The organism is Paenibacillus xanthanilyticus (assembly GCF_042682185.1).
In the GTDB taxonomy this organism is placed as follows: domain Bacteria; phylum Bacillota; class Bacilli; order Paenibacillales; family Paenibacillaceae; genus Paenibacillus_Z; species Paenibacillus_Z xanthanilyticus.
The window spans coordinates 2,862,501-2,920,171 of record NZ_JBHUHA010000002.1 but is presented as its reverse complement, the minus strand read 5'-3'; the positions used below and the strand labels follow the sequence as shown (position 1 = coordinate 2,920,171).

General features: G+C 56.9%; 53 protein-coding genes, 2 rRNA genes, 1 pseudogene and 1 riboswitch (2 of these 57 cut by a window edge). Of the genes and pseudogenes, 4 read left to right on the top strand and 52 right to left on the bottom strand.

Annotated features, from left to right (window positions below; translation table 11 throughout):
* The 10 genes from ftsH to yabP all read right to left on the bottom strand — a co-directional run.
* On the bottom strand, positions 1 to 1,241 hold the 5' portion of the coding sequence (ftsH, locus tag ACFSKT_RS30315) for an ATP-dependent zinc metalloprotease FtsH (protein WP_377716832.1). Its footprint begins 760 nt before the window's first position; 1,241 of the gene's 2,001 nt are visible here — the first part of the coding sequence; it begins with the start codon at positions 1,239 to 1,241; its stop codon lies beyond the left edge, outside the window.
* Positions 1,242 to 1,385: 144 nt separating this feature from the next.
* On the bottom strand, positions 1,386 to 1,925 hold the full coding sequence (hpt, locus tag ACFSKT_RS30310) for a hypoxanthine phosphoribosyltransferase (RefSeq protein ID WP_148933564.1): 540 nt from the start codon (positions 1,923 to 1,925) through the stop codon (positions 1,386 to 1,388).
* Between the two features lie 69 nt (positions 1,926 to 1,994).
* A complete protein-coding gene (gene tilS / locus ACFSKT_RS30305) occupies positions 1,995 to 3,413 on the bottom strand; it encodes a tRNA lysidine(34) synthetase TilS (RefSeq protein WP_377716835.1) in 1,419 nt (472 codons plus the stop codon).
* A 45-nt stretch (positions 3,414 to 3,458) separates the two neighbouring features.
* Positions 3,459 to 4,385, bottom strand: a complete 927-nt coding sequence (locus ACFSKT_RS30300; protein WP_377716837.1) for a protein kinase domain-containing protein — start codon at positions 4,383 to 4,385, stop codon at positions 3,459 to 3,461.
* Positions 4,369 to 5,097 (bottom strand): vWA domain-containing protein, encoded by a 729-nt coding sequence (locus tag ACFSKT_RS30295; RefSeq protein ID WP_377716839.1) that lies wholly within the window; start codon positions 5,095 to 5,097, stop codon positions 4,369 to 4,371. Before ACFSKT_RS30295 ends, ACFSKT_RS30300 begins: the two co-directional genes overlap by 17 nt.
* Positions 5,098 to 5,430: 333 nt before the next feature.
* Positions 5,431 to 7,926: a stage II sporulation protein E gene (gene spoIIE / locus ACFSKT_RS30290; protein ID WP_377716841.1), complete on the bottom strand. Its 2,496-nt coding sequence runs from the start codon at positions 7,924 to 7,926 to the stop codon at positions 5,431 to 5,433.
* Positions 7,927 to 8,701: 775 nt separating this feature from the next.
* A complete protein-coding gene (locus tag ACFSKT_RS30285; RefSeq protein ID WP_377716843.1) occupies positions 8,702 to 9,253 on the bottom strand; it encodes a S1 domain-containing RNA-binding protein in 552 nt (183 codons plus the stop codon).
* Positions 9,254 to 9,426: 173 nt separating this feature from the next.
* Positions 9,427 to 9,735, bottom strand: coding sequence for an FtsB family cell division protein (locus ACFSKT_RS30280; protein ID WP_377716845.1), 309 nt, complete (start codon positions 9,733 to 9,735; stop codon positions 9,427 to 9,429).
* Positions 9,736 to 9,779: 44 nt separating this feature from the next.
* Positions 9,780 to 10,412, bottom strand: a complete 633-nt coding sequence (yabQ, locus tag ACFSKT_RS30275) for a spore cortex biosynthesis protein YabQ (RefSeq protein WP_377716847.1) — start codon at positions 10,410 to 10,412, stop codon at positions 9,780 to 9,782.
* The gene (gene yabP, locus ACFSKT_RS30270) at positions 10,409 to 10,696 is read right to left on the bottom strand and encodes a sporulation protein YabP (protein ID WP_148933558.1); all 288 of its coding nucleotides are present in this window, start codon (positions 10,694 to 10,696) and stop codon (positions 10,409 to 10,411) included. The genes yabQ and yabP overlap by 4 nt, the downstream gene beginning before the upstream one ends.
* Before the next feature lie 81 nt (positions 10,697 to 10,777).
* Between yabP and ACFSKT_RS30265 the strand changes: the two genes are divergently transcribed.
* A complete protein-coding gene (locus ACFSKT_RS30265; RefSeq protein ID WP_377716849.1) occupies positions 10,778 to 10,999 on the top strand; it encodes a hypothetical protein in 222 nt (73 codons plus the stop codon).
* Positions 11,000 to 11,005: 6 nt separating this feature from the next.
* Here the strand turns inward: ACFSKT_RS30265 and ACFSKT_RS30260 are convergent, their stop codons facing one another.
* From ACFSKT_RS30260 to pth, 11 genes are all read right to left on the bottom strand, one after another.
* A complete protein-coding gene (locus tag ACFSKT_RS30260; RefSeq protein ID WP_377716851.1) occupies positions 11,006 to 11,284 on the bottom strand; it encodes an RNA-binding S4 domain-containing protein in 279 nt (92 codons plus the stop codon).
* A gap of 2 nt (positions 11,285 to 11,286) precedes the next feature.
* Complete coding sequence (locus tag ACFSKT_RS30255) at positions 11,287 to 11,559, bottom strand: HU family DNA-binding protein (protein WP_148933556.1); 273 nt, start codon at positions 11,557 to 11,559, stop codon at positions 11,287 to 11,289.
* Between the two features lie 170 nt (positions 11,560 to 11,729).
* Positions 11,730 to 13,220, bottom strand: a complete 1,491-nt coding sequence (gene yabN, locus ACFSKT_RS30250) for a bifunctional methyltransferase/pyrophosphohydrolase YabN (protein ID WP_377716854.1) — start codon at positions 13,218 to 13,220, stop codon at positions 11,730 to 11,732.
* 60 nt (positions 13,221 to 13,280) lie between these two features.
* Entirely contained in the window at positions 13,281 to 14,768 is a 1,488-nt protein-coding gene (locus ACFSKT_RS30245; RefSeq protein WP_377716856.1) for a serine hydrolase domain-containing protein, read from the bottom strand.
* A gap of 292 nt (positions 14,769 to 15,060) precedes the next feature.
* Positions 15,061 to 16,884: an oligosaccharide flippase family protein gene (locus tag ACFSKT_RS30240; RefSeq protein WP_377776380.1), complete on the bottom strand. Its 1,824-nt coding sequence runs from the start codon at positions 16,882 to 16,884 to the stop codon at positions 15,061 to 15,063.
* A gap of 142 nt (positions 16,885 to 17,026) precedes the next feature.
* Positions 17,027 to 17,569, bottom strand: a complete 543-nt coding sequence (gene spoVT / locus ACFSKT_RS30235) for a stage V sporulation protein T (RefSeq protein ID WP_377717416.1) — start codon at positions 17,567 to 17,569, stop codon at positions 17,027 to 17,029.
* Positions 17,570 to 17,897: 328 nt separating this feature from the next.
* Positions 17,898 to 18,947 (bottom strand): lactonase family protein, encoded by a 1,050-nt coding sequence (locus ACFSKT_RS30230; RefSeq protein ID WP_377717418.1) that lies wholly within the window; start codon positions 18,945 to 18,947, stop codon positions 17,898 to 17,900.
* A 126-nt stretch (positions 18,948 to 19,073) separates the two neighbouring features.
* On the bottom strand, positions 19,074 to 20,216 hold the full coding sequence (locus ACFSKT_RS30225) for a peptidylprolyl isomerase (protein ID WP_377717420.1): 1,143 nt from the start codon (positions 20,214 to 20,216) through the stop codon (positions 19,074 to 19,076).
* Entirely contained in the window at positions 20,203 to 23,727 is a 3,525-nt protein-coding gene (gene mfd, locus ACFSKT_RS30220; RefSeq protein WP_377717421.1) for a transcription-repair coupling factor, read from the bottom strand. The genes ACFSKT_RS30225 and mfd overlap by 14 nt, the downstream gene beginning before the upstream one ends.
* A gap of 255 nt (positions 23,728 to 23,982) precedes the next feature.
* Positions 23,983 to 24,213, bottom strand: coding sequence for an anti-sigma-F factor Fin (locus ACFSKT_RS30215; protein ID WP_377717422.1), 231 nt, complete (start codon positions 24,211 to 24,213; stop codon positions 23,983 to 23,985).
* Positions 24,214 to 24,290: 77 nt separating this feature from the next.
* Complete coding sequence (pth, locus tag ACFSKT_RS30210) at positions 24,291 to 24,851, bottom strand: aminoacyl-tRNA hydrolase (RefSeq protein WP_148933548.1); 561 nt, start codon at positions 24,849 to 24,851, stop codon at positions 24,291 to 24,293.
* A gap of 174 nt (positions 24,852 to 25,025) precedes the next feature.
* On the opposite strand from pth, the gene ACFSKT_RS30205 reads away from it, so the two are divergent.
* Positions 25,026 to 25,226, top strand: coding sequence for a hypothetical protein (locus tag ACFSKT_RS30205; RefSeq protein ID WP_377717423.1), 201 nt, complete (start codon positions 25,026 to 25,028; stop codon positions 25,224 to 25,226).
* Between the two features lie 126 nt (positions 25,227 to 25,352).
* Here ACFSKT_RS30205 and ACFSKT_RS30200 read toward each other — a convergent pair whose 3' ends face one another.
* The 19 genes and pseudogenes from ACFSKT_RS30200 to ACFSKT_RS30110 form a co-directional block, all read right to left on the bottom strand.
* Positions 25,353 to 26,006 (bottom strand): 50S ribosomal protein L25/general stress protein Ctc, encoded by a 654-nt coding sequence (locus ACFSKT_RS30200; protein ID WP_377717424.1) that lies wholly within the window; start codon positions 26,004 to 26,006, stop codon positions 25,353 to 25,355.
* Positions 26,007 to 26,234: 228 nt separating this feature from the next.
* Positions 26,235 to 27,635: a bifunctional UDP-N-acetylglucosamine diphosphorylase/glucosamine-1-phosphate N-acetyltransferase GlmU gene (gene glmU / locus ACFSKT_RS30195; protein ID WP_377717425.1), complete on the bottom strand. Its 1,401-nt coding sequence runs from the start codon at positions 27,633 to 27,635 to the stop codon at positions 26,235 to 26,237.
* A gap of 254 nt (positions 27,636 to 27,889) precedes the next feature.
* Positions 27,890 to 28,174 (bottom strand): septation regulator SpoVG, encoded by a 285-nt coding sequence (spoVG, locus tag ACFSKT_RS30190; RefSeq protein WP_018759486.1) that lies wholly within the window; start codon positions 28,172 to 28,174, stop codon positions 27,890 to 27,892.
* A 129-nt stretch (positions 28,175 to 28,303) separates the two neighbouring features.
* A complete protein-coding gene (locus ACFSKT_RS30185; protein WP_377717427.1) occupies positions 28,304 to 28,696 on the bottom strand; it encodes a RidA family protein in 393 nt (130 codons plus the stop codon).
* 139 nt (positions 28,697 to 28,835) lie between these two features.
* Complete coding sequence (locus ACFSKT_RS30180) at positions 28,836 to 31,082, bottom strand: cellulose biosynthesis cyclic di-GMP-binding regulatory protein BcsB (protein ID WP_377717429.1); 2,247 nt, start codon at positions 31,080 to 31,082, stop codon at positions 28,836 to 28,838.
* A 10-nt stretch (positions 31,083 to 31,092) separates the two neighbouring features.
* Positions 31,093 to 32,346 (bottom strand): glycosyltransferase family 2 protein, encoded by a 1,254-nt coding sequence (locus tag ACFSKT_RS30175; protein ID WP_377717457.1) that lies wholly within the window; start codon positions 32,344 to 32,346, stop codon positions 31,093 to 31,095.
* Positions 32,346 to 33,941, bottom strand: a complete 1,596-nt coding sequence (locus ACFSKT_RS30170; protein ID WP_377717430.1) for a DUF2334 domain-containing protein — start codon at positions 33,939 to 33,941, stop codon at positions 32,346 to 32,348. Before ACFSKT_RS30170 ends, ACFSKT_RS30175 begins: the two co-directional genes overlap by 1 nt.
* The gene (locus ACFSKT_RS30165) at positions 33,931 to 34,779 is read right to left on the bottom strand and encodes a GGDEF domain-containing protein (RefSeq protein ID WP_377717432.1); all 849 of its coding nucleotides are present in this window, start codon (positions 34,777 to 34,779) and stop codon (positions 33,931 to 33,933) included. The genes ACFSKT_RS30170 and ACFSKT_RS30165 overlap by 11 nt, the downstream gene beginning before the upstream one ends.
* A gap of 11 nt (positions 34,780 to 34,790) precedes the next feature.
* Positions 34,791 to 35,912, bottom strand: a complete 1,122-nt coding sequence (locus tag ACFSKT_RS30160) for a hypothetical protein (protein WP_377717433.1) — start codon at positions 35,910 to 35,912, stop codon at positions 34,791 to 34,793.
* Positions 35,913 to 36,117: 205 nt separating this feature from the next.
* Entirely contained in the window at positions 36,118 to 36,963 is an 846-nt protein-coding gene (purR, locus tag ACFSKT_RS30155) for a pur operon repressor (RefSeq protein WP_377717434.1), read from the bottom strand.
* A gap of 95 nt (positions 36,964 to 37,058) precedes the next feature.
* Positions 37,059 to 37,913 carry a 4-(cytidine 5'-diphospho)-2-C-methyl-D-erythritol kinase gene (ispE, locus tag ACFSKT_RS30150; protein WP_377717436.1) on the bottom strand — a complete coding sequence of 285 codons (855 nt, stop codon included), beginning with the start codon at positions 37,911 to 37,913 and terminating at the stop codon, positions 37,059 to 37,061.
* 547 nt (positions 37,914 to 38,460) lie between these two features.
* Positions 38,461 to 38,634: pseudogene (locus ACFSKT_RS30145) on the bottom strand (small, acid-soluble spore protein, alpha/beta type); the annotation flags it as partial.
* Between the two features lie 211 nt (positions 38,635 to 38,845).
* A complete protein-coding gene (gene veg, locus ACFSKT_RS30140; protein WP_377717437.1) occupies positions 38,846 to 39,118 on the bottom strand; it encodes a biofilm formation stimulator Veg in 273 nt (90 codons plus the stop codon).
* A gap of 150 nt (positions 39,119 to 39,268) precedes the next feature.
* Positions 39,269 to 40,153, bottom strand: coding sequence for a sporulation peptidase YabG (yabG, locus tag ACFSKT_RS30135; RefSeq protein ID WP_377717438.1), 885 nt, complete (start codon positions 40,151 to 40,153; stop codon positions 39,269 to 39,271).
* Positions 40,154 to 40,540: 387 nt separating this feature from the next.
* Complete coding sequence (gene rsmA / locus ACFSKT_RS30130; RefSeq protein ID WP_377717440.1) at positions 40,541 to 41,419, bottom strand: 16S rRNA (adenine(1518)-N(6)/adenine(1519)-N(6))-dimethyltransferase RsmA; 879 nt, start codon at positions 41,417 to 41,419, stop codon at positions 40,541 to 40,543.
* Positions 41,416 to 41,982 (bottom strand): ribonuclease M5, encoded by a 567-nt coding sequence (gene rnmV, locus ACFSKT_RS30125; RefSeq protein WP_377717441.1) that lies wholly within the window; start codon positions 41,980 to 41,982, stop codon positions 41,416 to 41,418. The genes rsmA and rnmV overlap by 4 nt, the downstream gene beginning before the upstream one ends.
* Positions 41,983 to 42,101: 119 nt before the next feature.
* Positions 42,102 to 43,082 (bottom strand): G5 domain-containing protein, encoded by a 981-nt coding sequence (locus tag ACFSKT_RS30120; protein WP_377776389.1) that lies wholly within the window; start codon positions 43,080 to 43,082, stop codon positions 42,102 to 42,104.
* A 369-nt stretch (positions 43,083 to 43,451) separates the two neighbouring features.
* Positions 43,452 to 43,660, bottom strand: a riboswitch (cyclic di-AMP (ydaO/yuaA leader).
* A 175-nt stretch (positions 43,661 to 43,835) separates the two neighbouring features.
* Positions 43,836 to 44,609 (bottom strand): TatD family hydrolase, encoded by a 774-nt coding sequence (locus tag ACFSKT_RS30115; RefSeq protein WP_377717444.1) that lies wholly within the window; start codon positions 44,607 to 44,609, stop codon positions 43,836 to 43,838.
* 18 nt (positions 44,610 to 44,627) lie between these two features.
* The gene (locus tag ACFSKT_RS30110; RefSeq protein ID WP_377717445.1) at positions 44,628 to 45,935 is read right to left on the bottom strand and encodes an HD domain-containing protein; all 1,308 of its coding nucleotides are present in this window, start codon (positions 45,933 to 45,935) and stop codon (positions 44,628 to 44,630) included.
* 355 nt (positions 45,936 to 46,290) lie between these two features.
* Between ACFSKT_RS30110 and ACFSKT_RS30105 the strand changes: the two genes are divergently transcribed.
* Positions 46,291 to 46,545, top strand: a complete 255-nt coding sequence (locus tag ACFSKT_RS30105) for an AbrB/MazE/SpoVT family DNA-binding domain-containing protein (protein ID WP_148933534.1) — start codon at positions 46,291 to 46,293, stop codon at positions 46,543 to 46,545.
* A 223-nt stretch (positions 46,546 to 46,768) separates the two neighbouring features.
* Here the strand turns inward: ACFSKT_RS30105 and rsmI are convergent, their stop codons facing one another.
* The 10 genes from rsmI to ACFSKT_RS30055 form a co-directional block, all read right to left on the bottom strand.
* The gene (rsmI, locus tag ACFSKT_RS30100) at positions 46,769 to 47,656 is read right to left on the bottom strand and encodes a 16S rRNA (cytidine(1402)-2'-O)-methyltransferase (protein ID WP_377717447.1); all 888 of its coding nucleotides are present in this window, start codon (positions 47,654 to 47,656) and stop codon (positions 46,769 to 46,771) included.
* Positions 47,653 to 48,426 carry a tRNA1(Val) (adenine(37)-N6)-methyltransferase gene (locus tag ACFSKT_RS30095; RefSeq protein WP_377717448.1) on the bottom strand — a complete coding sequence of 258 codons (774 nt, stop codon included), beginning with the start codon at positions 48,424 to 48,426 and terminating at the stop codon, positions 47,653 to 47,655. The genes rsmI and ACFSKT_RS30095 overlap by 4 nt, the downstream gene beginning before the upstream one ends.
* Before the next feature lie 120 nt (positions 48,427 to 48,546).
* The gene (locus tag ACFSKT_RS30090; protein WP_377717449.1) at positions 48,547 to 48,975 is read right to left on the bottom strand and encodes an initiation-control protein YabA; all 429 of its coding nucleotides are present in this window, start codon (positions 48,973 to 48,975) and stop codon (positions 48,547 to 48,549) included.
* Between the two features lie 48 nt (positions 48,976 to 49,023).
* The gene (locus tag ACFSKT_RS30085; RefSeq protein ID WP_148933531.1) at positions 49,024 to 49,824 is read right to left on the bottom strand and encodes a PSP1 domain-containing protein; all 801 of its coding nucleotides are present in this window, start codon (positions 49,822 to 49,824) and stop codon (positions 49,024 to 49,026) included.
* Between the two features lie 4 nt (positions 49,825 to 49,828).
* A complete protein-coding gene (gene holB / locus ACFSKT_RS30080; protein WP_377717450.1) occupies positions 49,829 to 50,806 on the bottom strand; it encodes a DNA polymerase III subunit delta' in 978 nt (325 codons plus the stop codon).
* A gap of 20 nt (positions 50,807 to 50,826) precedes the next feature.
* Complete coding sequence (locus tag ACFSKT_RS30075) at positions 50,827 to 51,270, bottom strand: YaaR family protein (RefSeq protein ID WP_377717451.1); 444 nt, start codon at positions 51,268 to 51,270, stop codon at positions 50,827 to 50,829.
* A gap of 16 nt (positions 51,271 to 51,286) precedes the next feature.
* On the bottom strand, positions 51,287 to 51,616 hold the full coding sequence (locus ACFSKT_RS30070) for a cyclic-di-AMP receptor (protein ID WP_148933528.1): 330 nt from the start codon (positions 51,614 to 51,616) through the stop codon (positions 51,287 to 51,289).
* A 55-nt stretch (positions 51,617 to 51,671) separates the two neighbouring features.
* A complete protein-coding gene (gene tmk, locus ACFSKT_RS30065; RefSeq protein WP_377717452.1) occupies positions 51,672 to 52,331 on the bottom strand; it encodes a dTMP kinase in 660 nt (219 codons plus the stop codon).
* A 97-nt stretch (positions 52,332 to 52,428) separates the two neighbouring features.
* Positions 52,429 to 53,931 (bottom strand): aminotransferase class I/II-fold pyridoxal phosphate-dependent enzyme, encoded by a 1,503-nt coding sequence (locus tag ACFSKT_RS30060; RefSeq protein ID WP_377717453.1) that lies wholly within the window; start codon positions 53,929 to 53,931, stop codon positions 52,429 to 52,431.
* 102 nt (positions 53,932 to 54,033) lie between these two features.
* Complete coding sequence (locus ACFSKT_RS30055; RefSeq protein WP_377717454.1) at positions 54,034 to 54,228, bottom strand: sigma factor G inhibitor Gin; 195 nt, start codon at positions 54,226 to 54,228, stop codon at positions 54,034 to 54,036.
* Positions 54,229 to 54,445: 217 nt separating this feature from the next.
* Here ACFSKT_RS30055 and ACFSKT_RS30050 point away from each other — a divergent pair, with 217 nt between their 5' ends.
* Positions 54,446 to 54,976, top strand: a complete 531-nt coding sequence (locus ACFSKT_RS30050) for a transposase (protein ID WP_377717456.1) — start codon at positions 54,446 to 54,448, stop codon at positions 54,974 to 54,976.
* Between the two features lie 389 nt (positions 54,977 to 55,365).
* Here ACFSKT_RS30050 and rrf read toward each other — a convergent pair.
* A 5S ribosomal RNA gene (gene rrf / locus ACFSKT_RS30045) occupies positions 55,366 to 55,482 on the bottom strand.
* 84 nt (positions 55,483 to 55,566) lie between these two features.
* Positions 55,567 to 57,671, bottom strand: a 23S ribosomal RNA gene (locus tag ACFSKT_RS30040); it runs 824 nt beyond the window's last position.

Sequence of the window (57,671 nt, the reverse complement as noted above, 5' to 3'; positions counted from 1 at the left end):
GTACCGACGATTACGCGGTCGATTGCTTCGTCCACTTCGACCATGGCGATGTCCTTCTTGTTGCGGCGAGCCGCAAGCAGCGCCGCCTCGTTCAACAGGTTCTCCAAGTCTGCGCCAGTGAAGCCCGTCGTACGCTTGGCGATAACATCGAGCTTGACGTCTTTGGCGAGCGGCTTGTTGCGCGCGTGTACTTTCAGTACCGCTTCGCGGCCCTTCACGTCCGGACGATCAACGGTAATCTGACGGTCAAAACGACCTGGACGGAGCAAGGCAGGGTCCAGGATATCCGGTCTGTTGGTTGCCGCGACGATGATGATGCCTTCGTTCGCGCCAAAGCCGTCCATCTCGACGAGCAACTGGTTGAGCGTCTGCTCGCGTTCGTCATGTCCGCCGCCGAGTCCGGCGCCACGCTGACGGCCAACGGCATCGATCTCGTCGATGAAGATAATGCACGGCGCGTTCTTCTTCGCGTTCTCGAACAAATCGCGGACGCGGGATGCGCCGACGCCGACGAACATCTCGACGAAGTCAGAACCGGAAATACTGAAGAACGGAACGCCCGCTTCGCCCGCAACGGCGCGAGCCAGCAACGTTTTACCCGTACCTGGAGGCCCGTTCAGCAGGACGCCTTTCGGAATGCGCGCGCCGACCGCAGCGAACTTGCGAGGGTCTTTCAGGAACTCGACGACTTCAACGAGCTCTTGTTTCTCCTCATCCGCGCCGGCGACGTCCTCGAACGTCACGCGTTTCTTTTCTTCGTTATACAAGCGTGCCCGGCTCTTGCCAAAGTTCATCACTTTGCCGCCGCCGCCTTGCGCTTGATTAATTAAGAAGAAGAACAGAATGAAAATAATCACGAACGGAATGATCGAAGTCAGAAAGGTCAGCCAAATGCTGTCGCCTTTCATTGGTTTGTTCCTCACCTCGACGCCGTTCTTCTGCGCTACGGACATAATGTCCTGTATGACGAATTCCTCGACGTTCGTGTGCGTGTAAAACTTCTTCTGCTCAGGGTCCTTGCTGCCCGCGGGAGGCGTTCTATATTCACCAGTGACCAAGTAGGAATAATTCTCGAACTGCAGCGTGAGTACCTTTACGTTATCTTTAGCTAATTCCTGCTGTAGCTGGTCGTAACGGATTTCGACGCTGCTATCGTTTTGGCTGCTGATAAATTGGAATATCCCGACAGTCACTAAAAAGATGATCAAATAAAAACCAGTGTTACGGATGATCCGATTCATCCCCTACCTCCTCTCAAGACGCTTAAGATATTTTACCATAGCATGAATCTCCACCACAAACCGCGTCAGGGAGGGTGCATGTACGGCGAATCGCATCGTTCGCGAAAGAAACGGTCAGCGGGAAGCCGAAGCTTCCCCCTCGTCTTACTTCTCGTAAACTTCCGGCTTCAAAATGCCGATGAGCGGCAGATTGCGGTACTTCTCCGCATAGTCGAGCCCATAGCCCACCACGAATGCGTCCGGGAGGACGAATCCGCTGTAATCGGCATTGAGTTCCACCTTGCGTCCGGACGGCTTATCGAACAAGGTGACGAGCGTAATGGATTTCGCGTTGCGTCTTTCGAGAACGTCGATCAGATAGCTCAGCGTCAGACCGCTGTCGATAATATCTTCGACGATCAGAATTTCCCGGCCTTGCACGGGTACATCCAAATCCTTGATGATCTTCACGACACCCGATGTCTTCGTCGAATGGCCATAGCTCGATACCGCCATGAAATCGATCTCCAGCGGAATCGTAATGTTCTTCACCAGATCTGCCATGAAGATGAATGCGCCTTTCAGCACGCAAATGACGAGCGGGTTGCGCCCTTCAAATGTCGCGCTGATCGTCTCGCCAAGCTCCTTCACTTTCTGCTGAATCTGGTCTGTGTCGTATAGTACTTCTTGAATGTCGTTCAGCAATGCCGGGACCTCCCATGTTTTTACCTATACTATGAAATCTTGGTCGCTTCTTATTCGGACAATTCTGCCTCAAGAGCCGTCAGTAAAAGCCCGAATGCGCAGCACCTGCCGCGTGACCTCCGTCACCTGGGCGGCTTCTCCCCGCCTGACTCCCGGGATCCAGACTATGTCCCCCGCAGCGTCGGCCAGAAGCGGCATGAGTTCCCTTCTGGACGGCGGAATTCGTTCATCAACGAACATATCTTGCACTTTTTTGGTGCCGTTTAAACCAAGCACCCGCATGCGGTCGCCCGGAAGTCTATTCCTTGCGACGAGCGGAAACGCAAGCCGATCCGCATCGAATACGGCTTCGTCCCGGCCCGCAGGCTTGGTCGCAACGGAGGCTTGCTCCACGGTTAGCGACAGCGTAATCCCCGCTTCCGCTATATACAGCCGACTCGCAGCTACTTCCAATTCGTAGCGATAAGAGCCCGGGACGAGAGCTTCGCCCCGCCAAAAGCGCAGGTTATCGTATTCCCTCGTGAAACGAATTCCGCCGCCCGCATCGATCCGCCATGTGGAAGCCGCGTCCTCGCGGGCCGCTTCGCGCATGCTTTCAACGGTATCGAATGGAGTGGTTTCCTTTTCCATGCCCATATGAATCAATATTAGTTTAATCAATCTCCTTTGTAAAGCGACATGAAGGCCAAGCAAAGCGCCGCGTTCCAAACGGCAACCGTCCGCTTCCACGACCACCAGGCGGCGAAAAGCTTCCCGCGCTTCGGACTCCATCCAGTCGTCCTCCTCGGCTGCAATATCCGATAATCGGACCAGCGAATCGGTCAACTGGGGATTGTAATTGCGCAAAACCGGCATGAGATCTAGTCGAACCCGATTGCGCGTGTAGTCCCGCTTGCGGTTGCTGCTGTCGTCGGTTACGGTCAGTCCCCGCGCCCTGCAGTACTCTTCCAAGGCCGTCTTGTTAATACGGAGCAGCGGTCGAATCAGTTGCACGTTTTTTTCGCTGCGCGAGAACGTCATGCCAGCCAGTCCCGACATTCCGGTGCCGCGCAAAATCCGCATCAGCACGGTCTCGGCCTGGTCGTCCGCATGATGGCCCAGCGCGATCCGCCGCGCTCCGTGCTTGCGGGCGATCCGGTGCAGGAAGTCGTATCGCTTCTCGCGCGCCGCGGCTTGCGGATTCATTCCGGTCTCTTCTATATAACCCGGCAAATCGATAAAAACCGACTCGCAGGGAATGCCAAGTTTCTCCGCAAATCGACGCACCGTCTCCGCTTCCGACGCCGACTCTATTCCCCGGAATCCATGATCGACGTGAGCGGCAATGATCTGAAGGCCCTCGTCGTCTTGGATCCGGTGTAGGAGGTCGAGCAGCGCGACGGAGTCCGGCCCGCCGGAGACGGCCACGATAATCGTGTCTCCGCGTTCCCATAGCTTCCTCGCCACGGCCTGCGCCTTCATCTTATGTATAAGTTCTTGTTCGTCCACGAATACAGCCTCTCCCGCCCGTTACTACGCCATCGTGCCCGGCGCTTACGCTCCCGTTCGGAGCAGCCAATAAATCGTCGTCGCCAGCAGTGCCGCCGATGCGACAAAAAGCCCCTTCATCCATCTCGGAACGGACGGCGAAGATCGTCCGCTTGTTCGCCGCTGCCACTGCTGCCATTCCCGCGCCGCTTCTTCCACGCCCGAGAAGGTGCCTCGCAGCGCCTTGGCGAGCCAGTCGCCGAGCGGCCTGAGCGCCGGTATCGACTGCGCCAGCTTCAGCAGCTCCTCCGGCGAGCGGTTCTGCGGCAGCAGCGATCCGGCCAGCGCCGCCAGCCTGCGTGCGTCATAGACCTGGATGCAGAGGACGCCGAACGAAAAGAGGTCATATCCCGCATCGGCGGAACGTGACCCGGCATTCCAATATCCGCGGTCGTAGATCTCGGTAAACTGGCGCACGCTCTTGCCGAACGCCGTAACGCCCCCGTAGTCGACCAGTTCCACCCGACCGTAATCGGAGACGAGCACGTTCTCGGCCTTCAGGTCGCCGAACGTCCATCTGCCGGCATGCAGCTCGCTCAATTTGACTAGCAGGCTGTAACCGGCCACCGGGAACCATTCCATGCCCCGTTTCGACAGAAAGTCGGATAATGTCGCGCCACGGATATAGCGCATGACATAGAACGGATACTCCTTGCCGTCCGTCCCGCTATAGTCGTCCACCTCGACCAGATAAGGCTCCGCCCGGCTCACCAATTTGGCCTTGGCGATCGCCTGGAGCACGTTGATCTCGGACTGCAGGTCGATCGCATCGGCCCCGATTTTCATGGCATACCACGTACGCTGCCGCTCCACGAGATAGACCTTGCCATTGGCCCCTTCGCCCAATAGGCGTTCTACCCTATAGCTGGACCGCTTCCATTTGCCCCGGATGACCGTGCCGCGCGGGAGACGCCAATCAAACGACGTAGTCACTCATCTGGCCATCCGTTTCGTCGGGATTGCGGTAGCTGCGCGGAGCCGGGGCGCGGAAGCTGTCCACCACGTGCAGAATCGCCGGCCCCGTCGGCGTCGTGCCGCGCATCTGGAGCCGGGGCAGAAACTGATGGACGCCGCGCACGTCGGTCGTCCAGTCCAGGTCGAGTACACATTCGTCGCCGTGTGCTGATCCCGGAAAATGAAACACGGCGATCTCGCTGCGGCCCTGCCGGGCTTGCAGACTGAGCGCCAAATCCCGAATCGCCTCTTCCACGGCCGCAAGCTTCGGCTTCATGCTGGCGCTCGCGTCGATGAGCAGCGCTACGCGCAGCTTGCTCGTCTCGCTCAGCTCGTCCATGACCCGCACGACTTCGCCCCGTTTCTCCGGTGGCAGCTCTTCAATAGAAGAAGCGCCGAGCACCTGCTTCAGCTCGCGATGAACGGCATGCTGGATGGTCTGGACGACCGTCTTGCGCGTCAGCATCTGGACGGTCTGCGAGAGCTGCCGGGTGTGCGCCAGCCGGCTCAGGCCTCCGCCCGCACGGGCGATCTCCTCGATCTCCGCGGAGCCGAATTCACCCAAATCCCCTTGATCCAGCACGCCGACCACATTCACGGCTATGCCTTCGGCATGCGCTTGCGCCGCCGCGACGATCGGACTTACGCCTACGTTGGAACATCCGTCGGTTATCAGCAAAATCTGCTTCATGCTCATTCCCCCAAGTTATGGAATCTACCGCCAACTGTCTCTATCAGCATAGCCATAATTGGGAGAATTTAATCTCTCTGCTAGGCGGTTCGCTTGCGCGCCGCAACCTTCATTAACCGCGGCGAACTCGCCGCGAATCCGCAAGGTCCGATCTTAAGCTTACCGAATCTCGGCTTCCGGAACAAGCCGAAGCCCGTCTCCATAACGTCGCAAAATAAAAAAAAGCATGCCGGCCCGCCGCAAGCTTGCAGCCCGCGCTACTTGCGCGCGTGCAAAGCTTGCGGTCCGGACCGGCATCCTCTTCTGGCGGCAGCTATGGGCAGAATGGGAAAGTTAACTCACCGTCCTTGGGCGCTCGACCTTGGTCATGCCCGGCCAGCGGAACGTCGCCCACTCCGGCTGATGCCGCTCCACTCGGGCGACAACGACCGTCATATCATCGACAATCTCCCCTTTATGGTAACGAACGACCCGCTCGAGCAGCGCATCGGCGATTTGCTGCGGCTCTTCAGCCGCGATTTCTTGAATGACGCGTTTCATCCACATCTCCTTGTTCACCGCATGTCCCGGCGCATCGTAAATGCCGTCGGTCATCATAATGAGCGTATCGCCCGGCTGCAGCTGCACGCGGATGAGATCGACGTCGATCTCCTTCAAGATCCCGACCGGCAAATTGCTGGCCGTAATCGGAATCACCTCGTTCCCTCGTTTAATGAAGCTTGGCGTCGAGCCGATCTTCATGAACGTCGTCTTCGCGGAATACATGTCGATCAGCGCCACGTCCACGGTGGCGAACATCTCGTCTTGCGAGCGGAGCAGCAGAATCGAATTGACCGACTTAATGGCCAATTTCTCGTCCATGCCCGATTGCAGCAGCTGTTCCAGCACGGTCAGCGCCGTGCTGCTCTCGAGCTTCGCGCGCTCTCCGTTGCCCATGCCGTCGCTGATCGCGACGGCGAACTTGCCGTTGCCCAGCTCGCTCGTGCTGAAGCTGTCGCCGGAGAGCAGATCGCCCCCTTTGGCTACGCCCGCGACGCCGGTCTCGACCTCGAAAGCCTTGGCGGAGCCGAAGACGACGAGCGCAGGCTCCCCCTGCTTGTCCGCGAAGCGTTCAGACATAACGGCGATCGGTTCGCCCAGGATATCGGATAAGAGCGGCGCGATAATTTTGCGGCATTCGTCGTAACGACGGCCGAACGTATGGTAGACTTCAATCTCAACATTCCCTTCTTCTAAATTGACGACATCTATACCCTGAATGGACAACCCCAGCCCTTCCAATGCCTCCCGAATCTGCTCCTCCTGCAGATGAAGCTGCTGCCCCTCCCGCTTGATCTCACGCGCCAGATCCTCCATAACCTGAGATACGCCGGACAATTGCTCGGCCACGAGCTGGCGAGAATCTTGGAGCTGCTTGCGCCAGTGCAGATCGTTCTTGAACATCTCATATTGCTGAACCATGACGCCCAGCACTTGCGGCGCCCGGTTGCAATGCGAGCCCCACTGCTTCTGAATCTCCTTTCCCGTCGGCTGTTGTCCCTCCTCGACGACCGTCATCATCTCCGTCATCATTTTATACGTATCGTAAAAGCGTCCCTCCCAGCACAAATCTTTGCGATAGCAGCTGCTGCACTGCTTCTCGCCCACCGCGTTCATGAAATGATTGACTGCGTCGTCCCGCTTGAGCGGCTCGTTCATGCCGCTGACTTGGCCAAAACTGCGCGACAATTGGCGGAACACCTCGGAGAATTGCGTTACCCGCTGCGCGGTGACATCCCTCACCCGCTTGGCATATTCATGCTGAAGCTTCACATGCTCCTGCGTGCCCGGCACGTATTTGGCCACCGTTCGCACGATTGAACGCGGCAAGAGCAAGAATAGCGCGACGGCGGCAGCGGACTCCCACGTCGAGGTCAACACGTCCGTCTGCGTGCCGATGTAGATGGAGAGAATCGACGTGCCCAGCAGCATCCCGAAGGCGACCGCTAACTTCCCTCCCTCCCGCAGCAAACCCGCAAGCAAGCCGGCAAATGCGAGTAGGCTCATTTGCACGATGGCGCCCAAGTCAGCCAAGCTCAGGATCAGGCCGGCTACGACGCCGACGCAAGCGCCAAGCGGCGCGCCGCCGACAAAGGCGAAGAGCAGCAGCATCATCCGCGACATGATGTGCTCGACCGACATCCCGTAGACAACCCAGCCGACGGCGCCGGTCATGACGGAAGCTAGCATGATCATGAGGCAGATGATCTCTTCGTTCTTGAGCTGCGACGTCTTGCGGGTCATCGTCAAGACCGGTACCGCCTGCACGAAGACGAGCGTCAGCACGAACGCAAGGGCTGCCTCGACACCGACCATCATCAATTGGTACCAGCCCAGTGAGTCCGCGATCACCGCATCGAACAACCGCACCACCAAGGTCGTTAATAGAACAAGCAGCGGCGCGTAATTGAGTTCGGCCTTCTCGTAGGCTTCCAACCCGCGAATGAGCAGGTAGATGACCGCGAGCTCCATGGCGATCCACATCGGTTCCGGTGATATGGCCAGCAGGGTGCCACCCACGATCGATAGCGCCACCGGGATAAGCGCGTCCCGTCTCAAAAAATAAACCACCGCGAAAAAGGATGCCGCAAACGGGGCAAGCGATTCCAGGATGACGGCCCTCCCGAGCAGCAGCCCCACCGCCATCAGCACGAACGTCCACTTTTTTGCCGCAACGATCTGCACCCACCTACGGGCCGCCGCCCAGTCCAAGCCTTTACGTACCGTCTTTTGCACCGCGCTCGTCTTCTTCGCCACGCCCGGGAACATCACCACGTTATGCTTGTCCATTCGTTCACAGCACCACCATTTCCGTTGTTTGTGAACTCATTATAGGAGCGGGCGGGCGTGAAAGTTTGTCAGAAGGCGCTACCGCATACCAAGTTTTTTCCGACATGGCCTCGCTGGGACTGTGGGAAATGTCACTTCACCCGAAATGTACGCGTCGCAAGGGTTTGCCGCCTGCTCCCTGTCCAATGAAAGCAACCATTCAACAAAAAAATGGCGCGCGCGCGCATCGATTTCGTGGCGAATCGCCGTCCGAACCTGTCGGGAATGGTGGAGACGTAACGGAAAGTTTTTGCTTGCGGGAGGTATATTTTCGTTTCAAACGGCGTATAGGGCGAGGAAAGTATGAAAATTCCATCCGTAATAAACGGGAAACGGGAGGGGTGGGCAAGATTCATCCGCGTTTCCGACACTGACCCGCAAGCAAGCGCTGTCATATTGTCGGTCGGCACGAAGCTCGTTCCAGGAAGTTGGGGGTGTAGATACGATCGAAAGAGAGGCAGAGCGCGGTCGTGCCTTGCCCGGCGAGCACCTTGTTCGAGACTCATCGCAATAGTCGGGATGGCGATGATTACGTGAAGCTCACGATCAGGCAGCCGTCCTTGCAGGAATAGCGGGGCGCATGGCGAGGCTCCATCCAGACAGGATGGCTTCGGTTGATTCGGACCCAGTGGGTGCTTGGCTGACTGGGGGATTGATCGGGGACTAACCGGCGCAACAAAAAAGCACCCCGGCGCCAAAAGCTGGCGAGCGGAATGCTCTGTTTGCTGTATCTATATTAGACCCGTTTTGCGCCGCGTCCGCCACGTTTACCCTCGGTATTCTTCTTCAGAGAGGAAATACGTTCTTCACTATCTTTCAAGAAGCGGGACACTTTGTCCTCGAAGGACGGTTTGCCGTAAGAGGGTTTGCCGGACTGCGATTTGAATGGACGTCCGCCGCCGCCACCACCTGGCCCACGGTTGAATCCACCACCACCGCCGCCGCTTGGTCCGCGGTTGAATCCACCACCGCCACCTGCGCCTGGTCCGCGATCACGGTTAAAGCCTCCACCTGCTCCGCGCTCGCGCTGCGGTGGTTGAGAGCCTTCAGGCCGGTCAACAGCCTGCTTAATCGAAAGTCCGATCTTCCCGTCTTTATCGACGTTGATGACCTTCACCGTGACGACGTCGTCCAGCTTCAGGTGATCCTTTACGTCTTTGACGTAATTATCGGCAATTTCCGAAATGTGAACGAGCCCCGTAACACCCCCCGACAAGTCGACGAATGCTCCGAAATGCGTAATGCCTGTCACTTTACCCTCTAACTTGGCGCCCACTTCAATTGCCATAGATAAAAATGTTCCTCCCTAACCGTTATGCGAAGCGATGTGCTTCGAGATGGATAACGTAAGTAACGCGCACAACAATAAAAGCAGCTAAAGTTATTATCTAACGTTTCCTACCGTGATTATACTCGAACGGCAGAAGCAAGGTCAACAGACGTATGTCCCACGGAAACCGCCTATTCTGCGACATGAATCGACTGTTCCCCAGGCATGATCATGTTATGTTCCTTGCGCGCGACTTGCTGGATATACTCCGGATCGTTCAGGCGGTCGACCTGCAGTTTGAGGTCGCTCATCTGCTTGGTGGCCGATTCGATCTTCAGCTCCACCTCGGTCAGCTTGGCGGCCGCCTCCTGCTGCATCCCCAGCTGGTCGTAAAGCGTATAGGACGCCCAGAGCATGAATATGGCGACAAAGAAGAACCAAATCTTCAGCCTTCGCTTCGTGCCTTGCTTTGCGGTTGCTTTGCTTGATGGTGCCGCCATGATTCAATGTCCCTCCCCCGACGCCGTGATATAGCTATTCACTATTAACCGTTATCTTTGCGCTTGAAAACCCTTCGCCAGGCCGAGACAGCCCAATTCTTGGCGATGGTTGTCCTCTCCTTCAGACGAAGCCGGACCGCGAGCGGCCGTGCCCATCCGTCGATCCACTTGATCAGCGGCCGAACCGCCGGGCGGACCATCCACCACAGCAGCAGACCGATAGGACGAACCAATTGTACCATAATTTTCAGCAGGAACATAGCTGCGGCCAGCAAAAACGCCAGCAGCACCTTCGCCAGCTTGTACAAAAACAGCAGCGGGCGAACGACGAAAATGACGAACAGCTTGATCGCCAAATCGATGAGCGCCCGGACCAGCCGGATGAGCCCGTGCACGAGCCGGACCACGATTTTGCTGAACAGCCAGTAGTAGGCGCCGATCCCCAGCAGCAGCCCGATGAACACGTATGTCCGCACCTCGCCCTCGTTGCTTGCGGACAACACTTGAAAGACGATGATCGTGGCGGCGATCCAGTAGAGCAGATCGAACACGGGGATCCACCAGCGGCTGATCTTCAATTCATCGGATACGACCCGGTAGCCGTCGAACACGACCCCCATGCCGATGCCCGAGAGCAGCATCGCCGCCATCGTCATCCATTGGACGCTCAGGCTCACTTAAATAGCTTCCCGAAGAAACCTTTGGAGGATTTGGCCGCGTTATTGCCGTCCAAGTAGGCGAGCGAGTGGACGAGCCCTTCTATAGCGACGAGACCTTGCTCCAAGCTCAAATGCTTCATATGCAAATTTTGCCCGCGAATGGCAAGGAAGCCGAGATCGGTCTCGAGCAAAAACTCTTCGCTGTCAAAGCTTTCGACGTTTTGCACGCCGGTAATCTCCAGGAGCTTGCGGTTGAGCATCTTTACTTCCTGCCGTTTCTGTCCCTTCCCTTGGTCGATCATTGCCTTGTCCCTCCTTTTATGACTAGCCTATGGGAGGGAAGGCGGATTTAGAACAAGCCGTTGGAGGGCCGAGAAGCGGCTATGGACGCGGGAGTAAGCGCAGCTGGTACAAGGCGAACGTTCAAGGCGGGCGATCGGGGAAAAGCGGCGGGGCCGGTCGGCGAGCATGGCTTCAGCCTGAAGCATAGGCAGCCGGAGTACCGGAAAAAGCAAATCGGCCCCTCCCGTCTTGAGACGGTAGAGACCGATCCGGTACGCCTCCGCTTCGTCGGGCAAGCCCGGAACTGCGGTGGCGCTATGTAAGACGGATTACCAGTCCAGCTTGTCTTCGCGTTGGCGCGTTTCTTCCTTCACCAATGCGTACATGCTCGCGGCTTCGTCTTTCTTCGTTGTCTCGACGAGACGTTCCACGCGGACGGTGACGACCTTCTGTCCGTATTGAACCGTCAGCTCATCGCCAACCTTGACGGTGCTGCTGGCCTTCGCTTCGCGTCCGTTGATCCACACGCGCCCTTGATCGGACACGTCCTTCGCCACGGTGCGCCGCTTGATCAGCCTCGACACCTTCAAGAATTTATCCAGGCGCATGCTTACTTGATCGCGTCGCGCAGCTTCTTGCCGGCGCTGAACTTCGGTACGATCGATTCGGCGATCGTCATTGGCTCGCCCGTTTGCGGGTTGCGGCCCGTGCGGCCTGCGCGTTTGCTCGTTTCAAAGTTGCCGAAGCCGATCAGCTGGACTTTGTCGCCTTTCGCCAGCGCTTCCGTTACTTCGTCCATGAAGCCGTTCAGGACGGACTCCACGTCGCGTTTAGTCAATCCGCTTTTTGTGGCAATGTTCGTGATCAGGTCATTCTTGTTCATAGCTTAAATAGCCTCCCGAAATAAGTTATTGTTCCTATTGGCGGCATCTGCTGCCGATGATGGTTTCGATTACTATCGTGACGTATTCGCGCAGATGCTAAAAAAATCCTGCTATATGGTAAATAAATTTTGATCTTTATGTAGATTTTAGACGAATTTTGACGAAATGCCTAGGGCAATCGCTTGGCTTCCTCCCAAAATCTATCCATTTCTGTTAAATCAGTCTGGTCAAAGGTTCGTCCGCTTATACGGAGCTGCTCCTCAATATACGCAAAACGCTTCTTAAATTTCTGATTCGTGCGGGCAAGCGCTTCCTCTGGATCGGCATCGATGAATCGCGCCGCGTTGACGGTCGCGAACAACAGGTCGCCCAGCTCTCCCGCCTGTTCCTCGCGATCCTTATCGGTTATCGCCTCGCGCAGCTCGGCCAGCTCCTCCTGGATCTTGTCCAGCACCGGTCCGATCTGATCCCAGTCGAAGCCGACTTTGGCCGCCTTCTTCTGCAGCTTGTACGCCTTCATGAGCGACGGCAAGTCCGGCGGAATGCCGTCCAGGAGCGACTGCGCGGCCGGATCGATGCCTTTGCGCTTCTTCTCCTCGGCCTTCATCTGCTCCCAGTTCTGCAGCGCCTCCTGCGAATTGCCCGCGTCCTTGTCGCCGAACACGTGCGGATGACGGAATAGCAGCTTCTCGTTCAGCGTCTGAATGACGTCGTATACCGAGAAGGAGCCGACCTCCTCTTCCATCTGGCTGTGCAGCATGACCTGCAGAATCACGTCGCCGAACTCTTCCTGCATGCCGATCGGGTCGTCGTTGTCGAGCGCTTCGATGGCCTCGTACGTTTCCTCGATGAAGTTCTTGCGGATCGACTGATGCGTCTGCTCGCGGTCCCACGGGCACCCTTCGGGACTGCGAAGCACCGCGACGATCTCGTGCAGCCGGTCGAACGTCCGATTGCGCAGCGAAGCGTCGTCCGAGCGCGGCACCCACACGAGCGACAAGTTGCCGTAGCCCGGCGCGCGATCCAGCTCATAGAGCGGTACGGTCACGATCTGCTCTTCGCCCGGCACGCCCAACGCATGTCCGATTACGACCGGATGCTCGTCCGGGTAAAGCTCCATCAGCGTCAGCTTGACGTCGGACGCCGTGAAGGCATCGTACACTTGGCCGATGACGGTGTGCAGCTCTGGCCGCAGCAGCGACGCTTTCATGCTCGCCGCATCCAGCAGCTGGAAGCCCTCGATCGGATCGAAGCCCAGGCGCGTGAACGCCTGATCCAAGAAGCTCTCGCCGCCCAGAATGCGCAGCGCGATGCCCTCCGGCTCGCACCGTTCGCGCAGCAGCTGGACGGTGCGTTCGGCAACCATCGGATGGCCCGGCACGGCATACACGATCGTCTCCGAGGCCGATTGCGCTTCGGCAATCAGCTTATCCGCGATGGCGGCGTAGACATCGGGGAACGAGTCCATTTGCTCGTAAAGTTCGTCGAACGAGGCGTACGCCAGCTCGTTCTCTTGGAACAAGCGCATCATCGGATGCCGGTCGGTCCGCACGAAGACGCGCTTGGCCTGCTGCAGCAGGCGCCATACGCCCAGCGTCAGCTGGTCGGCGTCGCCCGAGCCGAGACCGACGACGGTGATCGCGGGTGTAGTCATAGGCATGGTTCATCCTTCCGGATTGGAATAGAGATTATGGCTTAAACGAACGCTGGCGACGCGGCTCTACCGGCTTGCGGCTTGCGCCGGATGGGCGTGCAGCGTGCCGATATGAAGCGGCGTCACCGAGAACTTCCGCGCGAACGTCACGGAGACATGTCCTTCTTCCTCGAATCGGACATGGACCGTATCGTGATAAGCCGTATCGAGCAAGCGAATCGCGATGAGGTAAGAGCCGTCTTCCTGCCATCTGCCGACCGCCGCGGCGTCCGCAGGTACCGGCTTGGCGTCCGCATGATACACTTCCGGCGCGCTCGGCCACTGGCTGACGGCCCAGTCTTCGCCGCCCGCTTCGAGACGGTTAAGCGTTCCGTCCAGCATCCATTCGATCACACAGCCCTCGTCCTCGCCGTGCAGCCGCAGACTGACAAGACCGAGCGCGTTGTCTTCGAAACGATATTCTTCATGATGTGCGAAATGGCCGGGCACCCCGCTCGCGGCGGGCGGGACGATCGCCAGCGAATCGGTCTTGCTTCGCAGCGCGGCGAGGGCTCGCCCATCGTCCGGCAGCGAAGGGCTCCCCTTCAGAAGCGCGGGCAGCAGCTGCGCCCAGACCGCGTTCAGAATTTGGGACAGATCGCTCAGCGAGCTGGTGAACGCCAGCACCGCCTCCTCCGCGGGCATGACCAGAATAATCTGGCCGAACGCCCCGTCCGCGCGGTACGTGCCGTACCGGTTGCACCAGAATTGGTAGCCGTAGCCGGCCGACCAATCACTATCCGAATCATCCCCGTTGCTCATCTGGGGCGATACCGACGCGCTCACCCATTCCGCGGGAATGAGCTGTTTGCCCTTCCATTGGCCATTCTGCAAGTAGAGCTGGCCGAACCGGGCCATCTCTTCGGTCGTCAGCGACAATCCCCAGCCGCCTGCCGTGATGCCCGACGGGCAGCTACCCCAGACGGGATGCTCGATCCCTAGCGGGGCGAAAAGACGATCGCGCAAATAATCGACGAGCCGCTCGCCCGTCACCCGCTGTACAATCGCCGAAAGCATGTACGTGGCACCGGTATTGTATTTAAACACGGTTCCCGGCTCGTAAGCAAGCGGCAGCGCCAAGAACGCGCGCACCCAATCCGTCTCGCCCGACTTCAATACCGGCACGACGGTGTCGACGTCATGCCCGGTCGACATGGTCAGCAGATGCTTGACGCGCATGCCAGCGAGCTTCGGATCCGGCTGCTCGGGCAGCTCGCCCGGGAAGAACGATACGACCGTATCCTCAATCGACAACTTGCCCTCCGCGACGGCCATGCCGATCGCCGCCGACGTGAAGCTTTTGCTGACGGAGTTGGACAGCCGCTTGCGGCCGGCCTCGTAAGGCTGCCAGCTGCCCTCGGCGATGACCGTGCCGCGCTTCAGCAGCATGAAGCTGTGCAGCTCCTGGCCCGTCGCTTCAGCCGCTTCCAAAAACGCGGTTACCGCCCCGGGCTCCACGCCGAATGCCTCCGGCGTGCTGCGCGGCAGCCGCTGATTGCCTCCTGAAGCAACCATCGTCAATCCCCCCTCTATTACGCGGCGACTTCGCTTCCCGCGAAACCGCCGATCAGAAACGTTGCATACGCCAATTGTAGGGAACGCGCCGCCGCAAAGCAAGTGCGGCAGGGACGATGTCCTGGCATGGCACTGCACCGAAGGGGCTGTAGCGGCCGTAATCAGGCGAAGCGGAGACTGCTGCGCGGCGAACGCGGAGCGAGCCGCCGAGCGAATGGGCTGGACGCAGACGGAGAGCGCATCAGGCTGGACGCCATGTGGCGAACGCGGATGCGATCGCTCACGCCGAGGGCTAGTCGCCCGGCGGCAGGAGCCGCAGCCGCCGGAGGCGGGCGGCCAGCTTGGCGCCGCCCGGCAGCGCGCGCACCTCACGCGCGCTCACGCCGCCGAAGCGCAGCCCGGCGGCGAGGAACAGCGCCGCGCCGAGGCCGGTGCCGCCGAGCGCGAGCGCGGTCGCTGCCGCCCTCGGCGGCAGCCACTCGAGCAGCGCCGGGTAGGCGGCGCGCTCGAGCACCAGCAGCGCGGCGGCCATGACCGCCAGCGCGAGGATCAGGCCCGCGAGGCTTCGCGCGGGCATCCGCGCCGCGCATGCGCGGCGCACGGCGGCGGCGGCGAACAGCGCAGCCGCGCCGAGCGCGGCGAGGCCCGCCCACGCGGCGCCGGCGATGCCGTAAGCCGGCACGAGCGCCGCGTTGAGCGCGGCCTTCATCGCGGCCGCCGCCAGCATGTAGAGCGCCGGGGCGCGCACGGACCCGACGCCCTGCAATACGGCGGACGCGGTCGCGCTGACGGTCCCGGCCAGCGCGCCCATGCCGACCAGCGCGAAGGTCGCGGACGCGGCTTCGTCCGCGTACAGCATCCGGTTCATCGCGGGCGCGAGCAGCACGAGGCCGCATGCCGCCGCGGATCCGATCCACCAGGCCCCTTGCATAGCGAGCGAAGCCTGCGCGCGGGATGCCGCCTCGTCACCCTGGGTCCGGGCCGAAACAAACCCGTGAACGAGCGCGCCTCCGACCGCCCCCGCGATCATGACGACGAGCTGCACGAGCGGCTGCCCGCGGCTGTACAACCCGAATTGCGCCATGGCCTCCGCCCCGCTCATGCCGCTGGCCGCGAGCAGCGGCGGCACGGTGAACGAGTCCACCACGCCCAACACCGGCAGCGCCAGCGCGCCAAGCGTAACCGGAAGCGCCAGCGCGATAAGTCTGCTCGTCGTGCGCCTCCAGCCCAGAGCGGCCGCCTCGCGACGGCTTCCTAGCCCGCCGCCAGTCTCGTCCATGTTCCGTTCCCGCGCCCATAGCAGGATCAGCACGGCAAGCCCGGCGATGCCGCCCGCGGCCGAACCCGCCGTCGCGCCGGCGGCGAGCGCGCCGTCCGTCCAGCCGAGCTTAAGGCCGATCAAAAGCAGCCACAGCATCGCCGCGACCCGGACGCCCTGCTCCGCCAATTGGGAGACGGCCGTTGGAAGCATGCGGCCAAGTCCCTGGTAATACCCGCGCAGGGCGGCCATGACCGGCACGACCCACAGCGCCAGCGCGGAGGCGCGAATCGCCGTGGATGCGGCCGGATCGCCGATCCAGCGCGAGATCGGGTCCGCACCCGTCCACATTAAGACGAATCCGATGACTCCCGCAGCCGCCAGCAGCAGCGCGCTAATCTGCAGCGACCGGTCCGCGGCGCGTCTGCCGTCCGACGCGGCCTGCTCGGCGACCACGATCGAGACGGCCACCGGGATGCCCGCCGTCGCCGCCGCCAGCAGCAGCTGATAGAACGGATACACCGCATTATAGATACCGAATACGCGATCGCCCGCCATGTTCTGCAGCGGAATCTTCTGCAGCGTCCCCAGCAGTTTGCTCACGATGACGGCTGCCCCCAACACAGCGGCGCCTTTCACCATCGACGGTCCGCGCCGTTCGCCAACGCGGTCTCCCTGCTTTGGGCTGGCAGAGTCGCCGCTCGCCCCGCTATTCCGCTTGTTCTCCTCGGCGCGCGTCGGCGCTTCGTCGTCAACCTCTGCAACGGCTGCTGGACTACCGTCCGTACGCTGATTTTCCATGATCTCCTGATCCGATACCCGAACCCGGATGCCGGTCCCTTTATTGCCTTTTGTCACGTTCACCGCACCTGCCCGTCCATTCGCTGGATTCATTATAACCGATTAGCCGGCGATGCGGCGGTTGGTTTGCGGATGCAGACATTCGGACAAAATAAAAAGCTTCCCGGAAGACTGATTCTTCGAGGAAGCTGGAGCCGTGCTATTGTTCCATTTGCTTAGCCAGAAAACCTGCGGCGGTCTCGACCATTTTCGTTTCCATCTGCGCCATTTTCGTTTCTTCTTCCTTGCTCAGCAGCACGACCGTTCCGATCGGGTCGCCGCCGGCCACGATCGGGGCCGCTACGATGGAACTGAACGTCTCGCCGATATCCTTGATGACCTCGAACGAGCCGCCGCCGGATTCGGACACCGCTTTCCGGTTCTCCATACAGCTCTCTAACAATTGACCGATTTGTTTCTCCAAATAGTCCTTCTTCGACGCCCCGGCGACGGCAATAATGTTATCGCGATCCGAAATTAAGGCGATATGACCCGTACTTTCCGAAAGCGATTCCGCGTATTCCTTGGCGAACGTGCCAAGTTCTCCGATCGGCGAATATTTCTTCAAAATCACTTCTCCGTCACGGTCGACGAATATTTCAAGCGGGTCGCCCTCACGGATGCGCAGCGTACGACGGATCTCCTTCGGGATCACGACGCGGCCGAGGTCATCGATGCGGCGAACAATACCAGTTGCTTTCATGTTCTAGTTGCCCCACTTTCCTGGAAGATTTTGAATTTCGACAGATAGGCTGCGGTAACGGTTGCTGCGCTTTTTTTCTATCGCTCAAGAGGAGAAGATCCTGGACTAGATGGTGATTCGAATCTGACCATAGTATTCATCCCCTCCCAATTTCTTATGCACGGCCCAAAACCGCATCCCTGCTGAATTTGGTCGACTGGAACCAACTCCCACAATGGCAGTCCGAGACGATTTTTCCATGCTCCGAATGGGTCGAATCACCGCTTGCCGATATTGCGAACACGCCGAAAAGCGCCGGTTGCCCGGCGCCTCTTCATATGCGCTACATTTACACAAAACGAATGCACACCGGCGCGCCGACCTCGGTCCGCTGTCCCGTCGGCGTCAGGCGTCCGCTCGCTTCGTCGATCCGATAGCTGACGATCGAATTGGACTGCTGATTGGCCGCGAGCAGGAAGCGATCGTCCGGCGTAAGCGCGAAGTTACGCGGGTAGCTACCCTCGGTAGAGACGTGCTCGATCGGCGACAGCTCCCCATTCTCGCCGACCGCGAATACGGCGATGCTGTCATGTCCCCTGTTCGACGTATAGAGGAAACGTCCATTTGCGGACAGATGGATATCCGCGCTCCAGCTCACGCCGTCATAGCCGTCCGGCAGCGTCGAGACCGTCTGCACGAGCGTGAGCGCCGAATCCTCCGCCCCGTATTCGTACACGCAGACCGTGTTATTCAGCTCGCCCACCAAGTAAAGCCACTTTCCGGACGGATGAAAATCCATATGCCGCGGCCCCGTGCCGGGCGCAACCTCCGTCTCGCGGCGCTTGACCAGCTTGCCTGCCGCACGATCCAGCTCGTAATGCGCGATCTTGTCAATGCCCAAGTCGGCCACCAAGACATAGCGTCCTTGTGCATCGAGGATGGACGAATGCGGATGCGGTCCTCCCTGACGATCGGTCATGACGCTTGCGCCTTCATGGCGCACATGGTCCTCGGTCGGCCCCACCGAGCCGTCGCCCATGACCGGATACAAGGACAGGTTGCCGCCGCCGTAATTGACGACAACCAGCCACTTCTCTTCCGGATCGAGCACGACGTGGCACGGTGAGGAACCGAGCGAGGATTGCTCATTAAGCGGCGTTAATCCTTGTCCGTTCAAATCGACGACGAACGCGCCGACCGTACCCGGGCGCTCGTCGGTCGTCTCGCCTACGGCGTAGACGCGGGAGGCGTCCTTATTCACCGTCAGGAACGACGGGTTCTCGACGCCTTTAACGCCGTATTGCTTTGTCATCGCGCCCGTCTCGGTATCGAGCTCATACGCGTATAGACCTTCTTCGTTCTTCCGTGCATAAGATCCGACATAAAATAAGTGCTTCATCCTGATCGCTCCTTCGTCATGTGCCGCGTATCTCGCGTCTTCTTACGACCGCTCGCGCTTTTTTAAACAGCGCGAGCCTAGCCGGGGCTTCCCGGCCAGGCTCGCTGGCATTCATGGTGAGGCGTGCTATTTCTTCTCTTCCGTGCTCTTCTCGGCATTCGTGGACGCGCCGCTATCGGTTGTCCCATTCGTGGCCGCGCCGTCTTCTTTGGTCGCGCCTTCGGTCGCGCCGCTATTCGTCGTCCCGCCGTCCGTCGTGCCTTCCGTCGGCGTCTGAGGCAGGTTCGTCTTCGTAATCAGCCCCGGCAGTTCCTTGGTCATGAAATCGTTCAGCGTTGCCGACGCGACCGATTGCTCGATCGACGACTTCTGCTCTGCGGTCAGCTTATCGAACGCCGTCGCTTCGCGCTTCTCGACTTTGATGACGTGGTAGCCGTACTGCGTGAGGACCGGCTCGCCGATCTTGCCGATCTCCTGCTTGTTGGCCGCATCCTTGAACTCGGTGACGTAACCGCCAACCGCGGCCGCGTCGTAGAGCCCCCCCTTGTCCTTGGAGCCCGGATCATCGGAGTATTCCTTCGCCAGCGCCGTCCAGTCGCCGCCCGCGTCCAGCTTCTTCTTCACTTCCTGCGCCCGCTTCAGCGCTTCCTCTTCCGTGCGGAGCTCTTCGCCCGTCGAACCGTCCGTCGTGCCGACAAGCACATGGCGCAGCGTCACGATGTTGTAATCGTCTTTGGTCTCGTCGTACTTCTTCTGCACCTGCTCGTCGGTCACTTTGTCCTGCTCGTTAGCCATGATCGACGTGATCAGCCCGTAGAAATATTTGATATCGGTCTCCGACAGCTTCGCGTCCTCTACCTGCTTCTTCAGGTCGGCGTTCGTCTTCTCGGCCTCCTTGAGCTGGTCGTAGAACTCGTTGGTCTTCGTTTCCGTTTCCTTCTTCGTCTCTTCCGTCTGCTCCGGCAGGCGGGTCTGGAGAATTTTGTAGCCCACGTATTCCTTCAGGAACTGCTCTTGCAGCTGCGGAATTTGCAGGTAGCTGGCGACGTCGGGATTGACGATTTTGAAGAACGCCGTGTACTTCGCATATTCCTCCTCGGTTACTTTGCCATCCTTATATTCAGCCACGATCTTGGTATCGGCGGCTCCCGGAACGGCGTTCGCGCCGCTTTCCTGCTCGTCTTTCTTACCGCAGCCTGCCGCAAGGGCAAGCGCGAGGACTGCCGTCATCGCAAGGAGCGTCCCCTTCTTCCAGTTAATGCGCAACATCTTGTAGTTCCCCTTTCGATTGAATGGTGTCCTTATACTGCGTCAAAAAGCGCTCCAGCAGCTCCATCCTCTGATCCATGGCAAGGCCTTTGCCCCGCAGCTGCACAAGGGGATTCGACTCGCCGTCGGGGTGACGGACGAACCGGTTCTCGAACGAGAAGCAGAGCAGGTCGACCTTCTTCTTGTCGAAACGCTGCTTTTCCCGCTCCGCGAATTTGAGGATGAGGTCGTCGCCCTTCTGGCTGACTTGCTCGACGCCGCATGCCGATCCGAGCGCCTTCACGCGCGCGACCGCCAGCAAATTGTCGACGGCCTGCGGCAAATCGCCGAAGCGGTCGATCAACTCTTCGCGCAAATCCTCGCCTTCCTCCGCGGAACGAACCGCTGCCACTTTTTTGTAAATCTCTATCTTCTGTATGCTATCGTAAATGTAAGCCGAGGGCAAGTACGCGTCGATGCTGATGTCGATCATCGTCACGATTTCCTTGACCGGCGCCGCCGCGCCGTCCATGCCGATCTTCCGCTTGGCGATTTCGTCGGCCAGCATCTGCGAATACAGGTCGAAGCCGACCGAGGCGATGAACCCGTGCTGCTCCGCGCCAAGCAGGTTGCCCGCTCCGCGAATCGCCAAGTCGCGCATCGCGATTTTGAATCCGGATCCCAGCTCCGTGAACTCCTTGATCGACTGCAGGCGCTTCTCGGCCACCTCGGTGAGCACCTTGTCCCGCTGATACGTGAAATACGCATACGCGATCCGGTTGGACCGGCCGACCCGCCCGCGCAGCTGATACAGCTGGGAGAGGCCCATTTTGTCCGCGTCGTGCACGATCAGCGTATTGACGTTCGGAATATCGACGCCGGTCTCGATGATGCTCGTGCTGACGAGCACGTCCGATTCGCCGTCCAAGAAGTCGAGAATCGTCTTCTCCAGCTCCTGCTCGGACATTTGGCCATGGGCGACCGCCACCTTCGCGTCCGGCACGAGCATGTTGATCTGCTCCGCCATCTGGTAGATCCCCTGCACCCGGTTGAACATGTAATACACCTGGCCGCCCCGCGCCAATTCCCGCTCGATCGATTCGCGGACGAGCGCCGGGCTGTACTCGACGACGTACGTCTGCACCGGGAACCGGTTCTCCGGCGGCGTCTCGATGACCGACAGATCGCGCACGCCGAGCATCGACATGTGCAGCGTCCGCGGAATCGGCGTCGCCGTCAGCGTCAGCACGTCGACGTTCGTCTTCAGCCGCTTCAGCTTCTCCTTATGCGACACGCCGAACCGCTGCTCCTCGTCGATGATGAGCAGGCCGAGATCCTTGAACGTAATATCCTGCGAGAGCAGCCGGTGCGTGCCGATGACGACGTCGACCGAACCGGCCTTGATGCCCTTCATCGTCTCGTTCTGCTCCTTGCGGGAGCGGAATCGGCTGAGCACCTGAATGTTGAACGGGAATTCGGAGAACCGCTCGCGGAACGTCTCGTAATGCTGCTGCGCCAAGATCGTCGTCGGCACGAGAATCGCCACCTGCTTGCCCTCGATCGCCGCCTTGAACGCCGCGCGCACGGCGACCTCCGTCTTGCCGTAGCCGACGTCGCCGCAGAGCAGCCGGTCCATCGGCCGCGGCGTCATCATGTCCTTCTTGATCTCTTCGATCGCCCGCAGCTGGTCGCGCGTCTCGTCGTACGGGAACATCTCTTCGAACTCCCGCTGATAGCTAGTGTCCTGTCCGAACGCGAAGCCTGTCGTGGCCTGCCGTTCGGCGTACAGCTTGATCAAATCGTCGGCGATGTCTTTCACCGACGATTGAACCTTGCTCTTCACGCGCGTCCATTCGTTGCCGCCCAGCTTGTAGACCTTCGGCTCCTTCTCCTCCGAGCCGACGTACTTCTGAATGAGGTCGATCTGCTCGATTGGAACCGACAGCTTGTCGCCGCCCGCGTACAAAATATGAATGTAGTCCTTATGAATGCCGGCAATCTCCAGCGTGCCAATGCCGACGTATTTGCCGATGCCGTGATTCTGATGGACGACGTAATCGCCCACTTTCAGCTCGGTATAGCTCTTGATCCGCTCGGCGTTGTCGACCTTCTTGTCGGTGCGGCGGACTTTGCGCTGCTTCTGCGAGAACATCTCGCCTTCGGTGATGACGACCAAGTGAATCGACGGCAGCTCGAAGCCCGCCTGCAGATTGCCTTCCACCATCGTCGGCGGCTCGATGTCGTAGTCCTGGAGCACGCGTCGCATGCGTTCCATCCGCTCCGCGTTGCCGGCCACCATGATGATGTTCGCGTTCCCCTTGCGCCACCGCTCCATCTCCGTCTTCAGCACGTTCATTTGGCCATGGAAATTCTGCATCGCCCGGCTGACCACGTTCACGATGTTATGCGGATGCGTATGCGGAATCTGCCGCAGGAACAGCGACATGAACAGCGTCGGGAACGGCCGCTGATAGAGGATCTCTTCCGACGGGCGCGCCAAAACGAAGCCCGGCAGCGATTTGCCGTTCGACAGCAAGTGCGTGGCCCATTCCGCCTCGTCCCGCTCCAGCTGGCGGCCGGTCTCTATCAATCTCGTCGGCTCGTCATAAATCAGCAGCGTGTCGCTCGGCATATAATCGAACAGCGTCTTGCGCTCTGGGTAGAGCAGCCCGACGTATTTGTACAGCTCGGTAAAATACTGATGCTCCCGCAGCTTCTCCAGCTCGCCGCCGATCTCGGCGCGCAGCCGGTCCTTGGCCGTGCGGTCGGTCATCTTCTGCAGCTGAGTCTCCAGCAGCTCGGAGGCGCGCTGCGCCGCCTGCTCCATGCGAGCGCCCTCGGCCAGCAGCTCCTGGCACGGCGGGATGACGTAGCTCTCCAGCTTCTCGATGGACCGCTGCTCCGACGGATCGAACGTACGGATGGAATCGACCTCGTCGTCGAACCATTCGATCCGGTACGGATGCGCCGAGGTGAGCGGATACAGATCGACGATACCGCCGCGCACGCTCATCTCGCCCTTGGTCTCGACCTTGTCGGTCCGGACGTAGCCGAGCTCCACCAACCGGTGTAAAAACGCTTCCATCGGAACCGTCTGGCCGACCCGAATCTCCACGCGCGCGGCCGCCATGACTTCCGGCAGCGGCAAATATCTTCTGGCCCCGGAGAACGGCACGACAACAACCCCGCGAAACCCTTGCGACAGACGGATTAGCGCATCCATCCGCTGGGCAAGCGTCTCGGGGCTGGAGATGGCGGCTTCGGCCGCGACCAGCTCATTGGCCGGATAGAGGAGCACCTCGCCCGGGGACAAGCATTCCGCCAGGTCCTCCGCGACTTTCTGAGCCGCGAACATATTGTGGGTCACGACGAGCAGCGGACGGTCCAGCTCGCGCGCGAGCGCCGCCAGCATCACCTGCCGCGAAGAGCCGGCCAATCCGGAGATCAGCTGCTCCTGCATCCCTTTTCTAACACCGGATAAGACCGATTGAAAATCGGCATCCGCGGCATACGCCGTCAATAATGGTTTCAACGCACTGGCACCCCGTTTCATTCCGCAAAAAAGGTTTTCTATATCGAAAACGCCGCTTACACGCTTTCGCACGTTAACGAACTAAACTTCCATTACGCGACGCGGTGGCGGGCACTTCGCCCGCAGCCCCGAAATCAGCCGTATGCGCCGCTTGCGCCAAGGAGAGCCGCCCGCCGGAAAGTTCACAAAAGGAGCCTCGGCCGTAAAGCCAAGACTCCCTTGCATTCTTCCCCGCGCATCGCGCGGCTCCTCTTGCTATTGCAGCGGGCTTGCGATCAGCGCAAGCTCCGGATTGGCCTCTAGCGCCTCCCGGCAGTAGTCGCATACCACTTTGACGGTAACGTCTCCGTTTGGGTTATACGCTATTATATCGCTGCGCTCTTCAGGGGTCAAGAAATGGAAACCGAGCTGCAACTCGGATACTTGGGCGCTGTCGATCGAGCCCATTTCGCTTTTGCAATGACGGCAGATGTAGTTCACAGCCATGTGTATGCCTCCCGAGGATAGGTTATACCCTCAGTATGCCCGCTTTGGCCGGAATCTAACGGTTGGCCTGCCGCCTCTTACCGGTTGTACTTCGCCATCGTCTTCTCGAAGGAGTTGGTGAGCGCGAATTCCAGCGCATCGCATGTTTCGACGACCATGCCGGCTAGCTTGTCGTGCTCGCTCTTCGGGAAATTGGACAACACGTAATCCGCGATGTTCTGTCCGGGATTCGGCCGGGAGATGCCCATTCGGACCCGGTCGAACGTTTGGGTGCCGGTATGTTGGATAATCGACTTGATGCCGTTGTGCCCGCCGGCGCTGCCCTGATAACGAAGACGGATTTTGCCGATCTCCGTATCCAGGTCGTCGTACACGACGATGAGGTCGGATAAACTCGCTTTGTAAAAGTCCATGTAAGCCCGGACGGTCTCGCCGGACAAATTCATATAGGTCATCGGCTTAATAAGCGCGACTTTAGTCCCGGCGATATTCCCCTCCCCCACGAGCGCCTTGAACTTGCTTTGGGTCACGCTAATGCCGTGCCGCCTGGCCATCTCGTCGATCGCCATGAAGCCGACGTTATGCCGCGTTCCCGCGTATTGGGTGCCCGGATTGCCGAGCCCTACGATCCATTTCATGCTGCTTCCCTCGCTTCTTAAACTTCGCGGGCCGATTGTCCGTTAGGACTTCCAGCCCAAAGGTGTAATCTTTTTGTAATCCACGCAACGATTTGCGCTTCTCGATTGTCTTCTAAGTATAGATAGAGCTTATGGTGCCCTGCAATCCAAAACAAGCGAAGGAGCGTCTTACACATGTATCAGAATGGACAACTGCTTCACAAGGATGATCAGTTTCAGGATCACTGCGACCATCAAGTTCCGATTCAGATTTATCACGGTCGTCAGCACAGCGACATTGGCTACGTGGAGAATTATTCGGAAGCGTTCGTCAAAGTCAATAATGTGTTCTACAACCGGAGGCAATTCACCTTCGTCTCCCGGCCGGGATATTAAAAATACCGCTATCGCCCTATAACGGGCTTCAACGCAAACAAGGGCTGCTCACGGCAGCCCTTGTTTTTCGTATGCGCGTAGAAATTGGGCGGCCGCGCCGCCCGATCCCATGTCTATGCTAAGCCGTTAGACGGAAGTATGTACGTCCTCCATGTTGGCCTCTTCCGCACGCTCCGCTGCTTCCTTCTGCTCCACTTCGGCCTCTGCCGCTTCTTCCGCGGACAGCTCCTTCTGCGGCGCCAGAATCGTCACGACGACCTGCGCCGGATCGACCTTCGTCGTTACGCCTTGCGGTAGCTGCAGGTCGACCACCAGCAGGTTCTCCCCGATTTGCAGCTGGGACACGTCGACTTCGATCGCGTCCGGAATGTTGTTCGGCAGGCAGTGAATCTCGAGCTCGTGTATCATCGCCTGCAGAATGCCGCCTTCGCGTACGCCCGCCGAATCGCCGGTCAGCTCGACGCGCACCTGCGTCCGTACTTCTTCGTTCATGTTGACTTGGTGAAAATCGATATGGATCACCGATCGCGAGATCGGGTCGCGCTGCACTTCGGTGAGCATCACCGGCTGTTTGCCCGCCGCGCCCACTTCCAGCTCGAGCAAGGCGTGCGGAGTCGTGCGCAGCAGCTGCTGCAATTCCTTTTCGTCCACCGCGATGCTTACCGGAGCCGACAGCTTTTTGCCGTAAACGACGCCTGGAACCGCACCCTTCTTCCGCAGCTGGTTGAGCTCGCCGCGCGTCTTCACCGATCTTTCCTGAGCTTTGAATGGAATCGCCATGCGCAAAACCTCCTATAGTGTATGCGTACAGTCACCGCAAGCTTGTACACGTGATTTCCATATATTCTTACCCCAATTGGACCCAAAATAACCATAAACGGCGAGTCGCCGCCCCGGATGGTCGCGCGCGCTAAACAAAAAAGCGAAGGATTACCGTCCATGGAGGGCGGTATTCCTTCGCAATAGGGTCGTATTCGTTGCAGCGGTTATGGAGCGCCGCAACGCCGTTTAGTTCTTCTTTGCGCTTTCCTTCTTCGCTTTGGCGCGGGCGCGGATTTTGTCCGCGTAGCCGGCCTTGTTCACTTGGCGCTCGCGCGCAATCGCCAAGTCGCCCGCCGGCACGTCATGCGTAACCGTCGACCCGGCCACGATGTAAGCACCGTCGCCGACTTTCACCGGCGCGATCAAGTTGACGTTGCTGCCGACGAAGGCGCCGTCGCCGATCTCGGTCAGCGACTTGTTGAAGCCGTCATAATTGACCGTAATGGCGCCGCAGCCGATATTGACGTCCTTGCCGACCTTGGCATCGCCGACATAGCTCAGATGGGATACTTTCGAACCGTCGCCCAACTCCGCATTCTTCAGTTCGACGAAATCGCCGATCTTGCAATCCTTGCCGACCTTGGAGCCCGGACGAATATAGGCGAACGGCCCGACGGACGTGCCTTCCCCGATCGAAGCTTCCGCGATGACCGAGTGCTTCACTTCCGCGCCGCTCGCTACGCTCGTATCCGTCAAATCCGCGCCCGGCCCGATGATGCAATCTTCTCCGATGACCGTCTTGCCGCGCAGCATACTGCCCGGATAGATCACGGTGTCGGAACCGATGACGACGTCTGCTTCAATATATGTCGCAGCCGGATCGATAATCGTGACCCCGCCGATCTGATGCGCCCGTACGATCCGCGCGCGCATCAGCTGCTCCGCCTCCGCGAGCCCGACGCGGTCGTTCACGCCGACGCCTTCCGCGAAGTCCGGCGCAACGTACGCTTCCACTGTCTCTCCAGCCTTGCGAAGAATCTCAAGCACGTCGGTCAAGTAGTATTCGCCCTGGGCGTTCTCGTTCGTCACGAGCTTGAGCGCCTCGAACAGCTTCTTGTTATCGAAGCAGTACATGCCGGTATTGATCTCCGTAATCGCCGCCTGCTCCGGCGTGCAGTCCTTCTGCTCGACGATGCGCTGTACGCGTCCGTCTTCGCCGCGCACGATGCGCCCGAGCCCCTGCGGATTCGGGACGACCGCGGTCAGGACAGTAGCTGCCGCTCCGCGCTCCGTATGCAAGCCAAGCAGCGATTGAATCGTGCCGCTCGTCACGAGGGGCGTATCGCCGTACAGAATGACGGTCGTGCCTTCTTCGCTGCCGAGCAGCGTCTCCGCTTGGCGAACGGCATGGCCCGTCCCCAGCTGCTTCTCCTGCAGCACGAATTCCGCGCCGTCGCCCACATAGGCTTGCACGGCCTCCGCGCCGTGCCCGACGACCACCACCGTACGCTCGCAAGCGGCTTCCTTCACCGTTTGCAGCACGTGGCCGACCATGGGCTTGCCGCATACCGGGTGCAGCACTTTATACAATTTAGATTTCATCCGCTTGCCCTGACCTGCTGCAAGCACGATTGCCATCACTTTCATGAACGTAATCCCTCCTGAGAATCCTAGAACCTTTGCGCATTCTATATTACATGCGGCTTGCCGCAACATGTGCTCTTCTGAGCATAGCTCATATCCTCCCAAAAGAAAAGAGAGCCGGCGATCGGCTCTCTTCTCCCGCGATAGAATGCGCGGGGGCGCTCCATGCGCCCGGCATTCAGACGCAAATCTGCAGGCAAAGATCCCTTCCGAAGCGGACGGTTGTCCCATGCTGCATGAAACCCCTCTTACATCACTTACGCTCCTTCTTCAATCACTTCTTCTTCCGTCGCAGCGCGCTCGTATTCGGCAAGCACGGCCGCTTGAATTTTCTCACGGGTCGTCGAAGAGATTGGATGCGCGATATCGCGGAATTCTCCATCCGGAGTCCGCTTGCTCGGCATTGCCACGAACATACCATTGTTCCCGTCGATCACGCGGATATCGTGAACAACAAATTCATTGTCAATGGTGATGGATGCGATGGCTTTCATGCGACCTTCGGAATTCACACGGCGGAGTCTGACATCGGTAATTTGCACTTGTGTTCACCACCTTTGCCTTTCAAAGACTTGCTGTATATTTCCACATGGCCTTTCAAAATCCTTCATGATTTTGGAAATTTAACGCTAACTTTAAAAATATTTTTTCTATTCAAAACTTTTTCGCTACTATTCGACGTTGATCGATGCAATGAGCTCGATTTCGACAAGTACGTCCTTCGGCAGGCGCGCCACCTCTACCGTGGAACGGGCCGGTTTGTGGTCGCCAAAGTAGGATGCGTAGATGGCGTTCACCGCCGCGAACTGGTTCATATCCTTCATGAATACGGTCGCTTTGGCCACGTCCTGGAACGTCGCGCCCGCTTCCGACAGCACCGCCTCGAGGTTGCGGAACACTTGATGCGTCTGTTCCTCGATGCCGCCTTCTACCAATTCGCCGGCTGCGTTCAGCGGGATTTGTCCGGACGTAAAAAGAAGATTGCCTAATTTAATCGCTTGCGAGTAGGGCCCGATCGCCGCCGGCGCCTTGTCCGTTGCGATGGATTGCGGTTGCTGTTTCATGTAAGATTTGCCTCCAATCAATTGTAAGTAATCCTGTTGAGATTACACCACATTCTTACGAGGAATGCAAAGGGTCGACCTTGCAAAAAAAAGAGAGGCTCCCCCCTCGAGGGAATCCTCTCTTTGTCATGCCAGGTGCCTATAGGCTGCCGCGTCGTCTTCGAATCCACCAGAAGAGGACGGCCGCCGCGATCATTACAATCGCGATCCCGCCAATCATGAGCAAGCGGTCCGCGACCGTTTTGTTCGCGGTCGTCAGCAGCTCGGACGCACTTGACGATTGATCCGCCGCCTGCTGGGAAACGAGGAACGGATGGACTTCCTTGCGCTCGTCAATGACCGCAAGACGCCCGGCAATCTTGGCGTTGGTCGCCGGTGCCACCATCGCCGCGTTCACCAGCCCGATCGCTCCTTCATCGGTTGCCGCCACCATGACCATGGCGCGATCCTCGTTCAGAGGCGACTGGCATAATTGAAGCCATGCCGCGCGCTCCCGAATGCTCCCGAGCAATTCTACCTGCGCCGCTGTCGGAGTCAGTTGGCCATCCTTGATCGTCACCGCCCCTTCCGGGCAGGCAAGCAGCTTTTGTGGCAGTTTATCCGCCGAGCCGACGACCAACAGCTGCTTGTCCGCAGCCGCTTGCTCCCAAGCGCTGCCGTCCAAGGCCAAGACTTGCAAGCCCAGACCGCTGGTTTCGTTCCGGCCGATCATGCCCATGAACGTCGCTAGCGCGCTCAATTCGCTGGCCGAAGCGTCCTTGGGCACTAGAATCGCCGATTCGCTCCAATCGCCCTTTGTCGCAAGCGGCGACGGCAGATTTTGAAGTTCAGTCGTGTTGCGCTTCTTATACACGTACGAAAGCGAGGAACTGCTGTCGATGACCGCCCAGTTGCCGATATGCGACGAGCTGGCCGAACAGGCAGCTTCCGACACGTTGGCGCTAAACTGGAAGCCGACGTCGATATCGATCGACCGCTGGCTCGTGAAGAGATCCTTGGACAATTCCAGATTCAAGACGCCCGCTTCGCTTGATTCCGCGCTGAGAAACTTGCTGGCCACGGGAATCCCGTTCACTTTTACCGCGATCATGGATTGCGCGAAGTTAAGGGCTTTCGAGTGCTTGTATTTGAGATTCAGCTTCACGCCCGATTTCAATTCCCACTCGCTCGGAATCGGATAGGAGATCCGCGCGGCCCCCACCATCAAACTCTCCACGGTCAAGTTCCCATAGCCCATATCGGCAAAGGTCACCTGCTGCGTTTTGCTGGACGTTTCGGCATTGGCCGACTGATCCAACGATGTGATGGTTTCCGGAATGCTCACCGACTTGCCATACAACTGTCCGATTAACGTCTCGTCCGTCAGCATCGTCACGGCATTCGCCATGGCGCTTTCATCGGCCATGATGAACAGGTTTGTGATGTCGCTGTTCGCCGGAGAGGCGACGAGCGCGATCCGATTGGCCTCGGCGCCATTCGGCTGTTCTTTGCGAAGCTGCGCCAACACTTGGGCGCCGCTCTGCGTCCACTCCTGCGCGGCTCCGATCCAAATGAGCGGCTGCTCGCCGAGCAGCTTGTTGGAAACGTCGGATTCCCGGTATACGTCCATATCCAGGTTAATCGCCGCTACGGTCGAGGCGAAATATTGCGACAGGCGCGTCAATGCGGTCAAATCGGCGTTCGACGCGGTATCCGGGAGCACGAATGCGGCGTTTAACGGCTTCGTGCTGCCTTTCTCCAGGAACGGGCTCGGATAGTAGGACAAATCAGGCGAGGCGTAGCTTGACGTCGTATTGAGATGAATGATGCTATCGCTGGAGATGCGCATCCAGTTGGCGGTATTGTCCTGATCGGTGCACAGATCATTCGTCACCTCCATGTGCGTCACGATGGAGAGCTTATGGAACCCGGGATCGAACGGGAAGGACGAGATGTCCATGCGCCATTTGGCGCCCTCGCGGTTCTTCTCGTTCAAGAACACGCTTCCGAGCGGCACGTCATCGAGCAGAATGGTCAATGTGGAACGGCTGGCGATTAACGTTTGCGAATGGCCATAGATCAACTCGATATATGAACCCGGCAGTAGTTTGCGGCTCTTGCCGATTTCGAAATAATAATCCTCCCGGTTGCTTACGCCCTGCAGCACGCGGTCATCGGCGAACAAGACAATGTTGTTCACATCCGCCTTGATCTTCTTCGCCGCCATCTCCGCTATGGCCTCGGGCGTGGCCGCGTAAGGCTGTTTGGTCGTCTCGACCGTTTGGACCGTCGCTGCCGACAATCCAGCCCCCATGGTGGATTCGCTCGTGGCAGCCGCTTGCGCGGTCCATGGTATGCTCATGGCCAGCACCAACAGACTGCCCATACTTGATAGTAACTTCTTCATGATGCTCCTCCTAAGCTTGGAACCGCTGGGTTTTGTCCCATACGACTTCCTGCCGCTTAATAACCGATTTAATGTGTAGGATAAAGGCCCGGACAACGAGAATCAGCCAAAGCTGCGAATAGGAAAGATACATCAGCATCGTGATTAATACGTTTCGGAAGGTCAACTCGGTCTTCTCGATGCCAAGCGTAATCATGAGCTCGACGATGAACAGCACGTAGGCCAGCATCCATACCAACAAGAACGGCCCCGGCAGCGTCACCTTCATCCAGCCCAGCAACCCGGCGACGAACAAGAAGTGCGACGTGGCCACACCGGCAAGAAACAAAAAGTAGGTGGCGAAGAAGTAGACCAGGTCGAACAGCATCTTTTTGCGCTTGAGCTTAAAGATCTGGCTGAAATACTTGATGATGACGTACTGGTTGCCTCGCGCCCACCGGGTTCGCTGCTTGAACCAGACCTTCCACGTTTCCGGTTCTTGCTCCCACGTAATCGCCGTCGGGAAAAAGCGAATGTAGTATCCCTCTTCGTACACGCGTATGCTCAGCTCCGTGTCTTCGGCCAGCGCCTTCTCGTCCCATCCGCCAACCTGATCGAGCACGCTGCGCCGGATCAAGAAGTTCGTGCCGGGGATCGTGCTGATGCCGAACCAGTAGAACCGCCCTGCCTGCGCCATCCACTGAAAGCTGATCGTCTCGATGTTGATGAACCGGGTAAGCAGCGTTTTCCTCGCGTTAATGACTCGAAACTTGCCGACGACGGCCCCGATCTTCGGATCGCCCAAAATACCGTGAACCAAGTTCTTCAGCGCGGCTTGCTCCGGAGTGTTGTCCGCATCGTATACGGCAATAAACTCCCCGCGCGCGATCTTAAGCGCCCGGTTGAGCGCATGGGACTTTCCCTTGCCGCCATCGGGCGGAAACGTATGCAGCGCTTTAATGAACGGATAGCGGGCCGAGAAACGCTCGACGATCTCCCCGGTCCGGTCGGACGAATTATCGTTGATGACGATAACCTCCAGATTTTCTTTGGGGTAATCCAGGTGCGCCATCGCCCGCAGCGTATTCTCGATGACGATCTCTTCATTGTGGGCCGGAATTAAAATACTCACGACCGGCCAGGTGTCCCGCGTCTTATATTCCAGGTGGGCCTTTGTACGCTCCAGTTTCATGGAATACAGGTAGCCTCCGAGCGTCAAGAACATGTGATACAGCAGCATGAGCCAGATCGACCCCAGCGAGATGAAAAACAGCACGTTTGCGATCATTCGCCATTCTCCTCTCCGAACAAACGATATCTTCGATTTCGCCGCAGTCTCCAAATAAACCAGATGAACGCGGCCACGAAAGCCATAACCACGATCGCGATCCCCCACGTGATGGCAAAGGATGCGTAATTCATCCAGACGGATCTCTTCTCCCAGCGGGACAACGTATCGAGTTTGACGCGATCCGTCACTTCCGCCTCCAAGCCGTCTTCATCGGTAGCGATCGCGACGAAATCGGTCTTCACGGCGTTCGTCTCGCTCTTCAGATCGAGGAATGCCAATCCCATTGGTTCCAAGCCCGTAACGAGCTCCTTCAATTTGCTTATCGGAACATAGGGGTGAAAGAACGCCCCGACCACGCTATCCCGGACGATCGTCAGCTTATCCGCTTCTTCGAGCATCCCGGCAATGTCGCCCGGCGCATTCACCACGTACCCGATCGTCTCCGGGACGACGGCCAAACCATTGTAATCCGTGATCAGCCTGTACGGACTTTGCTGCGCAACCATATTGGTTTCATCGGACAGCTGCATAGAGGCGACCAGCGTCGAGAAATAACGACGGGCAATTTGATACCCTTTCTGCGACATCGCGTAATGCGGCGGCTCGAAAGCAACCGGGTACAGCTGGTTGGCAACCATGCGCGCAATGCCTTTTTCTAACTTGGCGGCCGTATACGGCTCTTCGTTCTCGATGGGCTTGTCCGTCTCGCTGTCCCAGAACTCGAATCCCTCGCCGGTCTCTCCGCTGCGGTACCGGTGCTCATAACCGTGCATGATCAAACTGGCGCCATGGTCGACCATGTACCGAAGCGCCTGCGTAAAGTCAGGCTTATCCTCGAACGATACCTTGGTGCCGTTCGCCCTATCGTCGAATACCGGGATAACCGCCACCATGAACGGAATGTCCCGGCTGTACAAATAATCAGCAATCTGGCGCAGCTTATCCGGATCCGTCAGCGGGTGCACATCCTCGATCCGAATAAACGCCGACCGCGTCTCGTGCGAATGGGCTGCGCCAAAAAACGCATGCAGCCAGTCGGCGAACACTTTGCCCATCACGTCGTCCAACTGCATGCTCAGATAGAACCACTGGCGTCCTTCGCGCAAGGCGAGCGGGTACGCTTGCAGGCCGTCCGAGACCGTGGCAAACACCCGCTGCGGCACCTCGTTCGATTTGGGGTACACGACCGTGTACCGCTGCGGCCAGGATTGACCGCCATAGGAGACCGAAATGGCGTTAATTCGACGGTCGGATTCCGAAGCCCCCACCCATAGGACATCGGCCTGATTGCCCGCAAGCGACTTGACGGCGGATTCGAGCGCCCGGTCCGGGGTGTTCTGAACCACAATGACATAGCGATACGAACCTAGATCCTTGCTCCCCAGCTCTTCCGCCGTGACCAGTCTGCGATTGACCGCAAAGTGGCCGGCCAGATTATAGACCTTCTTGGCTTCGATCTGGAGCTCTGGCGATGCCGCGACGATCAGGCAGTCGGGCCATGGTTGCTCTTGGCCGCGTGCGACCGATGCGGGAAGGAGCGCCGCAAACAGCAAGCCGGCGAAGAATGCTGCCCAACGTTTAGCTAACATAGAGATAGAGCTCTTGCTTGGCCTTGTCATACAAAGCCTGCGCATTCGTTTCATGATCCGGGCAACCGGCAAATCCGAATTTGAGACGCACTTTGACGTTCACTTCGCGGTTCAAACGCGTTAGCGAGATCGTATCGAACTTCTCGAGAATCCGCTGCTGCACGACCTCGAGCGTCTGAACGGGCGTCTCCGGCAGGATCGCGCTGAATACGCCTTCTCCGAGATAAGCCTTCTTGTCCACATCCCGCATGACTTCTTCGAGCTGCTCGGCCACTTTGCGCAGCATCGCGTCAGACTGCCTCACGCCATACTCTTGCCGAAGTTCTTTAAAGTGCGCCAGTTCGATCATCACCAGCGTCAGTTGACGGCCATACCGGACGCTGCGGGACACCTCTTCCTCCAGCGCAAGCTTGAAATTGCGGCCATTGGTGAATCCCGTGACATCGTCGATCATGACGTGATTGTCGTAATTTTCTTCGTAGTGCGCGAACTGTTTCAACGTACTCCGTATTTCTTTGCCGGCAAGACCGGCCGCGATGGCGCCCATCGGGAAGACAACCACCCAGACCACGTCGTTCAAGACGATCTCCGGAATCGTCCGGGCAATGAACATCTGATATAAAATGTAGCTGCCATAACCCATGACGATGAAAATGGAAGCCATCATCGCCGGCAGCAGACTGAACAGAAAGCCGAACAGGAATAGCACCACAAGCCCCATATACCACACGTAATTGAGCGGGTACGTGGTCAGCGTGAAGGCCATATATAACGACACTAGCACGAACAGCAAAAACAAACTAAACAACACCGCGTACAAACGGTCGGCTCTTTTCACGACGTACCCCCTTAATCGATTAAAAGCGCTTGAAGATTATCGAACGAGTAGCTGGACCGGTCATCCAACGAAACATATCCGCCGACATAAGGCGAAGACGAGTCGTGGACGGCAAAAGCGCGCATCCGCGTCTTGAACTTCTCGGTCAGCGCCGTTTCTTTGCCGGTTAGCTCCAGCAATTGAACCCCGAGCGCGTAGACGGCCGGCGACTCGTTGGAATTCACGACGGTGCCGTTGGCCATGTAGACCGAATACAAACGCTGATCCCGCTGCCACTTTTTCTTCAGCCAGTTGACGGTCGCCTCCGCATCGCCGCCCGCTTCCGCCCAGTGAACCGCGCTGATGAGCACGTCGATCAGGTTGAATCCTGCGGTCGGTTTTTGCCAGGTGCGGCTGGGGATATCGTAGGTTTTCAAAAACAGGCCATTCGCTTGAAGCGACTCCCCAAGCAGCTTCTGCGATGCCGCGGCGATCGGTTTCCACTTCGGGTTCAAGCCGGCAAGCAGGTTCAGCGTATAGACATCCAAATAGCTGGCCGTAATGGTGCTTGCGATATATCCATCCCTCGCATCATAATAATCGGCCAGCCAGGATTGCGACCGCCCGGCCCGGTATAGCTGATCCGACAGCTTGATGGCCAGCTGCCGGTCCCCATCCCTGCCGAATTGCTCAGCGCCCTCCAGAAGGGCGCGAATAATGCGCAAATCGTCAATCGAGGCATTCACCGTGATGCGGCGCTTGTGTTCGTCGTCCGTCATCCAGCGGATGAGCATACTATCGGCGACCAGTTCATTCTCCAGAAAGAAAAGCTGGTTGAGGTAAATATCTTGCCGCTTCCGGCTAACCGCATAATCCAACAACAAACCCGTCGACTCCGAGAGCTTGTCATGGTTTCTGGCCGTGTCGGGGAGCGGCGGCAGATCATCCCTTAAATTGGTGTAGACCCCTCCGTCGTAAGGATCAACCAGGTGGCGGTAAATGAAGGTAAGGAGTTGGCCGTCCTTCGCAGCGGTCACCTTCACCTCGGGCGCTCTTGCTCCCGCATTCAATTCCAGCCAAGTCCCTCCCGCAATGACGACTGCCACTATAGCGGCGATCAAAGCGATTGTTTTTTTGCTTGCGAATTTAAACATTTGGAATTTCTCCTAATTATTAGTGCATAAGAACTAATTATTACATATCTAAATTATACGGGATCAACGTTAGATAACTACTAGTAAATTTGGCTAAATTATTAGATGGAGGTTAGACTTCGCACATTCTTTTTACATATCCAAACAAAAAAAGGAGAGCGCGTTATTCCAACGCGTTCTCCTTCGTCCATTTGCCCTTAACGATCTATTGATCGCCTGTCTTTGCACCTTCGAAAAAATTGCCCAGCACGATCGTCGTCTGCTTCGTTTTCATGTCCACCGCCGCCAGCTTGGCGAGCGAGACGTAGTCCTCGAACAGACGCTCCTCGTTCTCTAGTTCGCCCGACTCGACGAATACGCCGACGCCCGCGACCTGCGCGTTAAACTCGTGCAGCAGATCCATCATGCCTTGTATCGTGCCGCCGGCTTTCATGAAGTCGTCGATGATCAGCACGCGGGATTGCTCCTTCAGCGCGCGTCTGGCGAGCGACATCGTCTGGATCCGCTTGTTCGACCCGGACACATAGTTAATGCTTACCGCGGAACCTTCCGTTACCTTGTTGTCGCGCCGGACGATGACGACCGGCAGATTCATGGACGCCGCCGTCGCGTACGCGAGCGGGATGCCTTTCGTCTCCACGGTCATGATGACGTCGATTTCCTTCGACGCGAAAGCCGTTGCGAACATCCGCCCGATATCGGCGAGCAAGCCTGGCTGTCCCAGCATGTCGGTCATATACAGATAGCCGCCCGGCAGCACCCGTTCTGGCTGCTCGAGTTGTCCGCAGACGCGTTCCATGATCTTACGCGCTTCCTCAACCTGCATCTTCGGTGTATACTTTACGCCGCCCGCCGCGCCCGCTAGCGTGTGCAATTCCCCTAAGCCCTCTTCCTCAAACACCTCTTTGATGATGGCGAGGTCTTCGCTGATCGAGGACTTGGCGGATTGGTAGCGGTCGGCGAAGGCTGTCAGCGAAATTAACGTATGGGGGCGATTCAGCAAATATTGCGTCATCTCTACAAGCCGTGCACTTCGTTTTAATTTCTTCATGGCGATTCACCCCTGGCTAAATCCGAATAATATAAAGACAATATATCATTTTTATACGGATTTAATCAAGGTATACGTCTGGTTCATGTCAGCATTCATGTTAGCATTCTTACCACGTACACTTCTTTGCAAAATCCGCGCAGTCCATTATAGATTCGCGATACCTTCGCTTCCTTGCTGACCAAACCGAATACGGTCGGTCCGCTGCCCGACATCAGCACGCCGTCAGCGCCCAGCCGCTCCATGCTCTCCTTGACCTGCATCACTTCCGGATACAGCCCCAGCGTTACGCTCTCCAACACGTTGCCAAGCCGGTCGCAGATGTCCGCGAACGAGCCGCGTTCGATGGCGTCCAGCATGCCCGCCGTCGAAGGATGCTCCTTCAGCTCTGCCGCCCGCAGTCGCCCGTACACGTCGGCCGTGGATACGTTGATCGGCGGCTTCGCCAGCACGACCCAGCATTGCGGCGGGTTCGATATGCGTTCCAGCTTCTCTCCCCGCCCGGTAGCGAGCGCCGTGCCGCCGGTCACGCAGAACGGCACGTCCGAGCCCAGCTCGGCTCCGAGCGTGCAGAGCTCCTCCGTGGAGATGCCAAGTCCCCACAGCCGGTTCAATCCGCGCAGCGTGGCCGCCGCATCGCTGCTACCGCCCGCCAGGCCTGCCGCCACCGGAATTTTTTTATCCAAGTGGATATACACGCCTTTGCGGACATCGTACCGCTCCTTGATCAACTGCGCAGCCTGAAACGCCAAGTTCTTCTCGTCCAGCGGAATATAGCCTGCCTGGCTGGAGATGACGATGCTGTCTCTGGGCATCTCCTCCATCGTCAGGCGATCGGCTAGATCGACCATGGTCATGACCATTTCGACCTCATGGAAGCCGTCTTCGCGCTTACGCAGCACGTCGAGCAGCAGATTGATTTTCGCCGGAGCTTTCTCATAAATTTTCATTCGTCGTCGTCACCCGCTCATTCCCATTTCACTCCGCGCTCCTATCGCGCGAATAACCATTTATCCCTATTTTAACAAAAGGGCATAAGAAAAGCTAAGACGCCGCTCCCGCTTCTTGCGCTTTGCCGCCAAATGGCGTTAAGGCGCGGTTTCCACATGCGGGTGTTTGGCTTCTTAGCTGGTTGTTTCGCGCTTTTCGAGACTCGTGTTAGTTGCGGTATGAAGGCTGGTCGGCGCCGGGCCGTTGCATGGCCCCGAACGGTATATATCCTGTCGCTGTCTCGTCCTGGCCACGTTGGGAACGTGCAATATACGGGCTTTGCTGCGTAAAGGCTTGCTGTGGCTGCGGATTCGGATGGACCGGCTGCGAATAACCGCCTATCGTCGATCCGCCTCCGTATGAGGACGAGTTTGCATAGACGGGCTGCTCTTGCGTCGGCATTCCCTGGCTTGGCTGGGTCGCATATGCCGGCGTCTGGCGCTGCTGCTGTTGGGTATACCGTTGGACGACGGCGTCGGCTCTCTCGGCCGCCCTAGCGTCTTCATACTGCTTCGCGGCGGCCTGCTCGGCCAGCTGAATGGCCCGCTTCACCATATTGCCCGCATCTTTGGCGCGTATGCCGCCCCAGCCCTCTTTTTGGACGGTTTCGTAAAAGCCCAGGTCCTTCGCCAACTCGTACTTCAGCTGCTCGCTCATTGTGCTTCTGCGTCTGCGGCTCATCTGCGTTGTCCTCCTTTATGCCTCTTTACGCTCTAGTTTGTGCTGCGCGCGTTTGCCTATGCAGCGGCGCGCCGCCGTTTTTATCCAGCGCAAAAAGAACGCGAGCTGCTTCGCGCCGCCTGAGCCCCGGACATCCGCTTGGGATGCATGCCGTTGTTCAAGCCGCGTGAAGCATTCGCGTTCTGCCTGTCGTGCTATGTGGAAGGTGAGTTTATTGCAAATAGGATATGCGAATCTGGCCGTCGTCGCTGTCCACGGTTACTTCCACCGATTCGGTCAAAATATCCGCGTAGCTGTAGGACACGCGCTTAAAGGTGTGAGCCTCCTGATCCAGCTTCACAATGAATACAGAAGGGTAGATCTCTTCCAACACACCGGTACGTTCGATGGTCTTTCGCCGACCACCGTTAGCTCGAAGCCGAATCTTGGCGCCCACATGGGCTTCCAGACTGCGTTTGATTTCCAACAGCGCATTTTTTGCCATTGTCCACTACCACCTCTTTCCTTGTCCATTATAGCGCGAGTGAGGTGGTTTGTCAAAAATTTATATTATAACAGTAGGTAAATTCACCTGTCAATAATTTTTTTGTGGTTTTTTCCGATTTCGTGTATATTCCGATAACCTTGCGGCATATTAAACAGTTGGTTTTACGCCGGACAGCGTTTTGGGCTTCGGCAGCCCTACGCGGTATTTGCCGATCGTCTCGATTCCGCCTACGCCGTCAAAGCCGCTGATCGTCCCCTGAATCACATCCGGCAGGTTGATCGTTTCTTTAATGGGCGTAAAACTCGACTTGATCGCAATATAAACGGGATCTAAGGCGTGGATGAGCACCCGGCCCGGCGAACTGGCGAAATTCGCGCCGGCATACAGGAGCGCCTCGAAATGGGACTGGCACGCTCCCGCTACGACAATCAGCCCATCGCGGCTCTTCTCGTAGTCCCGGGCAATGCGGACGGCATTGACGAAATTTTGCGAGTTTTTGTAGCTGGCCAGGCTGTAAAGATCATTCGTCGTCCGGTTCTTCAGCACCCCATCATGGCCCGTTATCACGACAATATCCGGGCGAAACTGCGGCAGCAGCCGGCTGACCGTCTCCGCCATCTGCGACTCGTGAACGTAGACGCCATGCGCCGGTACCCGCATTTGCGAGTAGAGCTGCATGCTCTTCTTCAAGTAATTCGCATCTCCATCCAAATGGAGCACCTTGCCCGGCATTTCGAAGAACGGATGTTTCGTATCCGTTAACGTCCGCCGCTGCTCCTCTTCCCCTTTCATCGCCTGCTGCATTCGCTGCTCCTGCATGCGCTGGAGCGACTCGTACTCCTTTACACGCGCCATCCTGGCCGCACCGCTATGCTCCGGGTTGGGTACGACCGCCAGGTCGTCGACAGGCGAATCGGCCAGCAGCCGGTAGTCCGTGCCTTTTAGCATAGCCGACTGTTGCTGCAACGATGCAATGCGAAATAGGACGTCCCCGCCATACGATTTGCGGACGACCAGGTCCCCTTGCTTCATGGGCATATCACCTCTTCGTCTATCGTATGGGAGGGGGGGGCGTTTGGTGCCCCTGCCAGGGGCCTATTTCGAGGGCGGCTGCCCTCGGACTCCCGGCTGATTTTGGGGCTCTGCCCCCTGCACCCCGTTTGTTGGCTGCGCCCCCGGATCTAGAGAATCGCTCCCCCAACCCCCTCCGCCGAGGGGACTCCAAGGGCTGCCGCCCTCTGGACACCCGCTTTTTTCGTGCTATCCTGACTGACTGTGGACGGCGGGTTCTTTCGTGCGGAGCACGCTTTTGTCCTGACGGACAAAGCTTTCGGTCCTGCTCGCTTCTCCTCCAGCTCCGCAGCTCGGAATGCCAAAAAACCGTGCCTGTTCGGCACGGTTACCTGCTATTGCGATCGTTTAAAACCCCGCGGCAATCAACGCCCGGCTTAACGCGGCGAACTCCTCCAGCGAGAGCGTCTCGCCCCGACGGGACGGATCAATGTCGATAGCGGCCAGAATAGGCCCTAGCTGCTCGCGGTTGGCTTTGCCGACATAAGCGGTCAGGTTATTGGCGAGCGTCTTGCGGCGCTGCGCGAAGCAGGCTTGGACGGTGCGGAAGAAATGCGCTTCGTCTTCCACCTGGACCGGCGGCTGCTTGCGTACGGCAAGCTTGATGACGGCGGAGTCGACGTTCGGCTGCGGGATGAATACGGTATGCGGCACGATGCAGACGAGCTCCGCTTCGCAGTAATACTGCACCGCCACGCTGAGACTGCCGTACTCTTTGCCGCCCGGCTTGGCCGCCATCCGCTCGGCGACCTCCTTCTGGATCATAACGACGATGTTCTCGAGCGGCAGCTTCTCCTCGAGCAGCTTCATGAGAATCGGCGTGGTGACGTAGTACGGCAAATTAGCCACGACGCTGACGCCGCTCAATCCGTCGAACTGGCGTGCCATGAGCTCGCTTAAGTTCAGCTTCAGCACGTCGCCATGCTCGATGTGGACATTATCCGCATCCGCGAAAATATCGCCTAAGATCGGGATCAGCCGGTCGTCGATCTCGATGGCCGTCACGCGCGCCGCCTCGTTGGCGAGATGCTGCGTGAGCGCGCCAATGCCCGGGCCGATCTCAAGCGCCCCTTTGGTCTTGTCGAGACCGGCGGCGGAGACGATCTTGCGCAAAATATTTTGATCGATCAGGAAGTTCTGTCCCAGACTCTTCTTGAACGAGAAGCCGTACTTCTGGATGATGTCCTTCGTCCGCTTCGGTGTCGCCACCTCGATGTTGGTTGTCATTGGCCGCTTCCTCCGGTTTCTTGATCCATCTGCGCCAGCGCTCGGTCGAATTCCTCCCGCGTGATGCGGAACATCGTGCAGCGCTTGAAGAACTGCTTGCCGTTGGCATAGCCGATGCCGAGCAAGTTGCCCATGCGCAGTCTGCGGTCCGCCGCAGCCGGGTGCACGAGCAGACCGGCCCGCATCAGGTCATCCCACGTAATTTGAGCCTCGTCTGCTTGTCCTTCGATCGCTTCCGTGCGAACGCTCGCTAGCGCGCGGCGAATCGCCTCCGGCTTCGCGTTCTCCACGCCGATATCGCCCTTGTACAGCGCCTCCTCCTGTGGAAGGAAGGCATGCTTGCAGCCCGGGACCCGCTGCGCGACGATTTTGCGTATGCGCTCCCCGGCATGATCCGGATCGGTGAAAATGATGACGCCCCGCCGTTCATGTGCGAGCGCCACCCGCTTCAGCACCGCTTCGCCGATTGCGGATCCGCCGGTCTCGATGGTCTCGGCCTCGACGGCCCGCTTGATCGCAACGGTGTCGTCTTTGCCTTCGACGACGATGATTTCTTTGATCATGGACTACCCTGACATCCCTTCCGGACAAACGTACAAAAAGAAGAGGCGAGGCCTCTTCTTATCATGGCATAATTGCTTTAGTTTGACGATAAATTGTAACTACGACCACCTGCGGCGCGCTAGATCGCCTCGGGCTTTTTGGGACCCAGCACGTACACGGTGTAGCCCTTCTTGCGACCGAATTTCTCCGCATAGTCTTCACTATCGTAGTAAACGTCGATCTTGTTGCCTTTGATGGCACTGCCGGTATCCTCCGCGCGGCGGAATCCGATGCCTTCGATGTACACCCACCATCCGATCGGAATGACCTTCGGGTCGACCGCGATCGTGCGGCCTTCCGTGACGCGGGAGCCGGATCTCGTGATGCCGTACCCCGGATCGGATTCGGTTTTGCCCGTAGACGCCAGACCTGCCGTATATGCGGTGAGCGTCACATTCTTCAGCGTCTTCTTCGCCTGGAACGACACCCCGCCCTTCGTCAGCGTGACCACGGGTTTCTTCGTGCCGACCGCCACGATTTGGTTGACCGCATCGCTTTGAGTCGACTTGGAGACGAAGGTATGCGAGACAAGCTTGCCGTCCGCGAATACCTTCTCGTATTTCTTCACGACAATGCCGGCCTTACCCGCCTGAATGGTCTTCTTCTTCCCTTCAAGCAGCGTCGGATCGGTCTTGGTAACAGTAGTGAATGGCACTTCATACTTGTTTTGCATCACATGCTTGTCGATCCGAACGACCGTTACGGTCATGTTCGGTTCGATGGCCGCGTCTTTCGACGGCAGCACCTTGTCTTCACTGCGAATCGATATGTTAGCTTGATCGATCGCCGCCTGTACCGTTCTTTCTGTCGTGTACACCGTTCTTACATTGCCGTCAGCCTTCACGGTTAAGGGAACCGCTTGCTCGATGACCACCCGATCACCGTCTTTTACGCCCGCATTCAAAGGCAACGACACCTTATCATACGGCCCCACCGTAATGGCTTGTTCATCCAGTAGGCGTTGCAGGACCCATTGTTTGGTTTCCACAATGTTTTCTTGTCCATTCAACACTACGGAGACGCGCTTGTCAGCCGTTCCGTACAACAACACCAGAAACATGAAAGTCATAGCGATTGAGATCATAGCGCTTAGAACAATTAAACGCACGTTCTCATGCTTCCATCGCAATGCGAAAGACATGCTGGATGATCGTTTCCCATGGGTGTCCTTAACTTGGATTATGCCCACTTCTTCGGTCCTCCTTACATAGCCCCGCCGCCCTGTTACGCATGAAATAGATTTAGACGCGTCGACTATTAGATTTAGCGCGCATGAAGCCCGCTTCTTCCAATTACTCCCTCATACCTCCTCCATGAATCACACTATGTCGCCACAATTCGCAATATTCAAAATAAAAAGAAGCCGACGACAGAAGATCTGCTTCGTGGCTTCCTGTGGGACACGGGTAGCATGGAATGGATGCACGAGTTGATCTCTCTTATGACGCTTGCGAGGTTAGCTGTCGGATTCGGGCGAGAGAGTCGCCCTATTCGGCTGTCAGCGCTACTTAGGCGCGCCGCAGCTGAAATTCACCCCTAGAAGAATTCAACGCGACTTGCGTGCTCGCATATGCCCCGGCACAAGTCCTCATTTGGTTCCCCCGCTCTCCGTTTCCGGAGATTAAGCGTTATTGGAAATGGAATACATCTTGAAAGCCCTGAGATGAATGATACCGTCTTTTGCTCCAGATTGTAAAGATGAGATAAAGGACGATTTTACCGAATTTAAAGGAAAATGTCTCGAAAAAACCGCAATTTATCCAACCAAAACAAGTTTTTTCACCCGAATCATTCAAAATGCTCCCGTTTTGGGCTATTTTCGTTCGATGGAAAAACATTTCCTGGCGTTTTCGCTTGTGATTTCCGCAATTTCTTCCAGTGTTTTTCCTGTTATTTCCGCAGCGGTTTCTGCTACAAGACGGACGAAAGCAGACTCGTTGCGCTTGCCTCGATGAGGGTGCGGGGCCAAATATGGGGCATCCGTTTCGATCAGCAGACGGTCGAGCGGAACCCTCGCAAGCACCTCTTTCGGCACCCGCGCATTCTTGAACGTGACCGGCCCGCCAAACGAAATATAGAAGTTCATGTCCAAGCACTGCTTGGCCGTCTCCCAGCTGCCAGAGAAGCAATGCATGATCCCGCCAACCTGTTTGGCATCGCTTTCTTTCAAAATCCTAACAACATCCTCGTGCGCATCCCGATTATGAATAACGATTGGCTTGCGCTTGGATTTCGCGAGCTCGATTTGCTCCCGGAACACCCGCTGCTGCACGTCCTTGGGGGACGTATCCCAATAATAATCCAGCCCGATTTCCCCGATCGCGACCACCTTTGGGTGGTCGCACAGCGAGGCAATCCAGTCGAGATCGGAAGGACCGTAATCGAGGCTGTCGGTCGGGTGCCAACCCACCACCGCATAGATGAAGTCGTACTGCTCGGCAAGCGCCATCGTCGTCGGAATGGTCTCCCGATTAAATCCGATATTTACCAATAATTCGACGCCCGCGCCGCGCGCCCGTTCGATGACTTCCGCGCGGTCGTCGTCGAATTTATGCGAATCCAAATGGGTATGCGTGTCGATTAACATGAAGGGCGAAACTCCTCTCTAATCCAGTTCAAACAGCTTGCGAAGTTCGGGACTTAGTTTGTCCGCTGATTCAAGCAGCGGCTCATGCGGGTAATACAAATGGTATTTCCCTCGATGCATGCCCGTAATCGAGCGAATGATATCGGATTTCTGCGAAATTTCCGATACGACGTCGTCACGGTCCAGCACGAGGATCGGCGGTTTATCATTCTTCTTCGCGCCGCGCGCCCCCGGCCGATAGACAGCGTACGCCAAATCAAACGGAAAATCGACTTCCAAGTGGTAATCCGGATGGAGCCCGATCGCGGCGAATTGCTCCCGGATGGAAGCCCACAACGGCTCGTCCGCCTCATCCATCGTTACATACTTATACAGCTTGCGGTCCATGAACCGGCGGCATAAGTCGGCCAGCAGCGAATCTGCTTCCGATTGCCAGAGCGTAAAGGCTGTCTGCATCGGAGCCTCGTCAAGCGCCAAGTAACTCGGAACATCGATGGTGCCGCTTATGAGCCTCCGAATCGGTTCAATCATCCAGCCGAATGCATAACCATTCATATAGAGCTCTTTGGCCCGGCGCAGGATCTGACGCAGAATAATTTCCGAACTGCGAGTGACGGGGTGGAAATAGATTTGCCAATACATTTGGTACCGGGACATCAAATAGTCCTCGACCGCGTGCATCCCGCTCTCTTTCACGACAATGCTTCCCTTATGCGGCCGAAGCACGCGCAGGATGCGTTCCAGGTCGAACGTGCCGTAGTTAACGCCTGTAAAATAGGCGTCGCGGAGCAAATAGTCCATACGGTCGGCATCCATCTGGCTGGAGACGAGACTGATGACGATCGGTTTCTCGTACGTTTTGCGTATGACCGCCGCGACCTGCTCCGGGAAGCCGGGATCGACCTCGCGAAGGATGCGGTTCACTTCTGTATCTTCTAATAATATGCGGCAAGTCCAATCCTCGTGATGGGTATCGAATACTTCTTCGATGGAATGGGAGAAAGGGCCGTGTCCGACATCATGCAGCAGCGCCGCGCACAACGTCACCAACTTCTCTTCCTTCGGCCAGTCCTCGTAACCGCCGCGTTCGAATTGCGAAATGATTTTGCGCGTAATTTCATACACGCCGAGCGAATGGGAGAATCGGCTGTGCTCCGCCCCATGGAAAGTCAAATACGAGGTACCCAGCTGACGAATGCGCCGAAGCCGTTGGAACTCTTTCGTGTTGATCAAATTCCATATCGTGCGGTCTTGCACGTAGATGTATTTATGCACCGGATCTTTAAAGACCTTCTCCTCCGCCAATGGCTGCAAGCGGCTATCCATAAGCCTCACCCTCCTATCTTCATTTCTCTTACCTAATAATACCTTTCAGCACTTTCAAATGCGAGAAACAGCTGGCAGAATTCAGCTATCATTCCGCTATTCGACAATAATTCGACACAATCCTAATATATTTGTCGAAAAGTGTCGCGCTTTAGTTTCCAAAACCCGACAAGATATTGTACGATAGATATAGCCCAAAACCCCTTTCTAGTGCCGAAACTTCGAGAATTGCCCAAATTTAACAGGGTTTTCGAGGTTGACTATTATGGGAAACGTTGGTACTATAGAGAAAAGAAATGATAGAATTTTGTCGAATAATGACGAATATATGTATTTGAGAGGAGCACGGACCATCATGATGAAATCGACTGGAATCGTACGGAAGGTTGATGAGCTCGGGCGTGTAGTTATCCCCATTGAGCTCCGCCGCACACTCGGCATCGGAGAGAAAGACGCGCTTGAGATTTATGTGGACGGCGAGCGCATCATGCTTAAAAAATACGAGCCAGCCTGCATCTTCTGTGGCAACGCGGAGAACGTGACTTACTTCAAGGGCAAAATCATTTGCCACTCTTGTTTGTCCGAAATGCCGGCGCCCGTTACAAAATAAGAGACAAATCGGAATTTATCGGTTATAATAGATTTATACCAACTTGTTAATTCTAACCTTTTTATAACTCCTTACTGCCTTCCTGGTCCGAACCCGACTAGGAAGGCCCTTTTTTTTGTAAGAGAAGACTGCCCTTGTCGCAATCTTACAAATACTGCTTGCCTCTTGCCTCATGAAACGCGTTCCACCGCCAGGTACGGCGAATAGGTTTCCCTTTGCCCCGCTATTTGCGCATTAATTCATTATACACATCCCGCTTCGACAATCCCCGATCGGCGGCTGCTTTCTTCATGGCTTCCTTCCGGTCACCCAGATCTGCTTCATAACGGTCCACATGCTCGGCTAACGTAAGCGGCTGCCACCACTGGGTGTCCTCATCATCTCCTGCGCGATCGCCATAGGCGGCGCCTTCGACAACGAGGCAGTACTCCCCTATAGGCGGGTGCTCGTCCAACCATGCCAGGCATTCCGATAGCGTACCCCGCGCGACTTCTTCATGCCGCTTCGTCAGCTCCCGGACCATCGCGATCCTGCGGTCGCCCCACACCTCCAGCATGGCAGCGAGCGTCTTGGCCACGCGATAAGGCGACTCATAGCAGATGATCGCGCCCTCTTGCTTCCGCAGCTTCTCCAACCAATCGCGCAGCGGCTTGCGGTCCCGAGGCGGAAAGCCCACGAACAGGAACCGCTCGGTCGGAAGCCCGGATACGATCAACGCCGACAGAGCCGCGTTCGCCCCCGGTATCGGTACCACTTTAATCCCCCGCGAGGCCGCCTCTGCCGCAAGATCGGCCCCTGGATCCGAGATGGCCGGCAAGCCTGCATCGCTCACGAGCGCGATCGACTGCCCGCTCTCCAACATTCGAATTAGCTCCGGCCCGCTTGCCCCTTTGTTATGTTCATGGTAACTGACGAGCCTTGTGGGAATTTCGAAGTGCGTGAGCAGCTTGCGGGTTTGACGGGTATCCTCCGCCGCAATCAAATCGACTTCCTTCAACGTTCGAATCGCCCGAAACGTCATGTCCTCCAAGTTGCCGATCGGCGTGCCGACCAGGTAGAGCGTTCCCGCTCCGTTCTCTTGCGGGCCGCTGAAACTACGCTGTACGATCATGATTCCTTCTTCTCCTGACCGGGGCGCGCGTCCCCATAATAGATGCGCATGAGCTCTTCCTTATACTGTCTTTCTTCATTATATACAATAAGCGGCGGGAGCAATCGAACCTCCGGCTTGCCGTCGCGGGCTGCTTCGATCAGCACGATGTTCGCTTCCGCCTCTTCATGCGGGTGCACGAACCGAATGCGTTTGGGCTCCAGCCGATGGCGCCGCATCGTCTCCGTAATTTCCACCAGCCGCGAGGGGCGGTGTACCATCGACACTTTGCCTCCGGTTCGGACCAACTTCGCGCAGGCTTGGACCATTTCATCAAGCGACCCGTTGAGCTCATGCCGCGCGAACGCATAATGCTCGTTCTCGTTCTGATCGCCATTCTCCGGGGGCAAATACGGCGGATTAATCGTAATCGCATCATAGCTGCCATACTGGCTGCGGTCGAAAAACGTGCGCAAATCCCCCTCGTAAATATGAATTTGCTCCTGCAATGCATTCCATGCCACGCTGCGGCGCGCCATATCGGCCAGTCTAGGCTGAATCTCGACGGCATCGATTCGCGCTTTTGTCCGGGTGCTTAGCAATAAAGGGATCACCCCGTTGCCGGTACATAGATCGAGCACTTTGCCTTTCGTCGGGATCCCGGCGAATCTTGCCAGAAGCACGGCATCCATCGAGAAGCTGAACACCTCTCGGCTTTGGATGATATGCAGCCCATAGCTCAACAAATCGTCCAGACGTTCGTTAGGTAGAAGCGTAATTTCGTTATTCACGCCGCGGAAACCTCGTTTCTATTGATCCTGATGTGGTTTGGCAAACCGAAAGGCCGCCCTTCGAGAAGGACGGCCCGACGCTTTCGGCACCTGCCGCTTCACCGAAGCGGCTGTACGTGATTATTTATTCAGAAAGGATAAGCAGAACAAACAATCGCCCTCCGTACGTAGGTGACCGTAATATACGTTGCAAATGTGGAAACCCTCATGATACAAGCGGGCCAAATTATCGTGTCCTTCACCTACGGCTGCAGCCTGATCGATCGGAAGCGCCAAGGGGAGCTCGGCCTGCTGTGCCCGGCTCGGCGCTGCTGCTGCCGCGTTGACGGCAATCGGCGCCGGCGTTTGCTTGCGAGGCTGTGGCGTTCCCGTGTGCGCGCCTGTTTCACGCTTCAGTACTTTGCGCAGCTGCTGATTCTCTATGGTGAGACGCTTATTCTCTTCGAGAAGCGCCTTGATCTGCTGCTTCATTGAACCGAGCTCTTGATGAAATGCTTGCGATTTCTTCTCCAGCTCGTCCATTTGGTTAAAAAGGTCGTTCTTGTTCATATTCTCCACCCCAAGACTGCTCGGCTTCGAAACATCATCCGACAAGATCTACTTCACTACAACATCATCGAGCGGGAGCTCTTTCGGCTTGCCGCCATCGAATAATTGCACATATACGGCCTTGGAACCCGCGTTAATTCCCGTCACTTTGCCTTCGCCGTATGAGGTAATCACGATTTTGCCTACTGCCGGCATCTCTTCGCGAACGCTTTCGTAGTTATCGTGCTCGTACTTCAGGCAGCACATCAGTCGACCGCACAAACCGGATATCTTCGTCGGGTTAAGCGACAAGTTCTGATCCTTCGCCATCTTGATCGACACGGGCTCGAAATCGCCAAGCCAAGAGGAGCAGCATAGCACGCGACCGCATGGCCCGATGCCGCCGAGCATCTTGGCTTCGTCGCGGACGCCGATTTGCCGCAGCTCGATTCGTGTGCGGAACACGCTGGCCAAGTCCTTCACAAGCTCCCGGAAATCAACCCGCCCTTCGGCGGTAAAATAAAAAATGATCTTGTTGCGGTCAAACGTAAACTCCACATCCACCAGCTTCATCTTCAACTGATGATCACGGATTTTGTCGAGGCACGTGGCGAAAGCGTTCTTCGCGGCCGTCTTATTCTCCTCGACGATCTTGGCGTCGTTGTCACCGGCAATGCGGATTACTTTTTTAAGCGGCAGGACAACATCCGATTCACCGACTTGCTTCTGTCCAACCACCACTTTGCCGTATTCGACCCCTCTTGCCGTTTCGACAATGACATGCTGGTCTTTCTCCACGGGAAGATCGACGGGGTCAAAATAATAGATCTTGCCCGCCTTCTTGAAGCGGACGCCAACGACGTTATACAACCCGTCACCCCTCTTGTATGCGTATTAGCAGCTGCTCGAGCGCGAGCTGGGGCGACACATGCGCGCGCATGCGTTTCCCGGTCTCCAGCGTATGCTCCATGCAGCGCACCCATCCTTCCGATGAACGGTTGTAGGCGTGCCTGCTAAGAAATTCAATCTGATCTATGAAAACAACCGACTCTTGTCTACCTGCTTGAACCTGTATGAAATCTCTATACCAGAGATAGAGCAGCGAAAGAAGCAACTGAGGCTTCTCGCCAAGCTCGCTCTTGAATACGTGCTGTTGGGCAGTCAACATCGCCGCGGTGAATCGGGTTAGACTATCCTTCCCTAATTGTATCACTACGTTTCTCATTTCTGCAAACCCATTCTGCTGGACGATCGCCCGGCAAGCGTCCATTCCAGATGCCATATGTACCGCCGCTCGTGCCAGCGTGGCAGGATGTCCTTCCTGCAGAAGCGCCTCCAGCATGTCCGTCGGTGAGAGCGGCATGAACGGCACCCATTGCGTGCGCGAGCGGATCGTCGGCAGCATCGCTTGTCCGTTATCCGTGAGCAGTATCGCCACGACGGGCGTCGTCGGCTCCTCTAGAAACTTGAGCAAGCTGTTCGCCGCTTGAAGGGTCATCGTCTCGGCCCGCTTCATGATATAAACCTTGCGATCCGTGCCGCTGTTCCGATACGCCATATCCTTTTGCAGTTCGCGAATTTGATCGATTTTAATTGAATTGCCGTCCGGTTCGACGATATGCAGGTCGGGTTGATTACCATGCTCGAATTTACGGCAGGCCAAGCATTCCCCGCATGCATCGCCCGTTCCGCTCGTACAGAAAATCGCTTTGGCGAATTGCTCAGCCATGGCCAGCCTTCCGCTTCCTGGCGGACCGCTAAACAAATAGGCATGCGACACTTTACCCGTCGTTAGCGCATGCTGCAAAATCCGTTTCGCATTCGGCTGGCCGGCAAGTTGTGCAATGCTCATGGCCTTCCGTCGTTCCTTTCTTAGAAAAACAAATTAATGAGCAGTCCTCGGATATCGCCGATTTTGTGCAGCAGATCGATCCTGCCTTCTTCGGTCGTGAGCAGTTCATCGCCCATCGTCACCAGCACGCCGTCGACTTCATCCAGGATTTTATAGCGTTTCGTGCGGCCGCGGCGGTCAAAGCCCTTCGTTTCCTTCAGCCCGACTCCGCGGCGCACAGTATCTTCGAGAAATTGCTTGACCATGTTCCGAAACACGGTCAGCTCCCGGACGGTCATGGATCGCGCCAAGCGCTCCCCTTGACTATGGATATCTTGAAGCTTTTGCTGGAGCTGCTCCATCGATCGTTGTTCGTCTTGATGTTGCATAATATCGGAGAAAGCTTTCGGCTGCAGCGGCTTCGAGCCGAGATCCGTCCGCGCGCGTTCCGCGCCAAGCGGACGCATGCCCGGGTTAATTTTCATATCCACTCACGTCCAATCAGAAATGTTCAAAACGTTCGACCGGCATCACGAATACGGCGGCTCCGCCCACCTGCACTTCGACCGGGAACGGAATATAGGCGTCCGTCGTGCTGCCCATCGGTGAAACCGGCGAAACCAGCTGATCGCGTACTTTGCAATTGGAACGGATAACCTGCATGACCTCGTGCACCCGTTCATCTTCGATTCCGATCATGAACGTAGTATTCCCCGCGCGAAGAAATCCGCCCGTACTCGCAAGCTTGGTTGCTCGGAAGCCTTCCCGGACGAGCGCATTCGATAACCGGTTGCTATCCTTATCCTGCACAATCGCGACAACTAACTTCATCCCAATCCCCTCCCATGTTCTGCCGGCCGAACACACGCGCATTCAGCCCTATCTATTATTTTGACACGGATAGCCCCTTTTCCTCTAATCGACGGCAAATGGCAGTCCATGCCGCTTCGGCAAGCGCCGTCTTCGGCTGCTCCGCATCCAGTTTCACAATACGTTCCGGCTCCGACTGATAAAGCTGCAAGTACCCTTCCCGAACCAGCTGGTGGAACGAGAGCGCCTCCAGATCCAAACGATTAATCTCCCGGCTTGCCTCCTCGCTCGCGTGAATACGGCGAAGCCCCGCTTCCGGGGTAATATCCAAATATAACGTAAGATCCGGCATCGTATCGTGGATGGCAAAAGCATTGATGGCGCGCACTTCCTCCAGGCCGAGTCCCCGCGCATGCCCCTGATAAGCAAGACTGCTGTCCACGAAACGGTCGCAGATGACGACTGCTCCCTGGGCGAGCGCAGGCTCCACCTTTTCGACCAAATGCTGACGTCGTGCCGCCGCATATAGCAGCGCTTCCGTTCTCGGATCCATCATCGTGTTGGCCCGATCCAAAATAATGCCGCGAATTTGTTCCGCGATCGGAATGCCGCCAGGTTCGCGCGTCTTCACAACCATCAGGCCGTTTGCTTCCAGTCTATGTGCTAATGTCTCGATGAGTGTCGTTTTGCCGGCACCCTCGCCGCCTTCGATTGTAATAAATATACCCGTATGCAAATGAGGTGAACTCCCTTGTCCGAATTTCGATTATCCCCGTATTGTAGCAAAAAGAAACGCAAACCGTAAATGACACGCAGATCTTTCGATGATTCTTTTATGGAACAAGAATCGATATCGTTCGCATGGCAGCATCCGATGACCCTTGAAATCGCGCACCAGATGCCGCTAACCCGCGAATCCGTTTAACAGCTTGTGGCGTAATGCATTCGCCTCGATACAATAGCGGGATCCCCGGCGGATAAGGGACGACCATCTCGGCCGAGCAACGGCCCACTGCCGCCTGAAGATCCACCACCATGCTTTGGACAGGGCTACGGTCGAACAGGACGGGTTCGCTTATTGCCGCTAGTTGCTCATCCAGCTCGTCCTCATACGCACCGGTGGCTACGGTCGACCAACCGTCGCCGCTGAGACCCGATTGCTCATCTTCAATATGACACAACGCCTTTATTAGACGTTCCGCATCAGCCTCTGTCGTTTGCGCGCCGAACAATAGGACTACGCGTTTCGGATCGGCCATCTCTGTCCAAATATTATGCTTCTCCAGCTGCTGTTGCATCTCAAATCCGGATAGCTTCCCAAGCTTGTCTTGAAGCAAGAGGCGCAACGGATCCATCCGGTACTGCTCGTGCTCAATCTGGACAGCCTCGAATCTTCCTCCCGCTGCATACAGCGCTTCTCTAACCTTTTGGACAGCCGCCAACCCGGGACCGAACCACGCTTCCCCATAAGTGTCCAACATTGCCCGGGCAATATCCAGCGATGCCAGAATCGGGTAGGAAGGGCTAGAGCTTTGCACCATTTGGAGCGCATGTCGAAGCGCGGCATGATCGATCAGCTCACCCTGCGTATGAAGCATCGCGCCCATGGTCAGTGCATGAAGCGTCTTATGCGTCGACTGAACGACCACGTCCGCCCCAGCTTGTACAGCCGATGTCGGAAACGCGGCGTGATGCCCATAATGAGCGCCGTGAGCTTCATCCACAAGTAATAACTTCCCCTTATCATGCAGCAGGCTGGCATAAGGCAATAAGTTTACGCTAAGCCCATAATAGCTAGGATTGGTCAATAATAAACCTTTCGCATCCGGGTAGCGTTTTAAGGCTTGTTCCACCACGGCAGGCGAAGGAGGGAGGGATAGTCCCGTGTTTTCCTCAATGGTGGGGTTCAAAAAAACCGCTTCTGCTCCGGCTAACATCAGTCCGTTGATCACCGACTTGTGCACATTGCGCTGCACCAACAACCGCTCGCCCGGTTTGCAACTGGCCAGAATCATCGCAATGTTGCCGGATGTGCTGCCTCCTACAAGTAAGTACGTCTTCTGCGCGCCAAAACAAGCCGCAGCAAGCTGCTCCGCTTCCGCGATTGCGCCAGAGGGGTCATGCAGATCATCGGAAAAAGACAGTTCGGTGATGTCGATCCCCATGACCTGCTTTAACGGAGCTAACAGATCAGCAGAAGGGATCCCCGGAATATCGTTAACCCCCCTCCCGAACTGGTGTCCGGGCACGTGAAAAGAAACTGGCCCTGTACGTTTATGTCGCTCAAGCATGACCGCGATAGGCGCATGCCAAGGTTTCAGCTCTCGATGGCGCATTCTAGTTCGTCCTCTCTCTTGACTCTCTTACCATCATACCGGATATCGGCGAAGAAACAACAATCCCCGTTCACGAGTGTTCGTGACGGGGATTATTAACCATTATGCATTTTTCTCCACCCAAAGCCGCTTGAGTTGATGAATAAAGAAAGGATACTTTGCGTCCTGTACATCCGTCCGAACCATCTCGGTCTCGCAAGCGTCGCATATGAACTCGCTGACGATGCAGATGCCGTTCACCTTCTCTTGGCCGCACACGATACAAAGTCTTTCGCTGCCTACTTGCCGTTCTGTCATGGCCGTTCACCTCGCCCATTATTCCCTTACTGCTAGTATGCCACAAACTCTAGCAACCTATACTTCTTTCATAGCCCATTTCAAATAGTAATACATTGTATGTTACTCCAACTCAAATGGTGCCCCTTTCACTTGTACCAATTCCGCATTGGTCTTCATTTTATGGAGCCAAATACCGATAATAGTAACGAAAGTCTGATTGAAAGGGCGTTGATGCATGAGGGGCACACTTGCGGAACAAGTGAAAGCAACGATTTATCAATACCAACTGATTCGCAAAATCAACATCCACAAAGAATACGTTTGGAGCTATTTCGTCATCGCGTTTGTCCTTATTTTGTTTCAGCTCACCATGTACCGAATGGATGGAGCAATCGCGTTAGGGATTGGGGTTGTGTTTACTCAGATCATTCATTTCCTTATCATCCGATTAACGCTCGTCCGAGTCGATGAACCAAATTATCGTCGTTGGGGATTACGGTTTGGCAAGCCATGGTTCGGTTACATTCCAACCGCGTTTATTGAACTTAGCCTTTATCGTAAAGTGCACCGGCACCTCTTATGGCTAGGCCTATGCGCCATCGGGGTTGCCTATCCATGGGCCAACGAAGCTCAAATGATAAGCCTGATCAGCTGGCATCTTTGGTTTCTAGCCCCACGGCTGCTTGTACTTCGACCCCTCCGCAAATGCCGCCCAGACGGTGTACTTAAGTTCCAACCGACCGAGGTAAGTTTCTATCATCGTTAAACGTAGTGTTCAAGGACCGTATGGGTAGATGCCCATACGGTCTTTGTTGTCATTGAGCCAAATGCGCTGCCGATGTCCAACTCTCCCATGACCCTGCAGTCTAAGAAGCAGAAATACAAATAGCCAAGTTTATTATTTGAATGCTACATCATTAATTGAATTCCGTCCCTTGCATCGGGGTTGTCTATCCATGGGCCAACGAAGCTCAAATGATAAGCCTGATCAGCTGGCATCTTTGGTTTCCTACCCCACGGTTGCTTGTACTCCCGCCCCTCCGCAAATGCCGCCCAGACGACTGTGGTTCGCTTCCAATACTTTTGACTCGGCTGCTCGTTTCTATGCCAGGACAAAACTAAAAACCGACCACATCACTGTGGTCGGCCATTCGTGCTTGGCGACGTCCTACTCTCCCAGGACCCTGCGGTCCAAGTACCATCGGCGCTGGAAGGCTTAACGGTCGTGTTCGGGATGGGTACGCGTGGTTCCCTTCCGCCATCGCCACCAAACATTCAAGGTGTTACACCCTGAAAACTGGATACGAAACTCAACACTTTAGCTGTGTTTGTCTAAGTCTTGTGAACTTAAACCTTTAGGATAAGCCCTCGACCGATTAGTATTCGTCAGCTGCATGCATTGCTGCACTTCCACCTCGAACCTATCAACCTGGTCGTCTTCCAGGGGTCTTACTAATTGGGAAATCTCATCTTGAGGGGGGCTTCACGCTTAGATGCTTTCAGCGCTTATCCCGTCCGTACTTGGCTACCCAGCGGTGCTCCTGGCGGAACAACTGGTACACCAGCGGTACGTCCATCCCGGTCCTCTCGTACTAAGGACAGCTCCTCTCAAATTTCCTACGCCCACGACAGATAGGGACCGAACTGTCTCACGACGTTCTGAACCCAGCTCGCGTACCGCTTTAATGGGCGAACAGCCCAACCCTTGGGACCTACTTCAGCCCCAGGATGCGATGAGCCGACATCGAGGTGCCAAACCTCCCCGTCGATGTGGACTCTTGGGGGAGATAAGCCTGTTATCCCCAGGGTAGCTTTTATCCGTTGAGCGATGGCCCTTCCATTCGGTACCACCGGATCACTAAGCCCGACTTTCGTCCCTGCTCGACTTGTGGGTCTCGCAGTCAAGCTCCCTTATGCCTTTGCACGCTTCGAATGATTTCCAACCATTCTGAGGGAACCTTTGGGCGCCTCCGTTACATTTTAGGAGGCGACCGCCCCAGTCAAACTGCCCGCCTGACACGGTCCCCCCACCCGATTCAGGGTGGCGGGTTAGAACTCCGATACGATCAGGGTGGTATCCCAACGGCGCCTCCACCCAAGCTGGCGCTCAGGCTTCAACGGCTCCCACCTATCCTGTACAGATCGTACCAAAGTCCAATATCAAGCTGCAGTAAAGCTCCATGGGGTCTTTCCGTCTTGTCGCGGGTAACCTGCATCTTCACAGGTATTAAAATTTCACCGGATCTCTCGTTGAGACAGCGCCCAAGTCGTTACGCCATTCGTGCGGGTCAGAATTTACCTGACAAGGAATTTCGCTACCTTAGGACCGTTATAGTTACGGCCGCCGTTTACTGGGGCTTCGGTTCATAGCTTCGGGTTGCCCCTAACCACTCCCCTTAACCTTCCAGCACCGGGCAGGCGTCAGCCCGTATACTTCGCCTTACGGCTTCGCACAGACCTGTGTTTTTGCTAAACAGTCGCTTGGGCCTTTTCACTGCGGCCCCCTAGGGCTATTCACCCTACCGAGGCACCCCTTCTCCCGAAGTTACGGGGTCATTTTGCCGAGTTCCTTAACGAGAGTTCTTCCGCGCGCCTTAGCATGCTCTGCTCGCCTACCTGTGTCGGTTTGCGGTACGGGCACCTTGACCTGGCTAGAAGCTTTTCTTGGCAGCGGGAACACATAACCTTCGGTACTGTAATTTTCCCTCCCCATCACAGCCCAGCCTTACGATGCGCGGATTTGCCTACACATCAGCCTCACTGCTTGGACGAGCTATTCCATCAGCTCGCGTTACTATCCTTCTGCGTCACTCCATTGCTCATAACGGCTACGGTGGTACAGGAATATCAACCTGTTGTCCTTCGACTACGCCTTTCGGCCTCGCCTTAGGTCCCGACTTACCCTGAGCGGACGAGCCTTCCTCAGGAACCCTTAGGCTTTCGGCGGACAAGATTCTCACTTGTCTTTTCGTTACTCATACCGGCATTCTCACTTGTATGCTGTCCACCAGTCCTTACGGTCTGACTTCAACCTACATACAACGCTCCCCTACCACTGCAACAAAGTTGCAATCCATAGCTTCGGTGGTGTGTTTAGCCCCGTTACATTTTCGGCGCAGAGTCACTCGACCAGTGAGCTATTACGCACTCTTTAAATGGTGGCTGCTTCTAAGCCAACATCCTGGTTGTCTTTGCAACTCCACATCCTTTCCCACTTAACACACACTTGGGGACCTTAGCTGATGGTCTGGGCTGTTTCCCTCTTGACAATGGATCTTAGCACTCACTGTCTGACTCCCGGTTATAAGTCGATGGCATTCGGAGTTTGACTGGACTTGGTAACCCTTGGCGGGCCCCGCACCCAATCAGTGCTCTACCTCCATGACTCTCAATACCGAGGCTAGCCCTAAAGCTATTTCGGGGAGAACCAGCTATCTCCGAGTTCGATTGGAATTTCTCCG

Excerpts from the sequence above, each read along its gene's own strand:
- ACFSKT_RS30245 (WP_377716856.1), bottom strand. The coding sequence starts at position 14,768 with ATGGTTGCTTCAGGAGGCAATCAGCGGCTGCCGCGCAGCACGCCGGAG.
- ACFSKT_RS30200 (WP_377717424.1), bottom strand. The coding sequence starts at position 26,006 with ATGGCGATTCCATTCAAAGCTCAGGAAAGATCGGTGAAGACGCGCGGC.
- glmU (WP_377717425.1), bottom strand. The coding sequence starts at position 27,635 with ATGAAAGTGATGGCAATCGTGCTTGCAGCAGGTCAGGGCAAGCGGATG.
- veg (WP_377717437.1), bottom strand. The coding sequence starts at position 39,118 with ATGGCAAAAAATGCGCTGTTGGAAATCAAACGCAGTCTGGAAGCCCAT.
- ACFSKT_RS30090 (WP_377717449.1), bottom strand. The coding sequence starts at position 48,975 with ATGAACAAGAACGACCTTTTTAACCAAATGGACGAGCTGGAGAAGAAA.
- rsmI (WP_377717447.1), bottom strand. The coding sequence starts at position 47,656 with ATGATCGTACAGCGTAGTTTCAGCGGCCCGCAAGAGAACGGAGCGGGA.
- ACFSKT_RS30050 (WP_377717456.1), top strand. The coding sequence starts at position 54,446 with ATGAGGGGCACACTTGCGGAACAAGTGAAAGCAACGATTTATCAATAC.
- ACFSKT_RS30075 (WP_377717451.1), bottom strand. The coding sequence starts at position 51,270 with ATGAAAATTAACCCGGGCATGCGTCCGCTTGGCGCGGAACGCGCGCGG.
- ACFSKT_RS30265 (WP_377716849.1), top strand. The coding sequence starts at position 10,778 with ATGGACGCGGGAGTAAGCGCAGCTGGTACAAGGCGAACGTTCAAGGCG.
- ACFSKT_RS30225 (WP_377717420.1), bottom strand. The coding sequence starts at position 20,216 with ATGTTGCGCATTAACTGGAAGAAGGGGACGCTCCTTGCGATGACGGCA.
- rnmV (WP_377717441.1), bottom strand. The coding sequence starts at position 41,982 with ATGATCAAAGAAATCATCGTCGTCGAAGGCAAAGACGACACCGTTGCG.
- ACFSKT_RS30070 (WP_148933528.1), bottom strand. The coding sequence starts at position 51,616 with ATGAAGTTAGTTGTCGCGATTGTGCAGGATAAGGATAGCAACCGGTTA.
- ACFSKT_RS30280 (WP_377716845.1), bottom strand. The coding sequence starts at position 9,735 with ATGGCGGCACCATCAAGCAAAGCAACCGCAAAGCAAGGCACGAAGCGA.
- yabG (WP_377717438.1), bottom strand. The coding sequence starts at position 40,153 with ATGAAGCAAGGGGACCTGGTCGTCCGCAAATCGTATGGCGGGGACGTC.
- ACFSKT_RS30230 (WP_377717418.1), bottom strand. The coding sequence starts at position 18,947 with ATGAAGCACTTATTTTATGTCGGATCTTATGCACGGAAGAACGAAGAA.
- yabP (WP_148933558.1), bottom strand. The coding sequence starts at position 10,696 with ATGATCGACCAAGGGAAGGGACAGAAACGGCAGGAAGTAAAGATGCTC.
- ACFSKT_RS30295 (WP_377716839.1), bottom strand. The coding sequence starts at position 5,097 with ATGAAGCAGATTTTGCTGATAACCGACGGATGTTCCAACGTAGGCGTA.
- ACFSKT_RS30105 (WP_148933534.1), top strand. The coding sequence starts at position 46,291 with ATGATGAAATCGACTGGAATCGTACGGAAGGTTGATGAGCTCGGGCGT.
- pth (WP_148933548.1), bottom strand. The coding sequence starts at position 24,851 with ATGAAATGGATCGTAGGGCTCGGCAATCCGGGCACCCAATACGCGGGA.
- ACFSKT_RS30120 (WP_377776389.1), bottom strand. The coding sequence starts at position 43,082 with ATGTTTCTGGTGTTGTTGTACGGAACGGCTGACAAGCGCGTCTCCGTA.
- holB (WP_377717450.1), bottom strand. The coding sequence starts at position 50,806 with ATGAGCATTGCACAACTTGCCGGCCAGCCGAATGCGAAACGGATTTTG.
- ACFSKT_RS30055 (WP_377717454.1), bottom strand. The coding sequence starts at position 54,228 with ATGACAGAACGGCAAGTAGGCAGCGAAAGACTTTGTATCGTGTGCGGC.
- rsmA (WP_377717440.1), bottom strand. The coding sequence starts at position 41,419 with ATGACAACCAACATCGAGGTGGCGACACCGAAGCGGACGAAGGACATC.
- ACFSKT_RS30060 (WP_377717453.1), bottom strand. The coding sequence starts at position 53,931 with ATGCGCCATCGAGAGCTGAAACCTTGGCATGCGCCTATCGCGGTCATG.
- yabN (WP_377716854.1), bottom strand. The coding sequence starts at position 13,220 with ATGCCTATGACTACACCCGCGATCACCGTCGTCGGTCTCGGCTCGGGC.
- ACFSKT_RS30260 (WP_377716851.1), bottom strand. The coding sequence starts at position 11,284 with ATGCGCCTGGATAAATTCTTGAAGGTGTCGAGGCTGATCAAGCGGCGC.
- purR (WP_377717434.1), bottom strand. The coding sequence starts at position 36,963 with ATGAAGAAATTAAAACGAAGTGCACGGCTTGTAGAGATGACGCAATAT.
- ACFSKT_RS30160 (WP_377717433.1), bottom strand. The coding sequence starts at position 35,912 with ATGTTTAAATTCGCAAGCAAAAAAACAATCGCTTTGATCGCCGCTATA.
- ACFSKT_RS30255 (WP_148933556.1), bottom strand. The coding sequence starts at position 11,559 with ATGAACAAGAATGACCTGATCACGAACATTGCCACAAAAAGCGGATTG.
- ACFSKT_RS30285 (WP_377716843.1), bottom strand. The coding sequence starts at position 9,253 with ATGGCAATTGAAGTGGGCGCCAAGTTAGAGGGTAAAGTGACAGGCATT.
- spoIIE (WP_377716841.1), bottom strand. The coding sequence starts at position 7,926 with ATGGACAAGCATAACGTGGTGATGTTCCCGGGCGTGGCGAAGAAGACG.
- ACFSKT_RS30185 (WP_377717427.1), bottom strand. The coding sequence starts at position 28,696 with ATGAAACAGCAACCGCAATCCATCGCAACGGACAAGGCGCCGGCGGCG.
- ACFSKT_RS30170 (WP_377717430.1), bottom strand. The coding sequence starts at position 33,941 with ATGTTAGCTAAACGTTGGGCAGCATTCTTCGCCGGCTTGCTGTTTGCG.
- ACFSKT_RS30180 (WP_377717429.1), bottom strand. The coding sequence starts at position 31,082 with ATGAAGAAGTTACTATCAAGTATGGGCAGTCTGTTGGTGCTGGCCATG.
- ispE (WP_377717436.1), bottom strand. The coding sequence starts at position 37,913 with ATGAAAATTTATGAGAAAGCTCCGGCGAAAATCAATCTGCTGCTCGAC.
- spoVT (WP_377717416.1), bottom strand. The coding sequence starts at position 17,569 with ATGAAAGCAACTGGTATTGTTCGCCGCATCGATGACCTCGGCCGCGTC.
- ACFSKT_RS30205 (WP_377717423.1), top strand. The coding sequence starts at position 25,026 with ATGTATCAGAATGGACAACTGCTTCACAAGGATGATCAGTTTCAGGAT.
- ACFSKT_RS30110 (WP_377717445.1), bottom strand. The coding sequence starts at position 45,935 with ATGGATAGCCGCTTGCAGCCATTGGCGGAGGAGAAGGTCTTTAAAGAT.
- ACFSKT_RS30115 (WP_377717444.1), bottom strand. The coding sequence starts at position 44,609 with ATGTTAATCGACACGCATACCCATTTGGATTCGCATAAATTCGACGAC.
- ACFSKT_RS30215 (WP_377717422.1), bottom strand. The coding sequence starts at position 24,213 with ATGGCTGTGAACTACATCTGCCGTCATTGCAAAAGCGAAATGGGCTCG.